The following is a 57,671-nucleotide window of genomic DNA, read 5'->3' as shown; positions in this document are numbered from 1 at the left end:
GCCGACGCGATGCTTTCGCTGACCACGAACAAGTATCTGATCATTCTTCTGATCAACATCCTTCTTCTGATTGTCGGCACCTTCATGGAGACGATTGCAGCCCTGATCATTCTGTTCCCGCCCCTGCTCGCTGTCGCCGTCAAAGTCGGTATCGACCCGATCCATTTTGCGACCTTCGCAGTGCTCAACCTGATGATCGGCCTGACGACGCCGCCGGTAGGCGTGTGTCTCTTCGTGGCAGCCAACATTGCCAAGATCTCTCTTGGAGCAATCTCTCGCGCAATCTGGCCCTTCCTTGTTTGCAACATCCTGATCCTGTTCCTGGTGTCTTACATCCCTGAAATCTCGCTTTGGCTACCTAGCCTGTTCTACAAGTGAGCCTCCGATGTCATCGACACGCACGCCACCCAGAACTGAACGTATCCAAGGCACAGCGGCCTCGCTTCCCTCGATGACGGTGCGCGCCATCCATGCGCAGATTCGCGATGACATCGTGACGCTCCGGCTCAAGCCGGGGGTGCGTCTGTCGGAGAACGAGCTTTCTCTCCGCTTCGGCACCAGTCGTGCTCCGGTGCGGGAAGCCCTCATCCGGCTCGTTGAGGAAGGGCTGATCGAGGTTCTTCCGCAGCGCGGCAGCTTCGTGAGTCGGATCTCACTGGCATCCATGCAGCGGGCGCGTTTCGTGCGCGAAGCCTTGGAGATTGCCATCGTCAGGCGCGCCGCCGAGCGCGGTCTTTCTACGCAGGCGCGAGAGCACGCGTTGGCATCTCTTGGTGAGCAGGAGGAAGCTCAGGGCGATCCCGAGCGCTTCACGCTTGCAGACGATGCTTTCCATCGTGCTTTGGCGGACGATATCGGTATCGCCCAGATCTGGTCCGTGCTGGAGCGGGAGAAGTCTCAGTTCGATCGGATACGCTTTCTGAGCCTGCCGGCAAGGACGCCTGTCACGACACTCATCGCGCAACATAAAGACATTCTCAACGCCATTACCCAGAGAGACCCTGAGGCTGCCGAGGCAGCGATGCGCATCCATCTCTCCGAAGTCCTGAAAATTACCGAGAAACTCGCGGCCGAGCATCCGGACCTGATCATCAACGATGTCTAACAAGCACGATCTCATGACAGCAGGCCTCCCTCTCCTTTCACGGACGACGCTTGCGGGCGCGAAGGCCGTAACGACGCTCCCGGGCTATGCTCGCGACCGGATGCGTACGGGAATCGTGCATCTGGGGCTTGGCGCGTTCGTACGGGCGCACCAGGCTCTCTACACGGAAGACCTGCTCGCGTCCGAACCCGGCGACTGGGGAATGGTCGGCGTCAGCCTCCAGCGCCCGGACCAGCGCAACCGCCTCATGCCGCAGGACGGTCTCTACACGGCACTGCAGAAGGATCGCTTGGGCGTGTCGGCGCGGATCGTCGGCTGCCTCGGTTCCGTCCTCGTTGCTCCGGAGGACCCGGTGGCGGTGGTCGAGGCCATGGCGGATCCCAGCGTCCGCATCGTCAGCCTGACCGTCACGGAAAAGGGCTACTGCATCGATCCGGCGACCGGGCGTCTGCAGCAGCATCATCCCGACATCCAGCACGACCTTGAGCATCCGGGTGAGCCACGCACTGCCGTCGGCTTCATCCTGGCTGCATTGGAGCGCCGGCGGGATGAAGGCATGGCTCCATTTACGGTCCTCTGCTGCGACAACCTTCCCTCGAATGGGCGCCTTCTCGCATCGCTCGTCAGCGATTTCGCAGCCCTGCGGGATTGCGGCCTCGCCACCTGGGTGGAAACCCATGCTGCTTTCCCGTCCACAATGGTGGATCGGATTGTGCCGGCAACGACGGACGAGGATATCGCCGAGGCTGCCCGCCTCACGGGCCTCGCGGATGCCGCCCCCGTCGTTCACGAGCCTTATCGCCAGTGGGTAATCGAGGACCAGTTCATCGATCGCGCACGTCCGCGTTGGGAGAATGTCGGAGCCGAACTGGTCAGCGATGTTGCTCCATACGAGCACATGAAGCTCCGGCTCCTTAACGGAGCGCACTCTGCCCTCGCCTATCTCGGCTATCTCGCAGGCCATGAAACGATTGCAGATACCGTAGCCGATCCGGTTCTGAAAGGCTTCGTCAGAGACCTCTGGCAGGAGATTATCCCGGTCGTGCCGGCGCCACCCGGAACCGATCTCTCCACATATGCGAACGTGCTTCTGGAGCGTTTCTCCAATCCGGCGATCCGGCACCGCACGTGGCAGATCGCCATGGATGGCTCACAAAAGCTACCGCAGCGGTTGTTGGCGACCGCGCGCGAGCGCCTCTCGCGCAATCTGCCATTGCCCCGGATTGCCCTCGCGATTGCCGCCTGGCTCCGCTACGTCGGCGGAATTGACGAACGCGGGCGTGAGATCGACGTTCGGGACCCCCTCGCCTCCCAACTGCGCACGGTTCTCGACCGCGCCGGCGACGCCCCGCAGGACCGGGTCCGCGCGATTCTGTCGATCGACGCCATCTTCGGCTCCGACCTGCCGCGTGATGCTCGTTTCGAGAGCGCGCTGATTGGCGCCTATACCCGCCTCCTCTCACGCGGCGCCCGCGGTGCCGCAGAGGAACTCCCTACTCCCGCCGGTTGCTAAGCCCGGCTCCTATGAGGTTATGATCATGGAACAGACGTGGCGTTGGTTTGGTCCACCGGATGCCGTTCAGCTTTCCCATATTCGCCAGACCGGCGCGACCGGTATCGTGACGGCTCTGCACCACATCCCCTATGGCGTGGTCTGGAGCGTCCAGGAGATTGAAAAGCGCAAGGCCGAAATCGCCGCGGATCCATCACTGGGCCTCCGCTGGAGCGTGGTCGAGAGTCTGCCGATCCACGAGAGCATCAAGATTGGTGAGGGCGATCTCACGGTTCTCTTCGACAACTACCGGCAGTCTTTGCGCAACTTGGCCCAATGCGGCATCACCACCGTCTGCTACAATTTCATGCCAGTGGTCGATTGGACACGCACCGAACTCGCCCATCCACTGCCCGGCGGCGGCACGGCTCTGCGCTTCAACTTGCACGAGTTTGCCGCCTTCGACTGCTTTATGCTCAAGCGGTCGGGAGCTGAGGCAGAGTATGCGCCCGAGGTGCTCGCCCGAGCCAGGACATGGTTCGACCGGTCCTCGGAGAGTGACCGCAGCAAGCTTCTCGCCAACATCATGGCCGGACTGCCCGGTGCCTATGACCGCTATGATATCCCGGGTCTGCGCGTGGTGCTCGACCGTTACCGGGAGATCGATGCCGCGGCCCTGCGTGAGAACCTCGCCCGCTTCCTGCGCGAGGTGATTCCGGCGGCCGAGGAGGTCGGCATCCGCATGTGCATCCATCCCGACGATCCGCCGCGGCCACTGATGGGTCTGCCCCGCATCGTCTCGAACGAAAACGATCTCGCGTTCATTCTGGGCGCCGTGGACGCGCCAGCGAACGGGCTGACGCTGTGCAGCGGCTCGCTCGGGGCAGGCCCAACGAACGATGTACCGGCGATTGCAAGGCGGTTCGCAAGCCGGATCTGGTTTGCCCACCTGCGCAATGTGGCGAAGGACCCGGACGGCTCCTTCATGGAAGCGGATCATCTGGGTGGCGACACCGACATGGTGGCCCTCGTGACGGTGCTCCTGGAAGAGCAGAAACGCCGGAAGGATGCGGGCGATCCGCGCTGGCGCATTCCGATGCGGCCGGACCACGGCCACGAGCTGCTCGATGATGTCGGTAAACCCACGCACCCGGGCTATCCGGCAATCGGACGCCTCAAAGGTCTTGCCGAGCTGCGCGGCGTCATGACGGCTGTCTCAGCCCTGAGAGATCTGCCGCTGTAAAAAACTGTAGGCATCCGCCGGCTGGTGAGTCCATACGTGACGTGCGCCATGTCCGGCGGAGGGGCTTTGTCCGGTGAGGGAACGATGACACGCATTGCATGTGTGGGCGAATGCATGATCGAGCTGTCTCAGACAGCGCCAGGAGCCTTTACTCAGGGCTATGGCGGAGACACGCTCAACACCGCAATCTATCTGGCTCGCCTTGGCATGCGGACAGACTACGTGACCGCACTTGGAGATGATTCCTGGAGCGAGGAGATGCTCGCCGTCTGGCGGACGGAGGGTGTCGGAACCAGTATGGTGCTCCGCCTCAAAGGTAAGCTCCCAGGTCTATACATCATCACGACAGACGAGGCCGGTGAACGCTCGTTTTCGTACTGGCGGGACAATGCGGCAGCGCGCCTTCTCTTCGACAATCCCGAGACGGATCGTACGATCGAGCGACTCGCCGCCTATGATGTGATCTATCTGTCGGGGATCACCTTGTCCCTTTACTCGGACAAGGGCCGCCTTCGACTCCAACAGGCTCTTACCCAAGCGAAAGAGCAAGGCTGCCGAATTGCCTTCGACACCAATTTCCGTCCCCGCGGATGGCCGGATCTCCCGGTCGCACGAAACGCATACCGGCAGATCATGCGGCAGTCCGATTTGATCTTCGCTTCAAGCGAAGACCTGCATCTCATCTTTGGAGATCAGGGAGTGGAGGAGCTTTTCGCATATAGAGCGTCGGCTGAGCTGATCCTTAAGACACCGGAACCGGCATGTCGCGTCCTCGCAGGCGAAACCGATGTCGTCGTCGCGGCGACTCCGGTTGCCGACGTGGTGGACACGACCGCTGCCGGCGACAGTTTTGCGGCCGGATATCTTGCCGCGCGTCTGTCGGGGGCCAGTCCCGAAAACGCGGCCAGAAACGGACATCGCATCGCCGGAGCGGTGGTGCGCCACCGGGGCGCCATCATCCCGAAAGCCGCCATGCCGGACCTCCAAATCAGATGAACACCTTCAGAAGGAACTCCGGCATGCGATTAGATGATGCAGATCCCACCAACCTCCCAAGTGGGCCCATACGGGATGCGTTCTCTAGTTCCCCAATCATCCCGGTCATTACGATTGAGCGTATCGAGGACGCGGTCCCGCTGGCACAAGCTCTCGTCGAGGGCGGCCTGAAGGTCCTCGAAATCACGCTTCGCACCCCAGTGGCCTTGCACGCAGCCGCCGCGATCATCAATGGCGTTCCAGAGGCCGTCGTCGGGCTTGGGACTGTGACAAGCGATTCCGATCTGGACCAAGCGAAGAGGATCGGTGCCCAGTTCGCGTTGAGCCCCGGAGCCACGCCTCGACTGCTCGACGCCGCAGCCGATAGCGGTCTTCCTTTCATCCCTGGAGTCGCCACGGCATCGGAGATCATGGCGGCGCGGGAGCGTGGTTTCACGCTCCTGAAGTTCTTCCCCGCTGCCTTCTCCGGCGGAATCAACGCTCTCCGGGCTTTCAGTGGTCCCTTTCCTGACATCCGCTTTTGCCCGACGGGAGGGATCAGCGAAGCCAATGCATCCGAGTGGCTCGCCCTGCAGAATGTGATCGCCGTGGGTGGATCCTGGCTCACTCCCGCCGAAGACATCAGGCGCGGTGCATGGGATGCGATCACCGAAAGAACGCAACGGACGCTGGCGGGGCTCTCCGGTATTCGGAAATAACCGAACGACATCCTGCTGACGGAGCTGGAGGAATACGATGAAGATCGGAGCACCGAGAGAAATCTTTGGGGGCGAGAACCGGGTGGCGATGACACCCGAGTCCGCCATCCAGTTGCAGAAGCTGGGGCATGCCTGCCTGATCGAGGCCGGCGCCGGCGAACGGGCGGGCTTCCCCGATGCGGCTTATCTGGCAGCCGGCGTCGAGATCCTGCCATCCGCCGAAGCGGTGTTCGCGGCCGCCGATGTGGTGGTGAAGGTACGCGGGCCTGAGACGGCAGAAGCCCAGATGCTCCGCCGAGGCCAGACCTTGATCTCGTTCTTCTGGCCGGCCCAGAATCCGGACCTCCTGGAACTGTGCAGGGAGAGAGGCGCGACCGTCGTGGCCATGGACATGGTGCCGCGCATCTCCCGCGCCCAGAAGATGGACGCGCTCTCCTCCATGGCCAACATCGCGGGCTACCGTGCCGTGATCGAGGCCGGCAACCATTTCGGCCGCTTCTTCACCGGACAGGTCACCGCCGCCGGCAAGATTCCGCCGGCCAAGGTGCTCGTGGTGGGCGCCGGTGTGGCCGGACTGGCCGCCATCGGCACCGCCACCTCACTCGGCGCGCTCACCTATGCCTTCGATGTCCGCCCCGAGGTGGCCGAGCAGATCGAGTCCATGGGTGCCCAGTTCGTCTTCCTCGAATTCGAAGAGACGCAGGACGTTGCCGCCACCGGCGGCTATGCCGCCCCGTCCAGCCCGGAATTCCGCGAGAAGCAGCTCGCCAAGTTCCGCGAGCTCGCGCCCGAGATGGACATCGTCATCACCACGGCCCTGATCCCCGGCCGGCCGGCGCCGAAGCTGTGGCTCGCGGACATGGTGCGGGCGATGAAGCCGGGCTCGGTGATCGTCGATCTCGCGGCCGAGCGCGGCGGCAACTGCGACCTGACCGTGCCGGACCAGAAGATCGTGACCGACAACGGCGTCACCATCATCGGCTATACCGATTTTCCCAGCCGCATGGCTGCACAAGCCTCGACCCTCTACGCTAACAACATCCGCCACTTCCTCGCCGATCTGACGCCGAAGAAGGATGGCGTCATCGTCCACAACATGGACGATGACGTGATCCGCGGCGCGACCGTGACGCACGCGGACGCGATCACCTATCCGCCGCCCCCACCCAAGGTGCAGGCGATCGCAGCGGCCAAACCGAAGGAAAAGCCCAAGGAACTCACCCCGGCGGAAAAGCGCGCGCAAGAGGCGACTGCCTTCAGGAACCAGACCAAGACCCAGGTGGGGCTACTCGTCTTGGGCGGCCTGCTGATCGCGCTGATCGGCGCCTATGCACCAGCGAGCTTCATGGCCCATTTCATTGTCTTTGCACTGGCCTGCTTCGTCGGATTCCAGGTGATCTGGAGTGTCAGCCACTCCTTGCACACGCCGCTGATGGCGGTGACCAACGCCATCTCCGGCATCGTGGTGCTCGGCGCCCTGCTGCAGGTCGGCTCCAGCCATGGGCTGGTGGTCATCCTGGCCGCCCTGTCGTTCCTGATCGCCACCATCAACATCGTCGGCGGCTTCCTGGTCACGCGCCGGATGCTGGCCATGTTCCAGAAGTCGTGAGGATCCCCCGATGAGCTTTGGCCTTGTCTCCGCCGCCTATGTGGCGGCCGCCGTTCTGTTCATCCTGTCGCTCGGCGGCCTCTCCGGCCAAGAAAGCGCCAAGCGCGCCGTGTGGTACGGCATTGCCGGCATGGCGCTGGCCGTAGGGGCGACCGTATTCGGGCCCGGTGTGGGCAACTACGCCGTGATTGCCGCCATGCTGGTGATCGGCTCAGGCATCGGCTGGTATGTGGCCAAGAAGGTCGAGATGACCGAGATGCCGCAGCTGGTGGCGGCGCTGCACTCCTTCGTCGGTTTGGCGGCAGTGTTCATCGGCTTCAACGCGGACCTCGAGCTCGGGCGAGTTCTGGCCCTGGACGGGGCCTCCCGGCAGGCTCTGACCGGCTTTGCCGGAGTGCTGGCGCACAAGAGCGGCGTCGAGACCGCGATCCTGAAGGTCGAGGTCTTCGTGGGCGTGTTCATTGGCGCGGTGACGTTTACGGGCTCGGTGATCGCCTTCGGCAAGCTCGCCGGCAAGGTCGACGGCAAGGCCAGGAAGCTGCCGGGCGGACATGGGCTCAATGCCGGTGCGGCCCTGCTCTCGCTCGGTCTGTGCGTGATGTACGTGAACGGCGCGGGCATCTGGGCCCTGGTGGGGATGACACTGCTGGCGTTCTTCATCGGCTATCACCTGATCATGGGGATCGGCGGGGCGGACATGCCCGTGGTGGTGTCGATGCTCAACTCCTACTCGGGCTGGGCGGCAGCGGCCATCGGCTTCACGCTGGGCAACGATCTGCTGATCGTGACGGGTGCGCTGGTGGGCTCCTCGGGCGCGATCCTCAGCTACATCATGTGCAAGGCGATGAACCGGAGCTTCATCAGCGTGATCCTGGGCGGCTTTGGGGCCACAGCAGGTCCGGTGATGGCGATTGACGGCGAGCAGATCGCCATTGACGCCGACGGTGTGGCCACAGCGCTGGAGGAAGCCGACAGCGTCATCATCGTGCCGGGCTACGGCATGGCGGTCGCGCAGGCGCAGCAGTCGGTGTCGGAACTCACCCGTCGCCTGCGCGCGAAAGGCAAGGACGTGCGGTTTGCCATCCACCCCGTGGCGGGCCGTCTCCCGGGCCACATGAACGTGCTGCTGGCCGAGGCCAAGGTGCCCTACGACATCGTGCTGGAGATGGACGAGATCAACGAGGACTTTGCGAGCACGGATGTGGTGATCGTGATCGGCTCGAACGACATCGTAAACCCGGCCGCGCAGGAAGACCCGAACAGCCCGATCGCCGGCATGCCGGTGCTGGAGGTGTGGAAGGCCAAGCAGGTCTTTGTCTCGAAGCGGGGTCAGGGCACCGGCTATTCCGGCATTGAAAACCCGCTGTTCTACAAGGACAACACCCGCATGTTCTACGGCGATGCGAAAGCCAGTATCGACCAGCTGGTGCAGGCAATCTAGGAACGATCTCAGCGCAAAAGCGGTCTAATCCGTTACACTGCGGCTGGTTAATCATCCTCGTCCAAAGAGTAGAACTGATCGTTGCCTGCTTATGTGAACTAATCCCTAAGAGAGGCTTACCCAAACCGGTTGTTTGGCTAATATTCTTGCCATGCCGAGATACAGATTTTTTGTCTCAAGCCAGCAAGATCGCGTCAGGTATCCGAGAAGTTTTGACTTGGCTGATGCCGACGCTGCGAAAGACATTGCGCTGCAAATAGCCAGAGTTTTCACTGAGGTCGTGCCGTATTGGGGTGATCTATCGGCTGATCAGCGGAATGGCTTCATGATTGAAATTGTGGACGAGGCCGACGAAGTGGTTCTCACCATCCCCCTCGAGGTACAAGATAGCAAGACGTGATTGGAACGTAGCAAGAGCTCGGCTCAGGGCCCATGCAGCAGTGATGGATAGAGGACTCGAATATTAGTACCTCCCTTTCAATGGTGGTCGCCGTCAGGCGGCTGATCAGCCAGTCTCTTGATTTCGAGCACCGCAGCCGAGACGAAGGCAGCGACGACGAGAAAGGTCACGATGATCGTGAGAGTCCCGTCCTGAACTCCCGGATTCATTCCGACCAGCGGGATCAGCAGCAAAGCCGGAATGCCAAGGCCGATCGCGGCAAGAATGTAGACTGGGTTTATTGGTTCCCGAGCCCCATGGCTCCGCGACCTGACTTCGTGAACCGTCGGGTGAGGCTGAATTGCCTCCTGTTTCTGGTCTGTTTGCAACTCCACAGCTTCATTGGGCTGGGATAAAGAGCTTGCGACGCCCTGATCAGGTTCCTTTGGAGCAAGACCATCAGTGACTGCGATCATCTGCACCTGCTGCTTCGCTTCGTCTCTGCTCTCGTGTCGTCGGCCTTGCTGATCCTCCCCGCTCAGAATGTCTCCCGCAGTCAAGTTGCGGGCATCTGCGAGAGCGGCGTCCTGTGGTGGCGGAATGCTGGAGGGAGTGTTTCCTTCCGCGCTTTCCAGTACACCACCGGACATCCCGGTGCTTAATTGGTCGGGAACCGTCTCCCTCTTGCGCTTCGACGCAGGGCGCGATTTCTGAGTGGCTGATCTTGAGCGTGGCGAACTATCCATATCATTCCGCCCGTTGAGGTTGTCAGATTGGCTTGGCTGCTTCGGAGGTTTCCTCATGTTTGTATCAAGAGCAGATACCTTGGCGTTTTCATGACGATACCGTTTTCCACTCTCGGCGCAGCCATAGGCCCATGGTAGAGTGGCGTCCCTAGTCTCGCCCGAAATAGAGCATTCCGAATCCGACCACGTATCCCATCAACATCACGGAACCGATAGCGGCATGCCGATCACAGACGCTTTTGCCTCTTATCTCTTCGACGGCCAAACCGTTCTGATCACGGGCGGCACGAGCGGAATCGGGCTTGCCTGTGCCAGAGCTTTCCGGGACCTGGGAGCCAATGTCACTGCGACGGGAGCGACCGAGACCGAGCGGACACGGGCGGCGGACGACGAGATCAATGCAGGGATCTCGTTTGCCGTGCTCGACGTGCGCGACGCCTGCGCGATCGACAGCCTGCTCGCACGTTTCGACCGCCTGGATATCCTGGTCAATGCCGCGGGCGTGATCCGTCGCGATATCGAACACAATCCAGAGATCTTTGCCGACGTGATCGCCGTCAATCTGACCGGAACCATGCGTGTCTGCTCGGCCGCGAAAGAAAAATTGCGCGAGGCCCTGGGTTCGGTCGTGAATATCGCGTCGATGCTCACCTTCTTCGGTGGACCACGCGTGCCGGCCTACAGCGCCTCGAAAGGAGGAATCGGCCAGTTGACGAAGAGCCTTGCCGCCGCATGGGCGGCCGACGGCATCCGCGTCAATGCCATTGCACCGGGTTGGATCGCGACCCCGCTCACGCAGGCCCTGCAGGATGATCCCGAGCGCAGCAGCCCGATCCTGTCTCGCACGCCGATGGGGCGCTGGGGGACGCCGGAGGAAGTGGCCGGCGGCGTCGTCTTCCTGGCCTCGCCCGCGGCCCGTTTCGTGACGGGCGCCATCCTCGCCATCGATGGCGGTTATCTCACAATGTAATTGCAACAAGAGCTCACAGGAGCAGATCGCATGTCCCGTTCAGACCCCACCTCTCCTATCGCTCCCGCGAACGATAAGTGGGTACCCTACAAGCATCCGCAGCCGAAGGACTCTCCGCCGGAGCTAGTGATCCCGAACGCCATCCCGACGGACGAACGGATATGGGTTCCCGTGGAGGAGAACGTGTGGTTTCGTCCGCTGCTGCTTGCAGCCTCGCGGGGATATTGGATGAACCTTCTCCGTGTGCGGAAGTCGGGCGTTCTCTCGCGCCATCGCCATCCTCAACCGGTGCATGCGTTCGTGCTGAAGGGAGAATGGCGGTACTTGGAGCATGATTGGATTGCGACCGAGGGCTCTTACGCCTATGAGGCTCCCGGCGAGACGCATACGCTGGTGGTCGATCCGCACGTCGAGGAGATGATCACCCTGTTCCAAGTGAACGGAGCCATGATTTATGTCGATCCGGACGGTAATGCGACCGGCTTCGACGACGTCTTCACGCGAATCGAGAAGTGCCGCGCGCACTATGCAAGGAACGGCCTCGGAGCCGACTACGTCGACCAGTTTATCCGGTGACGTGGGGATGGGTTCTCGCAGATCTGCTCCCGTGCGTTGTTTCAGCCTGCTCTCGGAATTGTCGCCTGCCTGGAGCGCAGCACCGCCATCAGCAACGGGACAAACCAGACGAGCAATGTGACTACACCAAGCGAGCCCGCAATCGGCCGCTCGAAGAACGCGAGGAAGCTTCCATCCGACTTGATCATGGAGGTCACGAAATTTTCCTCGAGCATCGGGCCAAGCACGATGCCGAGGATGCACGGGGCGACCGGGATGTCGTTCTCCTCCATCAAGAATCCGAGCACTCCAAAGATCAGCATCACGGCAACGCCGAAGGCGGAGTTATTGATCGCGAACGCGCCGACGATGCAGAACATGAGGATGCACGGCATCAGGATCTCGCGCGGAATGCGCAGGATGGTCTTGGCGCCCTTGATGGCTGCCCAGCCAAGGGGCAGCATCACCAGATTGGCCAGAATGAAGATGATGAACACCGCATAGATGTATTGCGGATTATTGATGAAGATCGTCGGACCCGGGTTCATGTTCTTCAGGTAGAGCACGCCAATTACGATGGCCGTGATGCTGTCGCCCGGAATACCGAAAACGAGCGCCGGGACCCAGGCGCCCGCGAGAGCCGCATTGTTCGATGACGTGCTTTCGATAATTCCTTCCACATGCCCCTTCCCGAACTTCTCGGGGGTGCGGGACATCTTCTTGCTCACCGCGTAACTCACCCAGGCCGCGATGTCGGCTCCGGCCCCCGGCAACGCGCCGATGATCGTGCCCAGCACGTTGCCGCGCAGCTGCTGCGGCCAATACTGCACCATCATCTGTCCCCAGCCCCGAAAGAGATTGCCCATCACGGCCTGCGGCACGGCTTGGATGCTATGGGAGATGGCAAACCGAAAAATCTCGGACACGGCGAACAGGCCAATCATGGCCGCAATGAAGTTTACGCCTCCGGTGAGTTCAGCATTTCCGAACGTGAAGCGGGGCACGCCGGCCGGATTGTTCAGCCCGATGGTCGAAACGAATAGACCGATGAACAGGCTGACGAAGCCTTTCACCGGCGATCCCGTTCCGATGAACACCGCACAGGTCAGCCCGAGCAATGCCAACCAGAAATACTCAAAGGAGCTAAACTTTAAGGCGACCTCGGCAAGGGCCGGAGCAGACAGGATGAGCACGATTGTCCCGAACAATCCACCGATGGCCGAGAAGAGCAGGTTGGCCCCCAGGGCGATCTCCCCCTCTCCATTGCGGGTCATCATGTACGCTTCGTCCGTATAGGCTGCGGAAGCAGGAGTTCCCGGGATGCGCAACAGCGTGCCCGGGATATCGCCTGCAAAAATGGCCATGGCGGAGCAGGTTACCATGGCTCCCACCGCCGGCACCGGATCCATGAAGAACGTCACCGGAACCAGAAGCGCGATTGCCATCGTCGCGGTCAGGCCGGGGATAGCGCCGACGACGAGCCCGAACAGGGCCGCGAGAAAGATCGTCACCAGCACCGCTGGCTGGAATACGAGGCCGAAAGCTGTCTCAATCGCATTCATGACATCATCGGGGTCAGGGCCCAAGGAGCCCTAGTGGGAGAGGGACGCGCAGCAATCCGACGAAGGTCTGCTGAATCAAAAACGTTGCAGCGACCGCTACTGCCGCGGCGATCCACCAACGAACGCCCATCATCACCAGAAACACCAGCAGGATGACGATTGAGATCGGCACGAAGCCGAGTGCCGGCGCAGCCAGGATGTAGGCCAGGATCAAGGCGAAGACGACGGCAAGCCTCACCCAGGCATGGTGGGTGCGAGCCCAATCGTTCCAAACCACGGCGCCCTGCCAGTGGCGACGGCCCGAGGCTATCAGCAGGATTCCACAGCCCGCGAGGCCAGTAGAGATGAGCATCGGGAAGACGGCTGCGCCGTATTCCTGACCCGGAATGGCGGGAAGCGTCCTCGCATAAGCGAACATTGCGATCGCAAAGGCGAGGAGCACTGCACCGATGATTGCATCGTTGACGCGCATCGAGGTCGGCCCGGCTACTTGGCCAACCCGACTTTTTTCATGACCGCTCCGAGATCCTCGTCGCTCTTCTTCCAGAACGCCAGAAACTCCTCGCCTGCCGCGAACTTCACGCCGAAGCCCCGCTGGCTCATGAAGTCATTGTACTCTTTGCTCTTGTAAATCTTGTCCAATGCCTCGGCGAGCCGCTTCGTGACGTCCGCTGACATGCCCTTCGGCCCGACGATGCCGCGCCACGCGCCGATAGCCCATTTGCTGCCTGTCTGCTCCGCAAGCGTGGGAACGTCCGGGAACGCCGGGTTGCGCTCGGGATTCATGATGGCAATGCTCTTCACGCGGCCTGCTTCGATGAGGGAGCGAGCCTCCGGAAGCGAGCAGGGAGCAATGTCGACGCCCCCCGCGACGAGATCCTGAAGCCCCGGCGCAGCGCCCTGGCTCGGCACCCAGCGGACAGTGCTCGGATCGATATTGAGACTGTCGAGCATGCCGGCAATTGCCAGGTGCCAAATGCCACCCTGCCCTGTCCCCGATGCCTTGAACTTGCCCGGGTTCTTCTTGATGTCGTCCAGCAGGTCGTTCACGGTTTTGTAAGGCGCGTCTGCGCGCACCTGAACGCCCGCGGGATCGAGGTTCATCAAGGCAATGGGCGTGTAATCCTTGTAGTCGCGCTGGGTGAGGCCTTGCCAATGCAGCATGCCGATCTCGACCGTCGCAAGCCCGAGGGTATAGCCATCCGGCGCCGCCGCGGCGATGGCGTCATGCCCTACGACGCCGCTGCCGCCCGTCCTGTTGACGACATTGACCGGCTGACCAAGCTCCTTCTCAAGCAGGGAGCCGATGATGCGAGCGGTCGCATCCGTGCCTCCGCCGGCAGCCCAGGGAACGATAATGGTGACCGGTCGCTCAGGATAGGCAGCCCAAGCATACTCGGCAGCAGAGACAAGCGAGATGGCAGCAACGGCTAGTGTCTTCAGGAAACCACGGCGCAGCATTCTTTCCTCCCGATGTGCCGGCGCCTCGTTCATCTGGAGCCGGTCTTTGAGTTGTGTTGCGTCACGATAAGATTATTGACCGGCTCTTCCTATTTTCCACTCCACGATAGACTAATGTCCTGTCACGCGCCCATCCGATAAGCTTATCGAATAAGAAGCGCGCTCGCGTACAGCCCGAAGCCAAAGACGACATGGCCAACAATGTTGAGGGCTCTGATCTGGGTGGCGTTGGGCCGCTTGGAAGCGGCGATGCCGGCCCCCATTCCGGGCTGAAGGAGAAACCAACCGGCCCCAACTGTGATGAGGCCCACCGCAAGCGCCGGCGCCAATGTCGGCGCTGAAGGCCAGTCCGGACGGGTAAAGGCCAGCAGGGCGGCCGCATAAACGATGCCGATCACATAATGTCCGATCCAACCGACGGCACGCTCCGACGCATAGGCGCGCGCGAGCGTGATGTCGTCGTGAAACACTTTGCCTTCTGTCAGATGGCAGAACCAACGCCCCACCAGCCCCCAGTTCGGTGCGGGAATCTTGAAGAACCGCTGCAGGATCAAGGCCCAGAGATCGAGCAGCGCCGTTGCGCCAATTCCAATAACGACAGTGCGATAAAGAAAATCAGTCATCCGTTTAGCCCCCTTCCTTCTTTTCCATCCCTGATGGTCACGGCATGTATTGCCCGCCATTCACCTCCATTACCTGGCCTGTGACGTAGCCGCTGAGCTGATTGGAAGCGAGATAGAGGAAGGCACCGACGCAATCTTCTGGAGAACCGAGGCGATCCATGGGGATGGTGGCTTGCATGGCGGCAAGCTGTTCCGGAGTCGAATAGCGCTCATGGAAGGGTGTCATGATGACGCCCGGCGAAACCGCGTTGACCCGGATGCCGTCCTTGACCAACTCCTTGGCCCAGCCCCGAGTGGCCACCGAGATGAAGCCCTTGGCTGCGGCATAGATGACCGATCCTGGCCCACCACCGTGACGCGCGGCGATCGACGATACATTGATGATCGAGCCACCTCCCTGTGGTCGCATGTGAGAAACTCCCTCGCGAACGAAGCGCACGACCTGCTCGACGTTCAGGGCGAGCACCGCATCCACATACTCGTCCGTGTAGTCCTTGATCGGCGTCCGCTTGACCAAGCCGCCGGCATTGTTGACGAGAACGTCAAGACGGCCGAAATGCCCGATGGTGTCGGCCACAACCCGCGCCGCCGCCTCGGGCTCGGTCACGTCAGCCTGGACCAGGAAAGCCTCGCCGCCAGCCGCCCTTACCTCCTCGGCGACTTGCTGCGCCGGACTCTCGCTGGCGTTGTAGTGGATTGCCACTCGCGCCTTATTGTGCCCGAACGCGACTGCTGCCGCGGCTCCGATCCCGGTGCTCGCGCCGGTGATGAGGATGACCTTTCCGGCAAGATCCGGAATGGTGGGATAGGCCTCGGGAGAGATCATCGCTTGAACTCCGAAATGAGCTTTGAAATGGAAGGAAGCTGCAGGCCGCGCCGATCATCATTCCTCAGAAAAGAGCCTGGAGATCGGCGTCGACGGCAATGGCCTGTCCCGAGATCGTGCGTCCCAGCGGCGAGCACAGGAAGACGATCTGATCGGCCAGCTGCTGCGCCGTCACGTATTCCTTCAGGGACGTGTTCGCGAGCGCCCGGCGCTGCATCTCCTCGAACGATACGCCAAGCTGCTGGGCTTTGGCCTCGAGCACCCGGCGCTGGCGGTCCCCGGCAACGACCCCGGGCAGAATCGCGTTCACGCGGATGCCGTCCTCACCCAGCTCCCGCGAGAGCGATTTCGTGAAGCCGATGACGGCCCATTTGGCGGCGGCGTATGGGGAGCGCAGGGGAAAACCGAACCGGCCTGCGGCGGAGGACAGATTCACGATCGAGGCGTTCTCGCTTTTTCTCAGGTGAGGCACCGCGAGACGCGTGCAGTTGAACTGTCCGGTAATGCAGACCTCGAGGCAACGATCCCAATCCTCCGGGTTGATCTCCTCCACCCGTGCGGTCGGCCCTGCGATGCCGGCATTGTTAACAAGGACATCGAGACCGCCGAGAACTCCGAGAGCTTCCTCGAAAACCCGGGCGACATTGCCTCGATCCGCCACATCGCCATAGGAGGAGGTCAGGTCCGGATCGGTTGAGGCCGCCGCGTTAAGGGCCGCACGGTCGACGTCGCAGATATGCACGCGCGCGCCTTCGCGATGGAAGGCGCGGGCAATCTCGAGTCCGATGCCTGCGGCACCAGCCGTCACCAGCACACGCAGCCCGGCGATATTGAGGTCCATCTTCGTCGTCTCCATCCGTGAACCGGGTCCCCTTTACACGCGGCGCCCGTTCATCTTGTGATTTCGAGAGCCTAGTCATCGGCCTAATCCAGCAGACGCCCGGTGCTCTCGATGAAATTTGCCGCGCCCTCGATGTCGTCGATGAGCGCCTTGCGTGCAGCGTCTCCGTCACCGGCGTTCACCGCTGCCACGAGACGACGGTGATGCTCGGTTGCACCGCCCGTGCGCAACCGTTCGGGAGAGGCCTTGAGATCGAAATTCAGGACTGGCCCGATCTTCAGCCAGAGACCCTCGATGATTCCCACCAGCGTCGGCAGGCCGGTCGCCCGGTAGACGGCGAAGTGGAGTTCCTTGTTGGCCCGGACGGCTCGATCCGCATGAGGATCGGGGCTTTGGGCTTCGGATAGGAACGCCTTTTCAAACCGCCGCATCTCCGAGAGGTCGGATTCCGCACGGTTCCTTGCCGACTGCTCCGCCGCGAAGCCCTCAACCGCGAGTCTCACCGTCGTCAGCTCCCTGAAGCGAGCGCGGGTCATCAGTGGGACGCGCACAGCACGGTTCGGTAGGACCTCCAGGGACTGATCGGCGACAAGTCGTGAGACCGCCTCCCGCACCGGCATCATCGATACGCCAAGGGTCTCGGCGACGCTGCGCAGAGACATCTTCTGCCCGGGAGCAAGCTCACCGCTCATCAGCAGGTCCCGCAGCTCGGTATGGACGCGTTCACCCAGGGTGACGCGCTCCAGCCGGCCGATCTGGGCGATGGCCGATGGCGTCTTGGTTGGGCGGGGGCTCGACAAGTTGCTCATTTTCCGACAGTCTAACTGTGATCACAGATCGCGGCAAGTAACTGCGACGCCATTATGGGAGGAAGGAAACGGCTATGGCACATTCTGATGACTTGACCCGTCGCACGCTCCTGAAGGGAGCGGCCAGCGCGACCGCGCTCGCAGGCCTTGGAATGCCTGCGATCGTCAAGGCGCAATCTGACGTGATTCGGATCGGGCACCTCACGCCCATTACCGGTTTCTTGGGGCCGCTTGGCGAGTTCGCCCAGATGGGCGTGAAGCTCGCAGCCGAGGAAATCAATGCCGCCGGGGGCGTTCTGGGCCGCAAGATCGAGCTCGTGATGGAGGATTCGGTAAATCCGCAGACTGCCTCCGCCAAGGCCGAGCGCCTGATCGAGCGGGACAAGGTCGCGATGATCATCGGCGAGATTTCTTCCGCCTCGGCCTTGGCCATCGGCCAGGTGGCGAACCGGACCAAGACGGTGTTCATCAACACCGGCGCCAATTCCGACGCGCTGCGCGGGGCCAGCTGCAATCCATTCATGTTCCACATCGAGGCTGCGAACTCGATGATGGTCACAGCTGTCGGCACGTACCTGAAGAACGAGAACATGATCAAGGGGAAGAAGTGGTATTCCCTCACGGCCGATTATGCCTTCGGCCATGATCTCTTCCGGGTTGCCAAGAAGTTCGTGACGGAGAACGGCGGCGAATTCATCGGCGAGGACCTCGTCCCCACCGATGCCACCGACTTCAGCCCCTATCTCCTCAAGATCCGGCAGGCCCAGCCTGATATCGTCGCCTCGAATCTCGCCGGAAACCAGATCACGAACTTCATCAAGCAATATGCCGAATACGGGCTCCAGTTCCCGATCACCGGCTTCGGCTTCGATACGGCAGTGGCCTGGGGCGCCGGGAAGGGCAACTTCTCCGGCATCTGGCCGCTGATCTGGCACCATATGGTCGATACGCCGTCGTCGAAGAAATTCGTCGACGCCTTCACCAAGAAATACGGCAAGCCGCCCGAAAATCAGAGCTGGGGCGACTATAACTCGCTCAGGATCGTCGCGCAGTCCTTCACCGAGATGAAGTCTGCGGACCCGCAGAAGCTCGCCGAGCACCTGCGCAAAGGCGCGAAATTCGACGTCCTGAAGAGCCGCGAAGGCTATTTCCGTGCCTACGACAACCAGATGGTGCAGGAGATGTATGCCGTACGCGCCAAGGATCCCGACAAGATGAAGGACCAGTGGGACATCTACGATCCGCTCGGCACCGTACCCGGTCCGAACGAGGATCTCGAGGTTCTAGCGCCGCCGAAGGACGGCACCTGCAAGATGCAGGCATGACACCATAAGCATCGGTCAGGCCGGACGGTTGACCGCCGCTCCGGCCGCCGAGAGCACGGCATTCCGTTTTCCCTCAGTTCCGGCTCCTCGCGTGAGGAGGCCTTCTACGACTGGAAAAGGAGTCTCGCTTGGCGTTCGTCTTTCTCCTTGAGCAAGTGGTGAATGGCCTTCTGGTCGGCGCTTACTATCTGCTGATCGCCCTCGGCCTCTCGCTGATTTTCTCGCTCGGCGGAATCGTCAACCTGTCCCATGGCGCGTTCTACGCGATCGGCGCGTATCTCGCCGTGACGCTGACGCCCATGATCGGATTTGCAGGCGCGTTCGTTGCATCTCCCGTGCTCGTCGCGCTCTTGGGCGTCGTGATCGAGCGCCTGTTCTTTCGAAGGTTCTACCGCTCGGATCCCATTCTCAGCCTGCTTCTGACATTTGGGCTTGCAATGATCATCGAGCAGAGCCTTCGGATGATTTTCGGGGCGGCTCCCCTGCCCTTCTCCATCCCATCGGCCCTCAGAGGTCAGGTCTTCCTCGGCAATTTCATCTATCCGCGCTACCGCCTGATCATCTTTGGCGTGGCGCTTGCAGCCGTCATCGCGACCTGGTTCCTGGTCTATCGCACCGCCTTCGGCCGTGTGGTCCGAGCCGGAGTGCAGAACCCGGACATGGTGGGAGCACTGGGCATTTCGCTTCAGCCATACATGACGGCCGTCGCCGCACTCGGCATTGGACTGGCAGGCCTTGCCGGCGTCCTCCTGGCCCCGATCTCGGGAGTTCATCCCGCGATGGGAGCCGAGATTCTGACAGCCGCCTTCGTGGTGGTCGTCATAGGCGGACTCGGATCCTTCTGGGGTGTAATCGCGGCTGCAGCGCTCGTAGGCGTGGTGCGCGGCCTCACGATCTATTTCTTCCCGCCAGCCGGCGAAGCCTCGATGTACCTGCTGATGGCCCTTGTGCTGCTTCTGCGGCCACGTGGGTTGCTCGGCGAACGCATCCAGAAATTCGAGTAGGTTGATGCGCACGAATTATTCGCCTCTTCTCATTACGGCGGCAGCGCTCATCCTGCTGCCCTTCGTTCTCGATCCCATCGGCCTGCCGCTCCGCTCGTCGATCGATGTCGTGGTGTTTGCCATCGCCTGTCTCGGCCTGAACGTCCTGGTCGGCTATACCGGCCTCGTCTCCTTCGGGCACGGCGTCTGGTTCGGGCTAGGAGCTTACGCGGCGGCATTGAGCCAGCTTTACTGGTTCCCGGAAGGCGTCGTTCTTCCGGCGCTATTCGCCATTGTCTTCATTGCCGCTACGTCGACCCTCCTCGGCGCGCTCATCCTACGGCGTCGAGGGGTCTATTTCTCACTGCTGACGCTGGCATTGGCAGCGATGCTCTTTGCTGTCGCTTACCGCTGGACGGCGTTGACGGGTGGAGAGAGTGGACTCGGAGGCGTCGTCCGCACGGGTGCGATCGGCCTCGATCTAAGCTCGGACTGGACCTATTACTGGTTCGTGGCGGCGGTGGCGTTCGCCGTCTGCCTTGCTTTGCTTCGCTTTCACAATTCGCCCGCCGGAAGCGTGCTGGTGGCAATTCGGGAAAACGAGCAGCGCGCCCGCTTTCTCGGCTATCCGACCAACCGCTACAAGCTCCTCGGCTTCGTGGTGTCCGCCATGGTCGTGGGACTTGCGGGCGTCCTTTCGGTCTTCAATCATCGCTTTGCCTCGGCCGAGCCCCTTTCCGTCGCCTTCTCGGGTGAGCTGATCGCCATGGTGGTGATCGGCGGAATGCGCAGTTTTCTCGGACCTGCCCTAGGGGCCCTCTTCTACATCCTGTTCCGCGAATTCCTGTCGATCTGGACCCCGCACTGGCTGCTCTATTTCGGCATCCTGTTCGTCGGCTTCATCGTCCTCTCGCCGACGGGACTGGTCGGAATTGCGCAACGGATCGCGGCGCCTTTCCGTCCCAGGATTACGGAAGAAGCGGCCATGGCTGGCCGCACCCTGACGGACGAGCCCCTGCCTTCGTTTCTCAAGCCGCCGGATCATGTCGACGGCATCATTCTGGAAGCGAAAGGCATCACCAAGAGTTTCGGCGCACTCAAGGCCGTTCAGTCCGTCAATATCGCCGTGCGTGACCGCACTCTCCATGCGCTAATCGGTCCCAACGGCGCCGGAAAGACGACGGCCTTCAACCTCATTTCCGGATACTACACGCCTGATGAAGGCGACGTCCTACTACGGGGGCGCTCCATCGCCGGGCTTTCCCCTGAAGCGATCACCCAGGCCGGGCTCGGACGCTCGTTCCAGATCACGAATCTCTTCCCGGCATTGACTGTCGAGGAGAATATCCGTCTCGCTATTCAGGCGCGTCACCCGCAGCGTTTTAACCCCTGGATGGCAGCGCGCTCGATCAAGCAGATTGAAACCGAGACATCGGCGGTGATCCGCTATCTCGGTGTCGCCGGCATCGAGAAGGCCGAAGCAGGTGCCCTCTCCTATGGCGGGCAGCGCCTCCTGGACATGGGCCTGGCGCTTGCCACGAAACCGAGGATGCTGTTGCTCGACGAGCCGCTCGCGGGCCTTGCGGCGGCCGAGCGCCAGCGCATCGGTGACATCATCAAGCGCATCTCCGCGGACGTTCCGATGCTGCTCGTCGAGCACGATATCGACCGTGTGTTTCAGATCGCCGATGCCGTCACGGTGATGAATGCAGGCCAGGTTCTGGTCGACGGATCGGTGGAAGATGCACGCTCAAGCCCGAAGGTGCAGGAAATCTATATCGGCTCTGGCGCGGCCACTGTTGCCGCGAAGCCCCGACAGAGCGCCGCCGAAGCGGCGACCGTGCTCACAGCTGAGAGGGTCAACACCTTCTACGGCAAGAGCCATGTCTTGGCGGACGTGTCCTTTGACGTGCGCCAACATGAGATCGTGGCCCTTCTTGGCCGCAACGGCGCCGGCAAGTCGACCCTGCTCAAGACACTGATCGGCATTGCACCGCCGGGCTCAGGCTCGATCAGGCTCGATGGCCAGGAGATCGCCGGCCGGCCCTCCGCTGAGATCGCGCGTCTGGGAATCGGCTACGTGCCGCAGGGGCGTGGTCTTTTCGCCGGAATGACTGTGGCCCAGAATCTCGAGCTCGGACGGCTCAAGCGCGAGACCGGCCACGGTGTCCGGTGGGATCTGGACAGGATCTTCGAATACTTCCCCCGCATTCGCGAGCGGCTCGATACTCCGGCGGACTTCCTGTCCGGAGGCGAACAGCAGATGGTGGCTGTCGCACGCGCCCTCTCGGGTGACGTGAAGGTGCTCCTCCTCGATGAGCCCTTCGAGGGTCTTGCTCCGGCCATCGTCGAGCAGCTCTTCGAGAGCTTCGACAAGCTCCGACACGAGGTCTCGATCATCATCGTCGACCACCACCTGGACCTTGCACTCGCTTTGTCCGACCGGACGGTCGCGCTCGAACGAGGGCGGGTGATCCATACCGGCCCATCGAAGGATCTGCGGGACGATCTTACGCTCCGCCGCAAGGTCCTGTGGCTGTGAGTTTTGAAGGAGACTACGGAATGCCGAGTGCTGCCATTATTGGAGCGGGATTGATCGGCCGATCCTGGGCGATCGTCTTCGCGCGGGCCGGCTGGGATGTGCGCATCACGGACCCGAATCCCGAGACCCTCGAGAAGGCGCCCAGCCTCATCCGAGAAGGGCTCGAAGAGCTGGCAAGGCATGGCCTCGTAGCAGACTCCGCAGCGGCATCCGCGCGTGTCGTCGTCGTGACCTCGCTGGCAGAGGCTGTGAGCGGAGCCGATCTCGTTCAGGAAAATGGCCCGGAAACTGTCGAGACAAAGCGAATGATTTTCGCGGAGCTCGACCGACTCGCACCGGCGGACTGCATTCTTGCTTCATCGACCTCCGCGATTGTCGCGTCCCAGTTCACTGAAGAGTTGCAAGGCCGTGCCCGCTGCCTCGTGGCGCATCCGGTCAATCCGCCTCATCTCGTGCCGCTGGTCGAACTCTGCGGGGCTCCGTGGACGGGGACCGAGACGATGGCTCGCGCGCGAACCATCTATGAAAGCGTCGGGCAGGTGCCCATCATGGTGAACCGCGAGGTCGAGGGCTTCGTTCTCAACCGGCTCCAGGGCGCGCTCCTGGCAGAGGCGTTCCGGCTTGTCGGCGAGGGCGTCGTGAGCCCACAGGATCTCGACAAGACCCTCAAGGATGGCCTCGGTCTGCGCTGGTCGTTTCTCGGTCCGTTCGAGACCATCGAGCTCAACGCGCCCGGTGGCATCGCCGATTACTGCAACCGCTACACCGGCTTCTACCGTCGTCTCTCCGAGCATCCCGCCAAACCCAATGTCTGGGATAAGGAGAATGTCAGCCGCATCCTGGAGGCCTGGGGTGAAGCGCCGGGACCCGATATGCTCGCCCGGCGCTCCGCCTGGCGGGACAGGCGCTTGGCTGCCCTGAAGGCCCACAAGCAGTCTCAACCGGATCAGTAATCCTCGGAGAAGGAACCAAGTCCATGGCCCGCAAAGTCATTATCACATGCGCCGTGACCGGCGCGATCCACACCCCATCCATGTCTCCTCATCTGCCGATCACGCCTGAGGAGATCGCGGAAGCCGCCATCGGCGCGGCGGAGGCAGGTGCTGCGATCGTTCATCTGCACGCGCGCGATCCGAAGAACGGCAAGCCTGATCAGTCCCCCGAGGCCTTTGCTCCCTTCCTGCAGGTAGTGAAGCAGCGCACCAACTGCGTCATCAACATCACAACAGGCGGCGCGCCAACGATGCTAGTGGAAGAGCGCGTGCGACCTGCGGCGCATTTCAAGCCGGAGGTTGCTTCCCTCAATATGGGGTCGATGAACTTCGGACTCTATCCGATGCTCAACCGCTTCAAGGAGTTCAAGTACGATTGGGAGCAGCCCTATCTCGAGGGTTCGCGCGACAGGATTTTCCGCAATACCTTCGCTGATATCGAGTACATTCTGACGACCTGCTCCGAGAACGGCACCCGTTTCGAAATCGAGTGCTACGATATCGGCCATCTCTATACCCTGGCCCATTTCGTCGACCGTGGCGTCATCAAGCCGCCTCTCTTCGTCCAGAGTGTATTCGGCCTCCTCGGCGGCATCGGTCCACACCCGGAGGACGTAGCCCACATGAAGCGTACAGCCGACAGGCTATTCGGAAATAACTACCAATGGTCCGTCCTAGGCGCCGGCAAGAACCAGCTCGCCATCGCGGCCCAGGCGGCGGCCATGGGAGGCAATGTCCGTGTCGGGCTTGAGGATTCGCTCTGGATCGGGCCGGGAAAGCTTGCGGAATCGAATGCGCAGCAGGTGACAATGGCGCGCCAAATCATCGAGGGATTGGGCCTGGAGATCGCTACTCCCGATGACGCGCGCAACATGCTGTCGTTGAAGGGAGGCGACCGCGTTAACTTCTAACGCGGATGCCTCTCTTTAGTACTCCCACTCGAAGCCAACACCGACAGAGGTTCCACCCTCGGCATCGACGGCTCCTTGCGCCTTGAGGCGTCGCGTCAGATCCACATCGACCGTGACGCCGCTTTCTTCAGGTCGTGCCCCTGCCTTGACACCCACGCGGACATTGTCGCTGATATAGCGCGACACGCCGACCGCAGGGCCACCGGAGGCATCAACGGTGATGTCGAGACTGTCGACGCCAAGCGAGCGGCGCAGGCTTTCGAACGCTTCCGTCCCGGTTCCTCCGGAGAGCTGCGCCACGGTCTGCGCGAGCTGAAGCGCCTGGCCCGCTGAAAGACCACCGGAGGGACGCTGGAACAGAATGCGCGAGAGCACTTCGTCCTGAGGCAGGTCGGGGCTGGAGCTGAAGGCGAATTCGGGTTGCGAAGCAGGCCCGGTTACTGCGATGCGTGCCGTCACTTCACCCGCCTGCGTCTCAGCCAGGAAGTCGAGCGAGGGCGTAAGATCGCCTGTGAAATCCAGCCGTCCCCGCACGAAGTCGATACGGCGGCCGATTAGATCGAGACGCCCCCGACGAAGCTCGAATGCACCGATGGCGACAGGATCCCGGGACGTGCCCTGAAGGCGCAGATCGCCGCCGAGCTCGGCATTGATCCCACGTCCGCGTACGAAAATGCGGTTTTGCGCGGTCAGGACGAGATCGAGTTCGGCGCTGAACGGACGTCCGCGCGAACCGGCGGCCTGCCGCTTGCGCGCCAAGGCGAGCCGTGCGGCAGCGGTTGGCGTCGGCTGGACGTGCTTGGTGCCCGGCAATGGCCTGAAGGTCGTTGGCAGGCGGTCTGGCACGGAAACATTCATCGTGATGATATTGACCCGGCCGGCAACGCGCGGCCTGATCGTGAGCGGTCCGGAAATCGCGAGATCCAGGTCGGCGCTCGCGTCTGCGATCTCGCTCGAAACGAGTTGGGCACGACTGCCTGTGATGCGGATATCGGCAGGCCATCCGGCGGCAGGATCAATGATCACCTGTCCGCTGCCCGCGAGTGATCCGCCGTTCGGGGTGCGGGCGCTCAGACGCTCGACAACGAAAGTCTGGCCACGTGCAGCGAACCGTCCGTTGATGTCGTTCAGCTGGATTCCTTGCAGGGAATCAACGAAGCTGCCGCCGGCGAGTGAGATGGTGCCTTGAGCCCTTGGTTCCGCGACTGGGCCGGCAACCGTCAGGTCCAGCACGGCGCTTCCGGTCACGCGCTGACCGCTGGCTGAAAGGAACGAGTTCGCGACCGCAAGATCGGTTCGCCCCGCGACCTTCAAAGCCAGCTCATCCGTCGGATCGAGAGGGACACTGCCTGAGAGCTTCAGCGTTCCAAAACGTCCCGCAGCCAAGTCCGCATCAATCGTCGCCTTCTGGTCGGCGATACGACCCTGTGCCGTCACGGTGAGCGGAGGCAGACCGGCTTGGCGCGTTTCCGACGTTGCGAGCCCCACGATCCTCAAGTCATAGGTTCCGCTCGGATTGCCAGCCTCCCCTCCGACCGAGGCGCTTCCATTCACAATGCCCGTCAGACCCAGATTGGGAACGGCGATTTCAGCGGTCTGCAGAGACAGGTTCCGGATATCGACCGACAGATCGAGCCGTTTCCCCACGGTGCCCGACACGCCGACACGTCCATGGTCGGCTGCTATCACGAGGCCGCTGATGGTAGCCGTGCCGTTCTGTAGGGAAATGATGGCGGGCTGCGCCAGGGCGAGTCGCCTGCCACCACGCCGCGCCGTGAAGCTCGCGAGTTCGATGCGCATTGCGTCGCCCGGCACCACACGCGCCTGCGCATTGAGATCGAAACCCTGCCCGACCGCAGAGGCCGTGATATTCGATGCAACTGGCGAGCCTTCTGCCGTGAGGCGCACGGTCCTGAAGGTTTGCCCGGCCGCACTCAGCGCATCGGCTTGAATGACACCGTCGATCACGGTGCGCGCGTAGAGATCGGAGACGGTCAGCCGCGCGTTAAAATCCTGCACCGTCACGGAAGCAACGGCCACGCGAGAGCCTCTTGCAACAATCGAGATATCTTGCCGCCCGTCCGGGGCGTTGAGCGTGATATCAGTCTCTACTGATCCGTCGAGCTTCATCAACAGCAGAGGACTGAGATCGTCGAGACTGCTTCCGGAAACAGAGATCCGTCCCTGCGCCAACCGATCAGAGCCGATGCGCAGATCCCCGTTCAGCGATACCGAGCCGACATTGACATTGAGCCGGTCCAGAAGCCAGCCACCTACAGCAAGCCGTGCAAGATGCGCAGTGCCGTTCGCAGCCCTTGCTCCCACCTGCCCTTCGAGATTGAGAGCCGCATCGAGGGCGCCCGTCACATCCTTCGCATCCAGCGTGACGACGAGACGCGGGATCGGCCGATTGAGCGCACGCACCTCGGCCAATGTCGCAGTCGCTTTCACATCCGGCTTTTCCAGAGAGCCCGACAGACGCGCCGCCACATCCGCTCGACCCGCAGCGATGCGCGGGTCCACATGCCTGAGCTCGTCGATGGTGATATCAAGCCCAAGATCGGCTGTGCGCTGCGTGGCGCGACCATCCGCGCGCGCATCGAGATGCGCTCCATCGACACGGAAGTTTTCGAAGGCGAATCCATCCGGAATCCTGCGCACGATTCCATTCGCTGTCACCGAACGGCCGAGAAGACCATCGAGCGACGGTGCCCCTGTCGAGAGCTCCCGCAGGTTGGCATCGACTATTGCCGCGATATCGGCCCGTCGCGGGTTGCCGGATAGTTTTGCCTGGAACGATGCAGAGCCGCGCAGCGTCCGGCCGGCAATGCCGGAGAAGGCAGCGAGAGCCGGGACCTTGGCATCGAGGTTGCCGTCCAGAACCGTCGAGCCGATCCGACCGGTAAAGCCAGCCTGGGCGGTGGATATTTCAAGACGGGCCGAGTCAACGCTGGCAATGCCATCGCGGTCGAATGTGCCGTTGGCGGTCAGCGACAAGGTGGAGCCCAGTGCCCGAGCCAAAGCCCGGTCGGCGGGCTCGATGCCATTCGCTCTTGCATCGACAGAGAAGGAGAAGCGATCGGGAATAGCCACATCCTTCACCGGAATCATGGCGATACGGGCGCTGAGAGCATCCAGCGATCCCTGCGGCAGCCGTACTCCTGTGGCGTCGAGAGAGCCGTTGATGCGAGGAGCCGTCATGGTTCCCTGCACGGTGCCATCAAAGTCGAGACGACGAATCTCCGCGTCGCCCGCACGGGTCATGAAACCATCGGTCGGCAAGGCGCGGGCCTGCACGGTCAGATCGAGTGCCTGGTTCGCAGTGATGCTGCCCGCCATGTCGAAACTGGCCACACTCGAGGTGATGCGAACAGGCTGGAACCGCAGGCTGCCGTCATCACCGATTGCCACATTCCCCAGGAGTTGGGTTGTCCCTGAGAAGACGGGCGCAACCGGCGCGGGCAGAAGCCCCTCAATCCGTGCGGCGAGATTGGCATCGACCATGTAGGCAGCACCAGCTCGCCTGACGGTTGTCGTGCCCGCAGCGCCGATGGTTGTGCCGGCGGAAAAATCGAGCCGCGCGATGAACCCACTCACTGGACCCTCGCCAGCAAGCTTGAGATCGACCGGTGGAAGGTCAGGCAGGTTGAGCAGACGGGCGGCAATGCCGCCCGCGGGCTCCTGATGTGTCAGGTCGAGCGCAAGGCGGTTCGTTTGCGGCACATAATTGAGATTGATCGAGAGACGCCCAGGGGCATCGAGGCGCTGCGCGGCGAAATCGAGTTTGAGTCCTTCGGACGGATCGCCGAGATCGGCCGAGCCTTGAGCCGAGACTCGCGCGGCAGTCCCCAGCACTGGCTCCCCGACAGCAAGTTCCTGCAGAGTAAATTTCTCCACGACTACCTTGACAGGCAGTTCGGGGAGGATCGGCTCGTCGGAAACGGAGGTCTTCTCCTCTTCCGTCGACACCGGCTTGCGCGGAATCTGGAGATGGTCGATCTGTAGCTCGTTGACCTCAAGACGACCGCGCAGCAGCGCCGTTCGCGTCCAGACCAGACGCGCACGATCGAGCGACAACCAGACGCCGTTACGATCCGAGATGCGAACATCCCTGATCACCGCATTCGAGGACAGCGCCCCTTCGATGCTGCCGATGCTGACCCGCGTGGTGGGGGTCGACAACAAACGCGAGATCATATTGGCCAGAACGCCCTGGTCGGTCTGGGCCTGGCTGGGCGAGCCAGCAGCGATCCAGAGAACGCCGAGAGCCAGAGCCACAGTGATGGCAAAGAATGCGAGATGGCGGCGCAGCTTGATCATCAGAACGCCTGTCCAATTCCAATATAAATGGCGACAGATCGGTCGTCTTCTCTCTCTCGGCGAACAGGCACCGCGACATCCAGGCGGATCGGCCCGATCCCGGTGTAATAGCGCAGGCCCAGGCCTGCCGAGACGCGGATGCTCTCGTCGAAGTCCGGGAAACTCGACTCGAAGGCGGTTCCCGCATCGACGAACGGCACGACGCCGATCGTATCGGTGATCTTGATGCGTGCCTCCAGAGAGGCCTCAAGCAGGCTGCGCCCGCCGATAGGCTCCCCTAAGAATGTCGGACTTAAGGAACGATAGCTGAAACCGCGCACTGAACCGCCGCCGCCGGCAAAGAAGCGCCGGTTGGCCGGAATCTCCTCGAGGTCTGCTCCGACGATCGAACCGACACCAAGGCGGCCCGCAAGCACATAGCGTGACTCATCATCGATGGACCAATAGGCCGAGGCCGTCCCCTTCGCGATCGTCATGGGAACCGAGGAGCCGAGGAAATCCGGGTAGGGTGTTACGGACGCCAGAAGCTTCATGCCGCGCGTGGGATCGAGCGTGTTGTCCGTAGAATCGTAGGTGACGGAAAGCGGCAATCCGACGAGGGTATAGTCAATCTGCCCAAGAATGTCGGAGGCCTGACCCTTCTCGTACTCGATGCCGCCCTGGATGGAGAACCTTTCGCTGAAGCGATGGCGAATACCCACCGTTCCGTTGACGAGCCGGCTTGTGTAGCCCTCCGTTCGGTCGCGTTCAACCAAAGCTTCGGCCAGGAAGTCGTTGCGTGTTCCCCACAACGCGGGCTTCAGGAAGCTCGCGCGGAAGCGGCCCCCGAGATCGTCCCAGTCGAACTCATCATCGTCATCCGGACGGCCGCCGTTTTCCGTAAGATAGAAAAGACTGCCTTCCAATCTCAGCCGCTCGGCGCCTCCAAACAGATTCCGGTGCGCCCAATAGGCTCGGACCGCTGGCCCATCGGTTGTGGAGTACTGCACGGAGGCACCGATGACGCGAGGCTGGCGCTCCGTAATATCGACGAAGAGAGGCAGGTTGCCATAGGAATCGAGCGTCTCTCCCTCGCGTATGCGAACGGACGACAGCGCCTCGATATTCAGGATCGACTTGCGCATCGAGGCGAGCGCTGCGGGCGAATACGGATCACCCGGGTCGGTGTAGATGAATGAGCGCACCACCGCCGGGTCCACATTTTCCGCGCCTCGGACGGTGATCTGCCCAATACCCGCCTGCGGTCCCGGATCGACCGTCAGACTGATGTCCATGACATGGGCTGGATGAACGACCACAGGGCTCTGCGCAGTCACCTTGGCAAAGGGCCGTGACTGAGCGCGGAAGTAATCGACGATCCGTGCCTGGGCCGCCACGATGTCAGCTGCGCGTGCGGCATCGCCGGGCTCGATCTTGACAATGCGGGGCGGCAGCTCGCTCTGCAGAAACGGACGGTCGGTCCTTGCATCCAGAACGGTAACCTTCCGGAGGACGAACTGCGGCCCGGGATCGACTGCGACCTGAATAGGCACGAGCGCCCGCGATCGATAGACCGTTGCGGCACGGATAGCCGCTTCAGGACGCAGGGCCTGGAGCGTCAGAGGAACCCCTGCGACTGTGATCGCGATGCGAGCATTGTAGAATCCCGCTCCCCAGAGTGCATCGTTGAGGCGAGGCAGATCAGCTTCCGCACGACGCACCAGAGCATCCGCATCCGGAGGTGGATCGCTCTTCAGGCTTTGAAGCGTAGATACATCCTTGAGGATCTGGACAATCTTCTTGTCGTCGCCTGGGACCGCGAAATCGAGAGAGTAAGGTAGCGTGTCCGCATTCGGAGGAGGCGGCGTCTCATTGCTCTTCCCGAAGAGGCCGAAGAAATCGAATGCAACGGCATGCGGGATAGAGACCCCACTGGACAAAAGTCCTGCAAGGATGACCAGAGAGGCGTATTTTCTGGTTCCCGACCATACCGATTGAGCCACGAGCACCCTAACTACAAACTATCAAATGAACGTTCGCTGCGTCTCATGACTTCGCGTTCAAATAGGGCGGAATCTAGGACGGTCGACCGGCAATTCGCCACAATCCACTTCGAACGAAGCGAAACCGATTTCCAACAAGGGCATGCAAAAGACATGCCTGGAATCCTCTATTGAGCCAAAGGCGCCGTGGCGTTCCGTGATAACGTCAAATATGGAGTTCACGCCCCAGTGCCTTCAGCGCCGCCTCCTGGAATGCTTCGCCTTGTGTCGGATGCGCATGAATCGTACCCGCAATATCTTCGAGGCGCGCACCCATCTCGATGGCCAGGCTGAAGGTGGCGGCCAGTTCGGACACGCCCTGCCCCACAGCCTGAATTCCGAGCACCAAATGGTTGTCCGCCCGGGCGACCACGCGTACGAATCCGTCTTCTCCCAGCCTCGTCATCGCGCGGCCATTGGCCGAGAAGGGGAAATGCCCCACTCGAATCTCGGTATCCGCTTTGCCCGCTTCGTCCGACGTCAGGCCAATGGTGACGATCTCGGGATCGGTGAAGCAGATGGCAGATATGCCCCGCTTATCCCAAACCCGTTTGTGACCGGCGATAATCTCGGCCACCATTTCTCCCTGCGCCATGGCGCGATGAGCCAGCATCGGCTCGCCCGTGACGTCACCGATGGCATAGATCCCCCGCATCGAGGTCTCGCATCGCTCCCCGATTCGAATGAATGGGCCATCCATATCAAGGACAAGCTCCTCCATTCCCCAACCCTGCGTGACCGGCCTCCGTCCAATCGTGACGAGAATCCTGTCCGCGGGGAGCGACGTCTCGGCCCCAGTTCCGTTTTCCACCAAGAGTGCGCTGTCTCCTTTCGCTAGGCCTCTTGCCTTCGCGCCTGTCACGATCTTTACGCCGAGAGCCTGCAGCCTCTTCGCAACGGGTCGGGTCAGTTCGGCATCGTATTGCGGAAGGATGCGAGCCTGCGCTTCGACAACGGTCACTTGTGCTCCGAACTTGGCGAAGGCAGTCCCAAGCTCCAGGCCGATATATCCTCCCCCAATGACAACGAGCCTCTCCGGAACCTCGGTCAGTGCCAACGCTTCGGTCGAAGAAATCACTCGCCCTCCAAAGGGCAGATTCGGTAGCTCGACCGGGGCCGATCCCGTCGCGATCACAACATTCTCTGCGCGGATGATCTGCCGTCCCGTTTCCGTCTCCACCTCGACCGTTTTGCCATCGCGGAAGCGTGCCCAGCCCTCGACCATCTTCACCCGCGACCGCTTGAGCAGGCCCGATACGCCGCTGTTGAGGCGGCTGACGATGCCATCCTTCCACGCAACAGTCTGGCCAAGATCAATCCCCGGCTTCGTCGCTGTAATTCCAAGAGGATTCCGCCCAGACGCCAAGTGAACGATCCTGTCGTACTCCTCGGCCGCATGGATGAGTGCCTTGGAGGGGATGCAGCCGACATTGAGGCATGTTCCACCAGGCTTTCTGGTGTCGACGATCACCGTATCCATGCCGAGCTGTCCGGCGCGGATGGCGCAAACATAGCCCCCTGGTCCCGCGCCAATGACGAGGAGCTTGCACGACATGTCTTTCATCGGTTCAAGCCTCCACGAAAATCATCGCTGGCGTTTCCAGAAGCGTCTTGATGCGCTGCACGAAGACGGCCGCGTCCCAACCGTCGATGACCCGGTGATCGAAGCTGGATGACAGATTCATCATTTTGCGAGGGATGAAGGCCGATCCATTCCACACGGGCCGCACCATGATCTTGTTGACGCCGATGATGGCGACCTCGGGATGATTGATCACTGGCGTTGTGACGACGCCTCCCATTGCGCCCAGCGACGTGACGGTGATGGTTGATCCACTCAAATCCTCACGCGTCGCAGTGCCGGATTTAGCGGCCTCTGCAAGCCGGTTCAGTTCGGTGGCACAGCCCCAAAGATCGAGCGCTTCCGCATGCCGGACGACAGGCACGACGAGACCGGAAGCAGTCTGCGTCGCGATGCCGATATGCACGCCCGCATGCTGGTGGATAATACCGGCCTCGTCATCGTAGAGCGCATTCAGATGCGGGTGCTCGGCGATCGCCTTCACCATGGCCCGCATGAGAAACGGAAGCAGGGTGAGCTTTGGCCTGTCGGAACGCTTATTCGCATTAAACGCCGAGCGCAGATCCTCGAGCGCCGTCACGTCGACTTCTTCCACGTAGGTGATGTGAGGAATTCGCGACTTCGAGATTGCCATCCTCTCTGCGATTTTGCGGCGCAGTCCGACGACCCTGATCTGTTCGACCGACGTTTTCGGGGCAAGACCCGGCTCACGAGCTACCTGCGGCCCGTGTGCGAAGAAGGCGTCGAGATCCTCATGCGTGATGCGCCCCGCAGGGCCCGTGCCGGGCACTTGCCGCAGGTCGATGCCTGCCTCGCGTGCCCTCAGGCGCACGGCTGGCGACGCGATCGGCTTTTCGCCCTCCGCCCGCGCAATGGCTGGACGGGGCATCCTCGGCGCATGGTTCCGGACTGCCTCGCCAGGTGTGCGGGGCGTCATGAGCCTGACAGGAGCACCGGGCTCCGCAGGAGGCTCGACCGCGATTGGCCGGCTCGCAGCAACCTGCGCCGGCACCTCGCCCTTCTGTTCCTCAACCGAAGTCGGCGATGCAACCGAGCCGTCGCCCTCGACCTTCAGACGGATCAGGGGAGAGCCAATGGCGACCACGTCTCCGATCTCCGCGCCCAGCCAGAGAACCTCGCCTTCGACTGGAGAGGGAATCTCCACCGTCGCCTTGTCGGTCATGACAGCGGCCAGCAGGGTGTCCTCGCGGACAAGATCACCCACCTTGACGTGCCACTCGACAAGTTCGGCCTCGGCGATCCCCTCACCCACATCGGGCATCTTGATGATGTGCTCACCCATGTCAGGCCTCCATCGTCTCGACGAGAGCGCGTCCGACGCGAGCAGGTCCTGGGAAATAGTCCCATTCCTGCGCATGGGGATAAGGCGTGTCCCATCCGGTCACCCGCGTAATCGGCGCCTCCAGCTGGAAGAAGCACGCCTCCTGGACAAGGGCAGCCAGCTCCGCACCAAAGCCTGATGTGAGCGTCGCCTCGTGAACGATCACGCAGCGGCCCGTCTTCCTGACGGATGCCGCGATGGTCTCCGTATCAAGAGGAACCAGGGTTCTCAGGTCGATGATTTCCGCATCGATGCCCGTTTCCGTCGTGGCCGCCTGAGCTACATAGACCATCGTGCCATAAGCCAGCACGGTCATCGCTGCTCCCTCCCGCACGACCGATGCTTTGCCCAGAGGATGGGTGAAGTAGCCTGCCGGGACCTCCCCAAGATCATGCTTTGACCATGGCGTGACCGGGCGGTCATGATGGCCATCGAAAGGACCGTTGTAGAGCCGCTTCGGCTCCAGGAAGATGACCGGATCCGGATCCTCAATAGCCGCGATCAGGAGGCCCTTGGCGTCATAAGGGTTCGACGGCACCACGGTCTTCAAGCCTGCCACATGGGTGAACAACGCTTCGGGACTTTGACTGTGGGTCTGCCCGCCGAAGATGCCGCCGCCAGTCGGCATTCTGATCACCAGCGGACAGGTGAACTCACCATTCGAGCGATAGCGCAGGCGAGCGGCCTCGGACACGATCTGGTCGTAGGCCGGATACATGTAATCGGCGAACTGGATCTCAATGCAGGGACGAAGACCATAGGTCGCCATACCGATGGCGGTGCCGACGATACCTGACTCGCTGATCGGTGTGTCGAAGCATCGAGTCTTGCCGTATTTCTGCTGAAGGCCTGCCGTGCAGCGGAAGACGCCGCCGAAATATCCGACGTCCTCGCCGAAGACGACGACGCGCTCGTCTCGGGCCATCATCACGTCCATCGCATCACGAATGGCCTCGATCATGGTCATGCGCGCCATGGCTCAAACTCCCGCCTGCTGACGCTGCCTGCGCAGATGCGGCGGCATCTCGGCATAGACCCCCTCGAACATGTCCCGCGCGGAAGGCTTCCCACCGGCGTGGAGGGTGCCGTAGCTTTCCGCCTCCTTCTGAGCCGCGATCACGGTATCGAGGATTTCAGCCTCGGCCTGCTTGTGCCGCTCCTCGGACCAGACCCCACGTATGATCAGATGGTTCTTCAGACGGATGATGGGATCTCCGAGAGGCCAGGCATCGGATTCGGTCTTGGGACGATAGGCGGAAGGATCGTCGGAGGTCGAATGCGCTCCGGCCCGATAGGTCACGTATTCGATCAGTGTCGGTCCGAGATTGCGGCGGGCCCGTTCTGCCGCCCATCTCGCGACCGCATAAACCGCGAGATAGTCATTGCCGTCGACCCGAAGCGACGGGATGCCGAAGCCCAGTCCACGAGCCGCGAAGGTTCCTGCACCACCCCGCGCGATGCCCTGAAACGTCGAGATCGCCCATTGATTATTGACGATATTGAGGACCACAGGCGCTTTATAAGTAGAGGCGAAGACAAGGGCAGCGTGAAAGTCCGATTCCGCCGTCGAACCATCGCCGATCCAGGCTGCCGCGATCTTGGTGTCGTTCCGGATCGCCGATGCCATCGCCCAGCCGACCGCCTGGACATATTGGGTCGCGAGGTTGCCCGAAATCGTGAAAAACCCGTGCTCCTTCGAGGAATACATGACCGGGAGCTGGCGGCCTTTCAGCGGATCGCGCGAGTTCGAGTACACTTGGCACATCATGTCGACCATGGGATAACCGCTGGCGATCAGGAGCCCAGCCTGCCGATATGTCGGAAAGTTCATGTCCCCAGGCGAGAGTGCTTTACGGAAGGCGCAGCTGATCGCTTCCTCACCCAGATGCTGCATATAGAAGGACGTCTTCCCCTGCCTTTGGGCGATCAGCATCCTCGCGTCGAAGGTGCGCAGCATCATCATATTCCGCATTCCTTCGACGAGTTCCTCGTCGTTGAGGAGTCCCGCCCATGGTCCGACGGCTTCTCCAGCCCGGTTAAGGACGCGGATGATAGAGAAGGCGAGGTCGCGGATGTCTTCCGGATTCGCACCCACCTCGGGCCGAGGTACGGCCCCGGCCTTGGGAATCCTCACATTGGAAAAATCAGGAGTTCCTCCCGGACGAACAGCCGGCTCCGGAACATGGAGGGTCAAGGGTCGGAAGTCATTCATGGCATTTCGTTCTCCCGCAGACAAAACTAGGAACGAAACACCCCTCGGCTATAGGCGTGGCTGTTTCCAGCGAACGCGCCTTCGATTCCCCGCGTCTCAGGTAACTCAATGCCGGCCTTGCGGCCTGCTCTATGATAGCGGATCCTTCGGGCAAGCGAGCCAGCAGCCTGCCTCATCCCTGAGGTTCGACCACAGCCAGCACCTCGCCGGCCGTGATTTCCGGCTCCCCCTGAACCAGATCCGCCAGACTTGCGCGGATCCATGACAAGGCCTTCTCATTGGCCGCAAGAGCGTTGTCCCGGCTGTCGAACAGGGTTACCGATCCGCCCACCCCATTGCCGCCGTCGAAGACATAATAGCCCTGGAAGCCCGGGGATTGCCTCAGGATCTGGCCGATCCCGCTTTCGGCCCGCCGAGCCGCCTCCTGCACGTTGTGCATATGAGCGAACTTGCGAATGACGACATACATCAATGCCTCCATTGGTCGTTGACGAGTGTGGCGTCCCTCTTATCTCCGCGAGACCATCATGTCCTTCGGCGCCAGATAGAGATGGCGCAACTCTAGTGCTGTGAAAGCCATGATGCACAGGCCAACGATGACATGTGTCCAGCGTGCCCGGGCGACATCATCGAACCACAAAAGCCATGGCGAGGCTGTGATCCAGAGGCCGGCTATGACGTTGAGCCACTCCTCCCAATCATAGGTCCGAACCAATGCCAGAAGCGCCAGGAAAACAACCACTCCACCGCTGAACCAAGCATTGCGCGAAGCCCGAGTCTCATCCGTGAAGCCGAGCAGCCATGGTGCTGCAATCAAGATAGCGCCGAGCGCAACATTTGTGACGCTGAAGGTCGTATCGATGCGATCGTTGACGGTACCCATCCTATCCTCCTCTGCAAACGACCACTTCCGTGAAATCATCAGAGGCATTCGATCAATGTATTACATTCCTAATGTGCCATCAGAACCGGCACCCTTGCATGGGCAAGGATGTGGCTCGTCGCCCCGCCGAAGATGAATTGTCTCAAACGGCTCTGAGTGTAGGCCCCCTTGATAAGCAGATCCGCATGGAACGCCGTTGCCTGCTCCAGGATTCCCTCGCCCGGAGAATGCGCGCGCATACTGCGTGTCACGGCTTCAGCCTTGATGCCGTTGCTCTGGAGGCGGCTGGTCAATTCCTCACCGGAGGGCCCATCTGCCCCCCACCCTTCCAAGGTCAGGACAATGACTTGGCTGGCCGTCGCGAGAAGAGGCATCGCAAGCGCTACAGTGCGGGCCGTTTCCGTGCTGCCGTTCCATGCGATCATGATCCTCTCGCCGATCGATGCCGGGGCTGCGGGCGGCACCAGCAGAATGGGCCGGCCGCTTTCGAACAGCGCCGCTTCAACCGTAGCCAGTCGCGGTGGCTCGTCACGGGGTCCAGGCTGGCCGAGCACAATGAGGTCGAACACCCTGCCAAAGCTGCCGATATAGCTATCTCCAAACAGCTGCCGCCCAAGCCAGCTGTAAGACGCCTCGTCAGCTACCTCGGACTGCTGGACACCGCAGGAGAGCATGAAAGCCTCAAACAGCTGTCGGGACTGTTCCACGAGATCACGCTGTTCCTTCTCGCTGAGAATGGCCCAGCTGGTTGGAACATCGAAGGCAATGCTGGCGGGGATATCAGGGCCGAGCGCCAGCCCCTCGATACGACTCCCGAACCGGCCTGCTATTAACAATGCCGCATCAAGAACGGTGCGGATCGAGGCATGCGGCTCGATCGGCACAAGGATGGCTTTCATGAGACATCACCTTAGTAGTCTCTGACCCATGGATTGATAATACTACGAAATCCCGTATTCCGCATGTCTGCTCTTTAAGCCGACCTGCACAACTACCTCGATCCCTACTCGGCTACGTATCCTGATTCATGAAACGCTGCAGGAGCATCGATCAGACGTCGGATCCGCTGAATGTAGAGATCGTAATAGTCATCGAGCCCGAAGTTCTTCCCCAGTTCCCTACAGAGGAGGATCATCTCGAGAGCCTGCTGCCAGTCATGACGGCGGCACGCGGCGAGCATGGCGCCGTTTCTTTCGTTCAACGTCCCAAAGTCTGAACCGATGGCCGCATCGGCCCGTCCCACGATTGTGAAGATCCGCTCCAGCTCTCGCTTGCCCTTCACCTGCATATGGTCGATTTCGAGAACGGAGAACCGTGTTTGAACGGCCCGGGCCGTTTTCTCCCCAATGATGATGGGAACTCCGTACTGCTTTGTCAGGCCTTCAAGCCGGGATGCCAAATTCACCGGATCGCCCAATGCAGAATAGTTGAAGTGCAGATTAGAGCCAAAATTGCCAACGACGCACAAACCGGTATTCAGGCCAATTCCGATTCTGAGTGGCGGGACCGATTGATCGGCACCGGCCTCACGCTGGCGCTGCTCATTGAGTTCCCGGAGGCTGTCCAGCATCGCGAAGGCAGCTTCGCATGCGTTCACCTCGTGGGAAGGATCGGTGAGCGGCGCGTTCCAGAAGGCCATGATCGCGTCGCCCATATATTTGTCGACCGTCCCGTGGCGATCCATGATATCCCGGGTGAGCGGAGTGAACAGCCGATTGATGAGGGCCGTCAATCCTTGCGGGTCATCCTTGTACAATTCGGCAATCGACGTGAAGCCACGAACGTCCGAGAAGAGAACGGTCAATTCCCGTTGCTCTCCGCCGAGGGTCAGCTTCTCCGGTGATTTTGCCAGCTGTTCCACCAGATCGGGGGACAGATATTGGCTGAAAGCCGATCTGATCCGGTAGCGATCCGCGGAAACGGTCACATAATTCGTGCAGACCAGAACCGCATAGACCAGAAAACTTGCGATCAACGGAAAGGTGTAGTCGATCAGGAGATCGAGAACGGTGAAGCAATACCATGACAGTCCCAGGGTCACAGCGGCAATGATGCCGCCGAGCACGAAGAGAGTTCCGGCATTCACTCTTGGTGCCAATGCAATGAGGATCAGGCTCAGAAGCATTGCGAGCGAGAGTTCGACAAACGCCGTGTAGCTCGGTCGACTCAGGGTTGATCCCGTGAGAGCACTCTCCAGGAGCTGGGCATGCAGCTCGACGCCTGGAAGCGCAGGGTGAATTGGGGTGACCTTGAGATCGAGAAGACCGGCGGCGGAGGTCCCGACGAGTACCATTTTACCCGCAAGGCTGTCGGCGGACACCCGGCCCTGGAGAAGGTCGATGGCGGAAATGTATCTGCCAGGGTCGTGGCGCGAGAAATGAATCCAGACACGACCTTTGCCATCTGTGGGGATCTCGAGATCCTGAATGTCTACGCTCCGGACGCCGCTCGCGTCCGTCTTTATCAGCGTGACACCTGCCTCTGCGGTGACACGCAGCATCTCCAGGGCAAGTGACGGAACAACAACTCCATCTGCGACCGCCACGAGAGGTACACGGCGGATAGTACCATCCAGTTCGGGGATGATCGAGAAGATGCCGTGTCCTTGAGCCGCGTTGTCAAGGACAGGGAGATTCCGCAGCAAGCGCGGAAAATCAACTAGGAACGAGCGTGGATCTGGACCAAGTGTTGCAATCCCGGACTGAGACGCTGACCTTGCCATCGGCGCGGCTCCCGAAACGCGATAACCTGACTGCCCGAGCACGACTTTGGACGCCCGAATGGCCTCAGCGAAGACGGCGTCATTGCCGGGCAGGCGCTGAAGTTTCTCCCGCATGTCGGGATCCAGCCCCCTAAAAGTCTCGGCCGCAACCTCCGGCGAACTACGATCGGGTTCAGGAAAGAGAACATCAAAGCCGATGACGGTGCCACCCCGTTCGACGATCTTCAGGACCATGTCGGCCATGACCGTGCGCGGCCACGGCCATTGCCCGAGAGCGCGAAGACTCTGCTCGTCGATATCCACGATTGAGACGAGAACCTGGCTGGCAACGCGGGGAAATATCAGCTGATAGACGTCGAAGGACTTGTGGCGAAGGGCTTCAATGGGACCAGGATCCCAAACCCGCAACGCAATCAGCTCGACAAGAAGCAGGAGAGCCACGATTCGTCCCACTCCAAAGCGCCGCATTCTTCTCAGAAGACCGGCCATGGCTAACGCTCCGCCAACCCTCGGGGCCATGCCGCGACATCATGGTCCCCGTTCGCGCCACGATGCGATGGCTCCTGATATCCGGTCGGGCCGTCGTTCAGGATGTCGGATACGATCGACGACCCAGGCATTACCGCCTCACATGACGAGATCGGTAGACTGGGGAAGAGCACCTGCAATGGTCAGCCCGGTCCTCAACACCTCTCCGCTGGCGAATGTGACAACAGCCTCTATCGTGTTTCGAGCGCCTGCAAGTCGTTCGAGATCTCCAACCGTGGCATCCAGCGCAAGGCCTTGGGGCGTCGCGATCAAATCCTCCGGGCCGAACGCAGCGATCTCCCTGCCGTTTACGAACACGTCGAGATCGGCGATTATCGCACTCGGAACCGGCAATCCGAGAACGGAGGTTTCGATCTGCTCCGACGATGTCAGCCGCGAAGCCCCACCTGTATTGTCGATAACATTCAGCCGAGAGAGATTAGCGTCCTCTCCGACGCCGATTGCGGCGATCTTCGCTCCAAACTCATCGTTCAATCTCGCAAGATCGGCCTCCACCGCGCCCTGTCCGGCCCCGTCGGAGAGGAAATACACGATATTCCTCTCGTTGCCTTGATCTAAGCTCTGCAATCTCTCGTTAGCCGCTCGCAGGGCATCGGCGAAATTTGTTTGTCCGCCTGCATCAAGGCCTCTCAGGTAACTGGCGATCATCGTCTCGCCTGCGCCGCCGAGGTTGAAAGTGGCGGCAGCCGCGGATTGGCTGTCGCCAGAACCAGTCGTCGGGTCGGCGCTGCCGTTGAAGGGAATCACCGTCACCGCGACGTCGGCGGGAGAAAAGCCGAGTTCGCTTATCCGCCCGGTCAGCGTGATCAAGCTCGCGATTTCCGCATCCAGAACGGTGTTGGACCGACCGTCGGCATTCAGGTCACCGACCGGTTGCCCATCGAACCGTTCGGAGGTGCTGCCCGAAACATCGATGAGGTACAGGACATTCATTTGTGACTGCACAACCGGACCAAGACGAATGGTGAGATCCAGATCCGCAGTTGGCGTCGTTGTCGCAGACGGCACCGTGATCGTGAGATCGACCGGCTGATTGTTGAACTCGATAATATCGCTTGCCGAAGCAGACTTCTCGGGAGATGAAAATGCCCCTGCCCCGGCGACATTCAGAGTGACATTTGCGGTATCAGTCCCTCCCTTGGCGTCAGAGACCGTGTAGGTGAAAGAGATAGTGGCGGTTTGACCTGCGCTGAGCGCTTGAAAATCATCGCCAGGATCGAAGACCAGATTCCCGGATGCGTCGAGATGAAGGGAGCCTTCGAGCGGGTTTGTCCAGCGAACGATGTGAAGAGGATCTCCGTCCACATCGTGGTCATTGTCGCTCAAGGCAAGGATCGTCTGCCCAACCTCACCGACAGCGCGGACTGAGTCATTCGCTGCGACGGGAGCATCGTTCCGACCGGTGACCGTCCAAGAGACCGAAGTTGGAATCCGAGCACCATCAATCACCAGACTGTAATTGACGGTAACTGTTGTGGTCTCCCCCTCTCCCAGATGCTGATAGGCAGGATGCGAAGGATCTAGAAGGAAACTTCGCGAACTTTCGATGTATCTGACACCCGGTGGCAACGATGCCGGCACGCTCACTCGTGGAGGCGTCGCACCATCCGCTGAAGTGGCGGCTTCTACGAAGGCACTAAGCCGCGCGAGGGGGCCATCTTCGACTGCCGAGCCAAGGATCTTCGCCGGCAGGAATGTGGCCGCTGGAATGAGTTGATTGTGGATCGCCGCACGCTCCGGCGCCAAAAGCCTGACGTCAAACGGCATGAGGTCGGGCAGGTCTATCGACATTGGCAGGTTGACCGGAATGATCGGTGTATCTTCGAAGTCGCTGCTGCCCCTCTTCTGAGGTTGGGGTGAAAAAACCTGAAAGAGATCCCTTACGAAATCACTTTCGCCACGGAGGTCGTTGGCCGTTTTGGTGATTTGCGTGATTTGCGGGTCGGAGGCACCGACGGGCGTGAGAAGTGTCGCGACTCGAGGATCCGATACTGACGTCAGCACCCGTAACGGGTTATTCTTGTCGAGGAGTAGAACCGAGCCTACGGAGCCATCCGGTTCGGTTAGAAGCGAAATTTTCGTAACTCCACTGAATGCAGAGATCTCAGTCTGAACGGCAGTTCCCCTGATCGCCATGGTCGCGACGGGCGTATCGACCTTCAGGTCGCCGGTCTTGGCGATTTTTCCTGCGACGAACCCGATGACACCTTGAACGAGGGTGAACAGCGCCGAGTTCGAAGTCGAGTCCGCAGCGTACACCATATCATTGAGCACGATGCGGGCATTGGAAGACAGGCCGAACACTGTTCCGTCGCTGAATCGTATCGCCAGCGTCGAATCCGATCCGGTCTGTACCACATCTCCTTTGGAGACTACGTCGCCGAGATGCAGCTCAACAGGAACTCCATTTCGAAGGACAGTCGCGGATCCGGAAACTTTCTCTACGCGACCAATCGGCACTTGCGTGGCCGCCACGTTGGCCGCTTGTGCGTATTGTTCCGGCACTTGGGCCCCGGCCAGCGCCTCGACGGTAGCGCCTGTCAAGCTGGCCCCGTCGACCGTCGTGAGGCTCGGAGGCCGTTCATGCGCGAAGTAGCCGAGGATGACCGCTGTCCTGTCGTGCCCTATGAGCACGAGATCGGCCCCTGATCTTCTGAAATCGGCAGTGAAAAGGAGGTTTCGGTCAGGGAAAAGGATCGACGGCTCGGCATCAAAACGTCGGCTCGATGCTTCCGCGGCATCGATTTGGATATCGAAGACACTGGTATCAACCGCGGATTGCAACACGGCCGAGCCCTCGGTTTAGGTGATGATAATCCTTTCACCAGTACATTCCTATCGGAATGAATCTCATTCGCAGGATCGAAACAGCTTAACGATCGAGCAACGAGATAACAGCAGCTTCACCCGGCATGCGAGTTGCAAAATCGCCTCAGGAAATTTTCGAGGGGCAAATCATTTTGCTTGGACTGAGCAAAGGCAAAGCAGGAGGTTGAGGCGAAGATCATGGCTGCGACCCAGAAGATCTGCCGGTCATTCTTTTCACACTTGTGAGCCTGGGATTGTTAAACTCGATGATCATCAAGCCGGGCCATCGCATGCGATGGTTCGGCTCCGGGTCCACTGCGGTCTTTAAGCGGAGTCGTAAAGGTCTGCTCACCGTGTCGATGCGGATATTCGACTGACTTCCGCCTCGCGACGAAGGCGACGCTGCATGTCTGGTCTGCAGGTGACGTCCTCCCTCCCTTCGGGGCTGTTCGCTAGAGAGTGCTGATGGCCAGGGACTTCGCTCAGGCGAACGGGCGCCCCTGCCAGTCTCCTGTGAGGGACTTCATGACAGCACAATTCGGACGATTCCTGGGGCTCGATCAGGCCGCCTTGGCTCATGGCCTTCGCCTGGCATTCGCGGCTTGGCTCGCCTATGCCATCGCCTCGCTCCTACATGTGGGAAACGCCTACTGGGCAGCAATGCCGATCTGGGTTGTTGCACAAGCGGCGAAAGGCTTACTGCTCGAACGCGGGTTCTTCCGCTTTGTTGGGACACTCCTGGGGGCCGGCGCCGGGTTCGGCATTCTCCAGCTTGGGCTCAGCCCGTACCTGTTACTCCTGTTGCTCGGCGTCTGGATCGCGTGCGCCACCATGCTCGTGCACATGTTGCGAGGTGTACATGGCTACGGCGCCCTGATGGCCGGGATGACCGCAGCCGTCGTCGTACTGCCGTCCGTTCTGCGGCCTGAACATGCCATGGAACTGGCGGTCGCCCGCGTAGAGTGCACTCTGATCGGCGTCATCGTCGTCACTCTCGTAACAGGGATTTGGACCCCTGCCTCGCTTCGCCACGACTTCTACAAGCGCGTCCGGTGCCTCGCCAGGGATGCCATCGTTTCCGCCCTGACCGCCTCCGCCGAAGATGCGGAGGCGCGCGAAAGGCAGATCCTGCGCGAGATGAGCGAGGTGCAGGCGAATGCGAGCCTCGTGACAGCCGGATCGGTGGAAGGCTACCGCCGCCTCCACCATGTGGATGCGCTGATCGTTGCTGCATTCGCAGTCATGGCGGCAGGACACCGCCTTGCCGAGAGGCCGCGCCGGGAAGGGACCCGAGGGCTCGGCATCAGAGACGAGGAAGCAGGGCGTCTCGCGGACGAACTTCTTGCCAGTCCACCGAAGACACGGGATGAGGCCCAAGTCCTCCTCTCACGGATCGAGTGGATGGACACCCGTTTGGCAGACGCCCTCCACCGTCTTGCTGAGGCGGACAAGGCATTCGAGATGGAGCCGTCCGGCGCCGACGCGCGCTCCTTCCGCCGCAAGGCGACCTATCTGGCTCCTCACCGGGACGGGCGGCTTGCCATCGAGACGGGCCTCCTCACGGGAACGGCTACCTTCATGGCCGCCATCCTTGGCTATGTGTCGGGCTGGCCGACAGGCGAACTGGCCGCGCTCGGCGTTTGCATCTTCTCCATGGTGCTGGGCTCGCTGCCCGCGCCCCAAACGGTAGCGCCGATGATGCTGAAGGGTGTCAGTGCCGGCGTTGCGGCCGCCCTGCTTTACCGCCTCGGGATCCAGCCGCACATCACGACAACGACACAGCTCGTCCTGTCCGTCGCCCCCTTCATCCTGGTGGGCGGCCTGACCCGCGCAAGCCGAAAGACTGCCGGCCCGGCGCTCGATGCCAACATGTGCTTCTTGCTGGCCAGCCAAGCCGTCCTGCCGGCGATCACCGATCGGGTCGTCATTCTGAACGAGGCAACTGCGCTGATGCTGGGTGCTGGCCTCGCTACCTCGAGCTTCATGCTGCTGCCGCCCCTGCGAGACCGGCGGGCGGCACGGGCCGCGCGGGCGGTTGGGTCCGATCTCCTGCGGATGGCTAAGGACGCAGCCGGTATCGGTGCCCCGCTCCAGATAAGTCGCATCCGACGGCAGATCCTGCGGCTTAGTCTTCATCTGGGAAAGGCGAACCGTCTTGGAACTCCATCGGGATGGAGTCTCCTAGACGCGCTGAGCCTCGCAGAGGCCATAGGCCGCCTCCAGACCGCCCTCGCGCAGCCGGAGGCGGATCCCGCATCCTCAAGCGCCATCCGTGAGGCGCTCATAAGTTTGCGCAACATGCTCGAAGACCCTACCGGGATTGCCGAGGACTTGGAGAGACAGGCCCGCTCCCTTCCAGATCAGGAGGCCGCCAACCTTCTGCTGGACGCGGCAGGCGCTCTGCGGGCAAGTCGGTCGCTCTTACTGCATGGCAGCGGGCAAGTCGCTAGCAGATAGCCGGCGGGACATGTACGCATTCGGTAACAGGGCGACGCCTTCTCCGATGTGCAAGCCCGCAGCAGGTCAGTCTCTGAAATCCCCTGCCCTTCATGAATATCTGCTTAGATGTGACGAGGGGACCATAGCGTCACTTCCGAGAAGTGCAGGCCCAGGTCTTGGAATTTCCAATCAGTGAACAGGAGCGTTTCGCCGGGCTGCTCCAGGAACGCGGCGGTCCCGAAGCCGTTGTCCCGCAGGTTCCATCAGCAGCCGGGGTCATCCATGGTCAGGCTCAAGCTCCTCCCCCTTGCACTCGCGGCAGGCCTGCTCACCTGTGGTCTCGCCGGCAGCGTTTCCGCCCAGCCCCGGATGGATCCGGACCGCGACTGGGAGCGCCGCGACTGGCGCGACCGGGACGGGGACCGCGACTGGGGGCGCGGCCCGCGCTGGCGCGAGCCGGACTGCTAATATGAACGGCGGCGGGAGAGAAACCGCTTCGGCGAGATCGTGATCAGACGCTACCGCGTCTGCGAGGACTGAGGGATCGGCGGGGATCATTCCCGCCGATCGGCCACCGTTATTGCGGCGCCGGCGGCATCGGTGAGCCGGTGCCCGCGCGAGGCTGCAACTGCACCCGGTCATAGAGCCGTAGCGCTGCATCGACCAGCAACGAAATCACCCTGGATTTTCATATCACTCGCCCGTATGCCGACTACTTGGCCCTTGCGGACCATTGCCATGGCCTCAGGGCAATCGGAGCAACCTATAAAAGGTACGGTCAAAATGCCCGTGGCGAAGTCCAGCATTCATATTACGATAGATCCTCCCCTCACTTCGTCAAAAAAGTATCAGTGTCGGATGCGAATCGTGCTGGCACTCATCCGCCGCGATGACTACCGTGGTGCTCTAATGAGTGCCGGAAAAATTCGGCCGACTGGGAGCAAGGGTCGTTGTGGACGCCCGCATCCGACCCGGAGGAAACGGACATGGAGCCGGATCTCGAAGTCGTTCAGATTAGACCCGGGGAATCATTCGCCGCCTGGTCGCACGGATATCCCTATCGAACAGTGCGCTGGCACTTTCATCCCGAATACGAATTGCACCTTGTTGTCGCCACCACCGGCCGCTACTTCGTCGGCGATTTCATCGGCGAGTTCAAGCCCGGCAACCTCGTTCTGACCGGACCGAACCTTCCGCACAACTGGGTCAGCGATATCCCGAAGGATACAAGTGTTCCGCTGCGCTGCCGCATCATCCAGTTCAGTGAGGAGTTCATCAGCGGGGCCATGACGACTTTTCCGGAACTCACCGCCCTAGGGCCCGTGCTGGAATCCTCGCGGCGCGGAGTGCTGTTCAGCGAGGAGACCAGCCGTCAGCTAGCCCCGCTCATGGAAGAGATGATGCAGGCCCAGGGTGTGCGCCGCATCGAGCTGTTCATGCTGATAGTCGGCTTGCTGAGCCGGGCACAGGGACCGCGGATGCTCGCCAGCGCCAGCTATCTGCCCGACCCCTCCGGCTACATGTCGGCAGGCATCAACAAGGCGCTCGCCTATATCCGCCAGAACCTGACGCGGCCTTTCAGCGAGGCGGATCTCGCCGCCATAGCAGGCCAATCGACGAGCGCCTTCTCGCGCGCTTTCCGCCAGCACACCGGCATGTCTCTGGTGCAGTATGTCAAGCGCCTGCGCATCAACCTCGCCTGCCAGATCCTCATGAGCGACGAACAGGCATCGATCACGAGCATCTGTTACGAAGTCGGTTACAACAATCTATCCAATTTCAACCGGCAGTTCCTGGCCGAGAAGGGAATGACGCCTTCCCGGTTCCGGCGGCTCCTGCTCGACAACATCAACACGGCCAAGGCCATAAACGGAGGATCCAGGAAAGAACATCCCAATCATCGCCAGACACTCCGGGAGCGCGCATCTGCCCCCGCAAGAGAAAGCGTTCTGCTCTGAAATCGGCCACACATCGGGGCCATGATACCGATGGCCATTAGGCCTGACATCCCGACCGGCAGCCTTTTCTGGAGCTAACGCCATTCAACGCCATATACAAAATCGTATCAGAGGGAGAGAAACGAATGACGAAGTCTTCATGGAAATTCACCGGCCTGGCGGCACTGACCCTGTCCCTGCTCGCCGGCACGGGTGGCGTCATGGCCCAGAATGCGAAGGTTTCCAATGCCACTGTCGCATTCCTCATGCCGGATCAGGCGTCCACCCGCTACGAGGAACACGACTACCCCGGCTTCAAGGCCGAAATGGAAAAACTCTGCCCAACCTGCAAGGTGATCTATCAGAACGCCGACGCCAACGTATCGCGCCAGCAGCAGCAGTTCAACTCGGCGATCTCACAAGGCGCAAAAGTGATCGTGCTCGACCCTGTCGATTCCACCGCGGCCGCCTCGCTGGTGAAACAGGCGCAGGGCCAAGGCATCAAGGTGATTGCGTATGACAGGCCCGTGCCGGATGCCAAGGCTGACTTCTACGTTTCCTTCGACAATCAGGCCATCGGCAAGTCCATTGCGGATTCGTTGGTGCAGCACCTGAAGAAATCCAACGTGAGTGCCGCCAGCGGCACCGGCGTCCTGCAGATCAACGGCTCTCCGACAGACGCAGCTGCGGGTCTCATCAAGAAGGGTATCCACGAGGGTCTCGACAACAGCGGCTATCCCATCCTGGCCGAATACGACACGCCGGACTGGGCTCCGCCGAAGGCACAGCAATGGGCCAGCGGTCAGATCACCCGCTTCGGCAAGAACATCCTCGGCGTCGTGGCGGCCAATGACGGCACCGCTGGCGGCGCAATCGCTGCCTTCAAGGCCGCAGGCGTCAATCCGGTCCCGCCAGTCACCGGCAACGACGCGACGATCGCGGCGCTACAGCTGATTATTGCGGGCGACCAGTACAACACCATCTCCAAGCCGAGCGAGATCGTGGCGGCCGCCGCGGCCAATGTGGCCGTCCAACTCCTGGGAGGCGAAACGCCGAAAGCCGAGACGACGCTCTTCAACACACCGTCGAAGCTGTTCGTCCCGGCGGTGATTACGGCCGAGAACCTGAAGGCCGAGATCATCGACAAGAAGATCAATACGGCCGATCAGCTCTGCTCCGGCCGCTACGCCGAAGGCTGCAAAAAGTTGGGAATTACCAACTGATCAGCAAGATCCGTCCGGCCGCCAGACGGCGGCCGGACATTCGCATGCCAACGGGAGATGCCATTGAGGCACGCCACATGACGAACACCAATGAAGTGCGAGGCGACGGGCGCGAACGGGTGCTCAGCCTGCGCGGGATATCGAAGCATTTCGGCGCTGTATCCGCCTTGACCGATATCGATCTGGACGTGCACGCCGGCGAGGTTGTGGCGCTGGTCGGCGACAACGGCGCCGGCAAATCCACGCTGGTCAAGATCCTGGCCGGAGTGCACCAGCCAAGTTCGGGCGCAATCACCTTCCGCGGCAAGCCGGTGACGCTTGACGATCCGAGCACGGCGCTTGGGCTCGGCATCGCAACGGTGTTCCAGGATCTGGCGTTGTGCGAGAACCTCGACGTGGTTGCGAATATCTTTCTCGGCAGAGAGCTCAATCCCCTCCGGCTCGACGAAGTGTCCATGGAAGTCAAAGCATGGACCCTGCTCAATGAGCTGTCCGCACGCATTCCGAGCGTCCGCGAACCGGTTGCCTCGCTCTCCGGCGGGCAGCGCCAGACCGTCGCCATCGCACGCTCGCTGCTGCTCGAACCGAAGCTCATTCTCCTCGACGAACCCACCGCTGCCCTCGGTGTCGCCCAGACGGCCGAAGTGCTGGACCTGATCGAGCGCGTGCGCGACCGCGGTCTCGGCGTAATCATGATCAGTCACAACATGGAAGACGTGCGTGCAGTCGCCGACCGCATCGTCGTTCTCAGGCTGGGCCGGAACAACGGCGTCTTCGCTCCAGACGCCTCCAATCAGGAGCTGGTCAGCGCCATCACCGGCGCGGTCGACAATTCGGTTTCACGCCGTGCCGGCCGGCGCCCTGCCCAGAGCGGGCAGATCCATGATCAGCACACCCAAGCACCGGAGACGCGTCGATGACCAAGAGCGTGGATCAGGACACGCAGGCTGCCACGATGCTCGATCGCAGAGACGAGCGCGTTAAGCACGCCGAAGGGATTGGCGACACGATCCGGGCCTTCCTGGACCGAGTCCGTTCGGGCGATCTCGGCTCGCTTCCCGTCGTGGTTGGCCTGGCGATCATTTGGACGGTGTTCCAGAGCCTCAACCCGGTTTTCCTGGCGCCGAACAACCTCGTCAATCTTCTGTTCGACTGCTCGACCGTCGGCGTCATCGCGCTCGGCATCGTCTGCATTCTGATCGTGGGCGAGATCGACCTTTCGGTCGGATCAGTGAGCGGTTTCGCATCCGCGTTGGTAGGCGTGCTGTGGGTGAACCAGGGCTGGCCGGTCGCGGTCGCAATCATGGCCGCTCTCGCCTTCGGAGCGCTGATCGGCTCAATCTATGCATTTTTGTTCAACCGCTTCGGTATGCCGAGCTTCGTATCGACGCTGGCCGGCCTGCTCTCCGTACTCGGCCTGCAGCTCTACCTCCTCGGCTCGACCGGTTCGATCAACCTCCCCTACGAGTCGCCTCTGGTCAATTTCGGCCAGCTGCTCGTCATGCCCGATGCGATCTCATACATCCTTGCATTGCTCCCCGGCATCGTACTCCTCGTGCTCGAATACCGCACCGCGGCTCGCCGGCGCGCAGCAGGACTGTCCTCGCATCCGCTGGGCAGGCTCATCGTGCGCGCTGTGATTCTCACGGTCATTCTGGAATTCATTGTTTATTACCTCAATCTCGACCGCGGCATCCCCTGGATGTTCGGTCTCTTCGTTGGCCTCGTGGCGGCGATGAACTACGCGCTGACGCGGACCAAGTGGGGCCGCTCGATGGTCGCGGTCGGCGGTAATCGTGAGGCTGCACGCCGGGCCGGCATCAATGTCCGATTCATCTATACGACGGCCTTCATGCTGTGCTCTGCACTGGCGGCCACTGGCGGCATTCTGTCCGCCGCGCGCCTAGCCTCCGCCAGTCAGCAGGCAGGCACCGGCGACGTCAATCTCAACGCCATCGCAGCCGCCGTCATCGGCGGAACAAGCCTGTTCGGCGGGCGCGGCAGCGCCTATTCCGCCCTGCTCGGCATCATCGTCATCCAATCAATCGCCAGCGGTCTGACGCTGCTCGATCTCTCGTCATCGCTTCGGTACATGATTACCGGCGCCGTGCTTGCCATCGCCGTCATTGTCGACTCGCTGGCACGCCGCTCGCGCGTTTCCCATGGCCGGGCCTGAGCCAATCGAACTAAGAGGAAAAGCCATGGGCGAAAAGCTATCTGGAAGAGTCGCCGCGATCACCGGGGCGGCCTCTGGCATTGGTCTCGAATGCGCCAAGATTCTGCTTTCCGAGGGCGCGCGCGTCGTGCTTGTCGACCGCGATGAGGAGGCATTGAAAACCGTCTGCGCGGATCTCGGCTCGCAGGCGATTCCCTTGCGGGTGGATGTGACCGATCCGGAGAGCATCGCCCGGATGATGCCGCAGATCCTGGATCGCGCCGGGCAGCTCGATATTTTCCACGCGAATGCAGGCTCCTATATCGGCGGCGATATTCTGGAAGGCGATCCCGATGCCTGGGACCGCATGCTGAACCTCAACATCAACGCCGTCTTCCGGTCTGTTCACGCCGTGCTGCCGCACATGGTGGAGCGCAAGACCGGCGACATCATCGTCACCAGTTCGATTGCCGGTCTCGTCCCCGTCGTCTGGGAGCCGATCTACACGGCCTCCAAGCACGCCGTGCAGGCCTTTGTGCATACCGTGCGGCGGCAGGTCTCGAAATACGGGCTGCGCGTCGGCGCCGTTGCTCCAGGCCCCGTAGTCACAGCCCTGATCAAAGACTGGCCCAAGGAGAAGCTCGATGAAGAACTGGCGGCGGGAGGCCTGATGCAACCCACGGAGGTCGCCGAAGCCGTCCTGTTCATGCTGACGAGACCGCGAAACGTCACCATTCGCGACCTCGTCATCCTGCCGCAGAGCAACGATTTGTAAGACGTGTCGGATGCGCCGCTGGCGCCGCCAACTCCTCTGGACACATTTGGATATTTGACAGTCATGGCAAACCACTTTCTCGGCATCGACGTCGGCACCGGCAGCGCGCGCGCCGGTGTCTTCGACGAGCATGGAGCTCTGCTGGCCTCGGCCAAGGCCGATATCGGGCTGTGGCACGAGGCCGGCGGCATTGTGGAGCAGTCGAGCAATGATATCTGGCGTGCGGTCTGCGCGTGCGTGCGCGAGGCCGTGCTCCATGCCGGCATTCCTCCGAAGTCCATTGCTGGCATCGGCTTCGACGCGACCTGCTCTCTGGTCGTATTGGGACAAAGCGGCCAGTCCCTGCCTGTCGGCCCATCCGGCGATCCCGAACGCAACATCATCGTCTGGATGGACCATCGTGCGACGGAGCAGGCACGCCGGATCAACAGCACAGGAGAAACAGTCCTCAACTACGTTGGCGGCGCCATCTCGCCCGAAATGGAGACACCCAAGCTATTGTGGCTGGCCGAGAACATGCCCGAGACCTTTGCGGCGGCATGGCAGTTCATGGATCTGGCCGATTTCCTCACCTGGAAAGCCACGGGAAATCTCGCGCGCTCCGTCTGCACGGTGACATGCAAATGGACTTATCTTGCGCATGAGAAGCGTTGGGACGCGGGCTATTTCAGAAAGGTGGGGCTTGGCGTTCTGGCCGATGAAGCCTTCCGCCGCATCGGTACCGAGATCGTTCCGGGCGGCACCCCGCTCGGCGGCCTGACCCCGCAGGCGGCGGTCGATCTGGGTCTGGGGCCTGGAACCCCCGTTGCGGCCGGACTGATCGATGCCCATGCCGGCGGCGTGGGAACGGTCGGCGCGCGCGGCGATGTCGGCAGCGTCCTCACCCGCATGGCTTATGTGTTCGGCACCTCCGCCTGCACGATGTCGACGACGGCGGAGCCTGCCTTCGTCCAGGGTGTATGGGGGCCCTATCATTCCGCCATGGTGCCCGGCCTGTGGCTCAACGAAGGCGGCCAATCGGCGGCGGGCGCTGCCATCGATCATCTGGTGCGGATGCATCCCGTCTCCGAACAGGCAGCGAAAGTGGCCCGCGACAATGGCGTCAGCCTCAGCCAATGGCTGTCGATGGAAGCCGAGAAGCGTGGCGGCGCTTCCGCAGCGCCTGATCTCATCGGCGACCTGCATGTCGTTCCCGAATTCCTCGGCAATCGTGCCCCGTTCGCCGATCCCGATGCGCGCGGGGTAATTGCCGGGCTTGGCATGGAAACGGGCCTCGACAACCTCGTGGCGCTCTACCTGGCCGGTCTCTGCGGACTGGGCTACGGAGCACGGCAGATCGTGCAGGCGCAGCATGAGAAAAACGTGCAGATCGACACGATCGTGGTCAGCGGCGGCGCGGGCCAAAGCGCGCTTGTGCGGCAGCTTCTCGCCGACACGACGGGAAAAGTCGTTGCCGCCCCGACCTCGCAGGAGCCCGTGCTCCTGGGATCCGCCATGCTCGGAGCCGTTGCATCGGGTCGCTATCCCAATATCGCAGAAGCCATGTCGTCCATGTCGGAGCTGGGTGAGACCTATCAGCCCAATCCGGCATCGGCCGGTTGGCACGAGAAACGGTTCAAAGCGTTTGAGATGCTTCAGCAGGTGGCGAGGTCGATCAGGTCCCTCAGCTGAGAAGAGTCCACCCGCCTCACGGATCTGTCCGGCGGCGCGCCTGAAAATCCTGGGTCAGGACCCAGCCTGACTCGGTCTCACGACAATTGCTCCAGACGAAGCTCGTATCGGTCACGTCCGAGAAGGTCCACTGCATACGCTGACCGTCCTCCAAAGTCGTCTCCAGTACGACCTTCCTGCCGGTCTTGCGCGCGACAAACACATGAACCGCCCGCTGGCAGGGTCCGATCCATGTCGAGCGCCAGGCACCTAGTGCAGGGTCGAAGAACCGCAGGCTGGTGCCGTATTCGTAAAGGTCGGGATGGCTCTGGCGCTCGGCGCGCGGCGGCACGATCCAGACATCCTGAACGGCGCGCCCTTCCAGCACCCAGGCAAAGTGCCATTCGCCGTTTTCCTGTCGCCGGATGCTGCCGTCCTCCGCATACCAGGTGACAACGAGATCCCAGCTTCCGATGAAAGACCCAAAGATCCGATGCTCGTCCGGCAAATCCGGATGCGGCCCGGTGCAGACGAGGGCCGAGGCGAAGACATTCTGACTGATCGACATCATCCTCTCCCCTGTCATTGCCGGCCTCACCGGAGGGGCCTCGCCGATACAAAAGATCGTCGCGGTGTTTTCGCCTCGATACTGGAGCGATTCCCGACGACCGCCAAGCGACCCAGGATGAAACCGGCTTCATTCATGGGGCGAACCCCAGGCTTGGCCCTCTTGCCATTGGGGTGTGGACCTCTAGGATGGCGTCAAGCGCCGCTGACAGGCGCGGGAAATGCCCAAGCCCGATGCCAATATCACCGACTGCACCAGCCGTTTCGCTCCGCAACATTGCCATCACTTTCGGTCCGAAGGTGAGCGGCTACACAGCCGTGCGAGACATCGACCTCGCAGCAGCACCGGGTGAATTCATTGCGATTGTCGGGCCGACCGGCTGTGGCAAATCCACCCTGCTCAACGCGGCTGCGGGGCTGCTCAAGCCGTCCAGCGGTCACGTCGAGATCTTCGGTGCGCCGTTATCGGGCCTCAACGCCCGGGCAGGCTATCTCTTCCAGCAGGACGCGCTGATGCCGTGGAAGACGGCGCTTCAGAATGTTGCTGTTGCCTTGGAGCCCAAGGGTATTTCCCGAATTGGGGCCGAGGCGAAGGCGCGCGAGTGGCTGCGTCGGGTTGGCCTGGCCGCCTTCCTCGATCGCTACCCTCATATGCTTTCGGGCGGGCAGAGAAAGCGGGTCGCACTGGCGCAGATGCTGATCCGCGACCCCGAAATCCTTCTGATGGACGAGCCTTTTGGGCCGCTCGATGCACAGACCCGGCAGATCATGGGCAACCTGCTCCTGGATCTCTGGGCGGCCAATCGCAAGGCAGTGCTCTTCGTCACGCACGACCTGGAAGAGGCGATAGCCCTCGCGGATCGGGTGGTGGTGATGTCGGCCGGCCCGGCCGCACGCATCATCGGCGACTTCCCCGTCACATTGCCGCGCCCACGAGACATCGCCGAGATCCGGCTCGAATCGGACTTTCATCGCATTCACAAGGAAATTTGGGCAAGCCTTCGCGCCGAGGTGCAGAAGGCCTATGCGCAGGGGGAGGGAGCCTCCGCATGAACCGGGTGAAATTGATCCTGCTCCAAGTCGCGGTCGGCCTTGGTTTTTTGCTCCTCTGGCATGTCCTGACCGCCTATCCTATCCTCGCGCCGACCAAGCAGACGCAGTTCTTCTTCTCGACGCCGGCCGATGTGCTGGCACGGGTCTGGAAAGAATTCACCTCCACGGAGATCTGGGGACACCTCTGGATCACGCTGCTGGAGACGATTCTCGCGTTCGCCTTTGGAGCCGGAGGCGGCATCCTGTTCGGATTCCTGTTCGCCCGGCGCGAACTGCTGGCCGCTGTGTTTGATCCCTACATCAAAGCCGCAAATGCTCTGCCGCGCGTGGTGCTCGCGCCCATTTTCGCCCTTTGGTTCGGCTTGGGCATCTGGTCCAAGGTGGCCCTCGGCTTCACCCTGGTCTTCTTCATCGTGTTCTTCAACGTGTACCAGGGCGTGCGCGAGGTGAGCCCGGTGGTGCTGGCCAATGCGCGCATGCTCGGCATGAACGAGCGCCAGCTGCTGCGGCACGTCTATTGGCCGGCGGCGCTGACTTGGATGTTCTCGTCTTTGCACACCTCCGTGGGGTTTGCTCTCGTCGGCGCGGTGGTGGGCGAATATCTCGGCTCCTCGGCAGGCCTCGGCTACAAGATCCACGAGGCAGAGAGCGTTTTTGACGTGACCGGTGTCTTCGCAGGAATGGTGATCCTTTCGATCTTCGTCATTTTCATTGACGCCTTTGTGACCCTGATTGAAAAGCGACTCCTGGTCTGGCGTCCTGCCCCATCGACAAACGCGCAGGGTTAGGGAATCCTTCGCTTCCACAAACTGCATCCAAGCAGGGAGATCAGGATGGAACGCCGTACATTTCTCATCGGAGCGGGCGCGGCTGCGCTGACTGCAGGCCTCAGCCCGAGTGCCTTCGCGCAGGAGAAGCCCGAGAAGAGCAAGGTCACCCTGGGTGTGGGTGGCAAGCCCCTGCTCTATTACCTGCCGCTGACGATCGCGGAACGGAAGGGCTTCTTCAAGGAAGAGGGGCTTGATGTCGAGATCAACGATTTCGGCGGCGGCGCCAAGTCGCTCCAGGCCCTCATCGGCGGCTCCGTCGATGTGGTGACCGGTGCTTATGAGCACACGATCCGCATGCAGGCGAAGGGCCAGGATGTCCGTGCCATCACCGAGCTCGGCCGTTTCCCGGCCATTGTGATCGCGGTCAAGAAAGACAAAGCAGGACAGATCAAGTCCGCAGCCGATTTCAAAGGCCTCAAGATCGGCGTGACGGCACCGGGCTCCTCCACGGCTCTGACCGCGCAATACGCGATGGTCAAGGCTGGTTTGAAGCCGACGGATGCCGCCTTCATCGGCATTGGATCAGGTGCAAGTGCCGTTGCCGCCATGCAGAAGGGCGAAATCGATGTGATCTCGCATCTCGATCCTGTGATCGCCAAGTTGGAATCGGACGGGGATATCACTATTCTGATCGATACCCGCACGAAGGCGGGCACACGGGCGCTCTTCGGCGGCTCGAACCCGGCCGCGACGCTCTATACCAAGAAGGACTTCATCGACACCAACCCGGTGACAACACAGCGCCTCGTCAATGCTTTCATGAAGTCGCTCAAATGGCTCCAAACAGCCAAGCCGGAGGATGTCGCCGATACGGTGCCGCCCGAATATCACCTCGGCGACAAGCCTCTTTACATCAAGGCGGTTCAGAACTCGCTGGAAAGCTATTCTCGTACCGGCATCGTACCGCCTGATGGTATGGCAAGTGTCATGGACATGCTGAAGACGCTCGATCCTGAATTGAAGGATGCCAAAGTCGATCTTACAGCAACCTTCGATGAGCGATTTGTCAAGAAGGCAGCGAGTTAGGGCTGGACGAAAGACGCGCTCCAACCTGATCAGTAGGAACACCTCCTGAAGGCGGAGCCGCACAGGACGAATGCGCTGGCATTGCCGGCATCTTCACGATGCCGGCAATCAGTAATGAAACGCCCCCGTCTCGTGAGATGCATGTCTCGATCGAGCATGCTTGATGACCATCGTAAGCAGGTCGCCGTCCCGCAGAGGGATTGGTGCAGATGGCTCCATCACAGCTAACTGCTACACACACAAGATCCCTTCCGGATCAGGCTCGGCGACATTGTTGTCAGCATAAAAGGACAGTCGGTTTCGTCGGTCTTGTGAGACTTCGTGTTCCCGTGGATTGGCATCCAAAAAGATCGCTATAGTGATAAGCAAATCATTGGGAGAGCGTATCAATTCGGTTAAGAAACTGGTGGATCACCTTGATAAGGAGCCGCTCCCGCTCCCGATGCGGCACGTGTCCGGTATTCGGAAGGATATGAGCCGTCCCACGTCCTGCAGCAATGCGTTTGGGGTGCTCGTTTGTTCCGTACTCATCCACCTCGCCATGAATAGCCAGTACGGGACAGCGGATCGCCGCAAGAGCAACATCCAGATTCCAGTGCGAAAATTCAGGCGCGAGCCACGTGTCAATCCAGGCGCTGACAGCCCATTCGGCCTTGCCGCCATGATAATTCGCTAACTTCGCGAGATTGGCGGGATCCTCGAAACTGCGTTGTGCAATGCGGATTCCTTCGAGGGTTCTGTCTTCGACAAAGGCCTGGGCTGCGATTGTCATGAGCGCTCGACACCGATGTGGTAAATGAGCTGCCGTCTCGACGGCCATGCCTCCGCCAACACTATGTCCGCAGGCGACGAAGTCTGTAATCCCAAGCTGCTCGCACAATTGCGGAACAACGTGCTGCGCTTCCCACGCGATGAAATCGGATCCCAACCTTCCCGGATAGGGATCGGAGCGGCCAAAGCCGAGGCGGTCATAGGCAATGACGCGACGCCTCGTCGTTGCGGCGAGATGTTTGGGAAAACTGCGCCATAGCTCGACGCAGCCGAGAGAATCGTGGAACAGCAGGATCGGTGCGAGTTGACCCGCTTCAGGAGCGTCCGCCATCCAGATCTTGGCGAAGAGACGGCCCTCTTCGATCAAAATCCGGTGTTCCAGCTCATCGATCGCAACGGGCGGAGCTTCGGGCATGGAGATGTTCAGCATTGTGCGGTCCAGGGATGGCTCATCGCTCAATAACATTCTGAGATGCCGTCTAAAGCAATCGTAATGATAACTGTGGAAAGGACCGCGAGCCGCGCAACCATCATAGTGATTGCGAGTGCGTTGAGTTCAACTGGATAGAGAGCCTTTTCCACTCAGCACGATCCCGGCTCTCACGCGACCTTCCTGCCATTCCACGGCGATCATAGGTACCTACAATCCTTATCCTCCTATCTGAGGCGGGAATTCGGCGGCATATACGTCATCATG

At 61.3% G+C, this 57,671-nt stretch carries 47 protein-coding genes and 1 pseudogene (1 of these 48 running past the window's edge); 27 read left to right on the top strand and 21 right to left on the bottom strand.

The window, feature by feature from the left end; genetic code table 11:
• The 9 genes from ACUXUR_RS22410 to ACUXUR_RS22370 form a co-directional block, all read left to right on the top strand.
• Positions 1 to 378: the 3' end of a TRAP transporter large permease gene (locus ACUXUR_RS22410; RefSeq protein WP_445504568.1), read on the top strand. It extends 900 nt beyond the left edge of the window; the window shows 378 of its 1,278 coding nt (coding positions 901-1,278); the start codon falls outside the window, past its left edge; the stop codon is at positions 376 to 378.
• A 7-nt stretch (positions 379 to 385) separates the two neighbouring features.
• Positions 386 to 1,105: a GntR family transcriptional regulator gene (locus ACUXUR_RS22405; RefSeq protein ID WP_445504567.1), complete on the top strand. Its 720-nt coding sequence runs from the start codon at positions 386 to 388 to the stop codon at positions 1,103 to 1,105.
• Between the two features lie 13 nt (positions 1,106 to 1,118).
• On the top strand, positions 1,119 to 2,618 hold the full coding sequence (locus ACUXUR_RS22400; RefSeq protein ID WP_445504566.1) for a mannitol dehydrogenase family protein: 1,500 nt from the start codon (positions 1,119 to 1,121) through the stop codon (positions 2,616 to 2,618).
• A 25-nt stretch (positions 2,619 to 2,643) separates the two neighbouring features.
• Positions 2,644 to 3,840 carry a mannonate dehydratase gene (gene uxuA, locus ACUXUR_RS22395; protein WP_445504565.1) on the top strand — a complete coding sequence of 399 codons (1,197 nt, stop codon included), beginning with the start codon at positions 2,644 to 2,646 and terminating at the stop codon, positions 3,838 to 3,840.
• An 84-nt stretch (positions 3,841 to 3,924) separates the two neighbouring features.
• On the top strand, positions 3,925 to 4,836 hold the full coding sequence (locus tag ACUXUR_RS22390; protein ID WP_445504564.1) for a sugar kinase: 912 nt from the start codon (positions 3,925 to 3,927) through the stop codon (positions 4,834 to 4,836).
• 23 nt (positions 4,837 to 4,859) lie between these two features.
• Entirely contained in the window at positions 4,860 to 5,534 is a 675-nt protein-coding gene (locus ACUXUR_RS22385; RefSeq protein WP_445504563.1) for a bifunctional 4-hydroxy-2-oxoglutarate aldolase/2-dehydro-3-deoxy-phosphogluconate aldolase, read from the top strand.
• Positions 5,535 to 5,571: 37 nt separating this feature from the next.
• Positions 5,572 to 7,143, top strand: coding sequence for a Re/Si-specific NAD(P)(+) transhydrogenase subunit alpha (locus tag ACUXUR_RS22380; protein WP_445504562.1), 1,572 nt, complete (start codon positions 5,572 to 5,574; stop codon positions 7,141 to 7,143).
• Positions 7,144 to 7,153: 10 nt separating this feature from the next.
• On the top strand, positions 7,154 to 8,584 hold the full coding sequence (locus ACUXUR_RS22375; RefSeq protein WP_445504561.1) for an NAD(P)(+) transhydrogenase (Re/Si-specific) subunit beta: 1,431 nt from the start codon (positions 7,154 to 7,156) through the stop codon (positions 8,582 to 8,584).
• Between the two features lie 151 nt (positions 8,585 to 8,735).
• Positions 8,736 to 8,984 (top strand): DUF6894 family protein, encoded by a 249-nt coding sequence (locus tag ACUXUR_RS22370; protein ID WP_445504596.1) that lies wholly within the window; start codon positions 8,736 to 8,738, stop codon positions 8,982 to 8,984.
• 77 nt (positions 8,985 to 9,061) lie between these two features.
• Here the strand turns inward: ACUXUR_RS22370 and ACUXUR_RS22365 are convergent, their stop codons facing one another.
• Positions 9,062 to 9,439: a hypothetical protein gene (locus ACUXUR_RS22365; protein WP_445504560.1), complete on the bottom strand. Its 378-nt coding sequence runs from the start codon at positions 9,437 to 9,439 to the stop codon at positions 9,062 to 9,064.
• Between the two features lie 490 nt (positions 9,440 to 9,929).
• On the opposite strand from ACUXUR_RS22365, the gene ACUXUR_RS22360 reads away from it, so the two are divergent.
• Both ACUXUR_RS22360 and ACUXUR_RS22355 read left to right on the top strand, forming a co-directional pair.
• Positions 9,930 to 10,679 carry an SDR family NAD(P)-dependent oxidoreductase gene (locus ACUXUR_RS22360; protein ID WP_445504559.1) on the top strand — a complete coding sequence of 250 codons (750 nt, stop codon included), beginning with the start codon at positions 9,930 to 9,932 and terminating at the stop codon, positions 10,677 to 10,679.
• Between the two features lie 30 nt (positions 10,680 to 10,709).
• Positions 10,710 to 11,255 (top strand): 2,4'-dihydroxyacetophenone dioxygenase family protein, encoded by a 546-nt coding sequence (locus ACUXUR_RS22355; protein WP_445504558.1) that lies wholly within the window; start codon positions 10,710 to 10,712, stop codon positions 11,253 to 11,255.
• 41 nt (positions 11,256 to 11,296) lie between these two features.
• On the opposite strand, the gene ACUXUR_RS22350 is transcribed toward ACUXUR_RS22355, so the two are convergent.
• The 7 genes from ACUXUR_RS22350 to ACUXUR_RS22320 all read right to left on the bottom strand — a co-directional run bounded on the left by ACUXUR_RS22350 (position 11,297) and on the right by ACUXUR_RS22320 (position 17,347).
• The gene (locus ACUXUR_RS22350; protein ID WP_445504557.1) at positions 11,297 to 12,796 is read right to left on the bottom strand and encodes a tripartite tricarboxylate transporter permease; all 1,500 of its coding nucleotides are present in this window, start codon (positions 12,794 to 12,796) and stop codon (positions 11,297 to 11,299) included.
• 13 nt (positions 12,797 to 12,809) lie between these two features.
• Positions 12,810 to 13,268: a tripartite tricarboxylate transporter TctB family protein gene (locus ACUXUR_RS22345; protein WP_445504556.1), complete on the bottom strand. Its 459-nt coding sequence runs from the start codon at positions 13,266 to 13,268 to the stop codon at positions 12,810 to 12,812.
• A 14-nt stretch (positions 13,269 to 13,282) separates the two neighbouring features.
• A complete protein-coding gene (locus tag ACUXUR_RS22340; protein ID WP_445504555.1) occupies positions 13,283 to 14,257 on the bottom strand; it encodes a Bug family tripartite tricarboxylate transporter substrate binding protein in 975 nt (324 codons plus the stop codon).
• Between the two features lie 143 nt (positions 14,258 to 14,400).
• A complete protein-coding gene (locus ACUXUR_RS22335) occupies positions 14,401 to 14,880 on the bottom strand; it encodes a DUF2938 domain-containing protein (RefSeq protein WP_445504595.1) in 480 nt (159 codons plus the stop codon).
• A 37-nt stretch (positions 14,881 to 14,917) separates the two neighbouring features.
• Positions 14,918 to 15,706 (bottom strand): SDR family NAD(P)-dependent oxidoreductase, encoded by a 789-nt coding sequence (locus ACUXUR_RS22330; RefSeq protein WP_445504554.1) that lies wholly within the window; start codon positions 15,704 to 15,706, stop codon positions 14,918 to 14,920.
• Between the two features lie 64 nt (positions 15,707 to 15,770).
• Positions 15,771 to 16,547, bottom strand: coding sequence for an SDR family oxidoreductase (locus ACUXUR_RS22325; RefSeq protein WP_445504553.1), 777 nt, complete (start codon positions 16,545 to 16,547; stop codon positions 15,771 to 15,773).
• An 83-nt stretch (positions 16,548 to 16,630) separates the two neighbouring features.
• The gene (locus ACUXUR_RS22320; RefSeq protein WP_445504552.1) at positions 16,631 to 17,347 is read right to left on the bottom strand and encodes a GntR family transcriptional regulator; all 717 of its coding nucleotides are present in this window, start codon (positions 17,345 to 17,347) and stop codon (positions 16,631 to 16,633) included.
• Between the two features lie 83 nt (positions 17,348 to 17,430).
• Here ACUXUR_RS22320 and ACUXUR_RS22315 point away from each other — a divergent pair, with 83 nt between their 5' ends.
• The 5 genes from ACUXUR_RS22315 to kce all read left to right on the top strand — a co-directional run bounded on the left by ACUXUR_RS22315 (position 17,431) and on the right by kce (position 24,109).
• Entirely contained in the window at positions 17,431 to 18,681 is a 1,251-nt protein-coding gene (locus ACUXUR_RS22315; protein ID WP_445504551.1) for a substrate-binding domain-containing protein, read from the top strand.
• Between the two features lie 128 nt (positions 18,682 to 18,809).
• Positions 18,810 to 19,685, top strand: a complete 876-nt coding sequence (locus tag ACUXUR_RS22310; protein WP_445504550.1) for a branched-chain amino acid ABC transporter permease — start codon at positions 18,810 to 18,812, stop codon at positions 19,683 to 19,685.
• A 4-nt stretch (positions 19,686 to 19,689) separates the two neighbouring features.
• Positions 19,690 to 22,206 carry a branched-chain amino acid ABC transporter ATP-binding protein/permease gene (locus ACUXUR_RS22305; protein WP_445504549.1) on the top strand — a complete coding sequence of 839 codons (2,517 nt, stop codon included), beginning with the start codon at positions 19,690 to 19,692 and terminating at the stop codon, positions 22,204 to 22,206.
• A 20-nt stretch (positions 22,207 to 22,226) separates the two neighbouring features.
• A complete protein-coding gene (locus ACUXUR_RS22300; RefSeq protein ID WP_445504548.1) occupies positions 22,227 to 23,159 on the top strand; it encodes a 3-hydroxyacyl-CoA dehydrogenase in 933 nt (310 codons plus the stop codon).
• Positions 23,160 to 23,182: 23 nt separating this feature from the next.
• Positions 23,183 to 24,109 carry a 3,5-dioxohexanoate:acetyl-CoA acetone transferase gene (gene kce / locus ACUXUR_RS22295; protein WP_445504547.1) on the top strand — a complete coding sequence of 309 codons (927 nt, stop codon included), beginning with the start codon at positions 23,183 to 23,185 and terminating at the stop codon, positions 24,107 to 24,109.
• 15 nt (positions 24,110 to 24,124) lie between these two features.
• Here the strand turns inward: kce and ACUXUR_RS22290 are convergent, their stop codons facing one another.
• The 11 genes from ACUXUR_RS22290 to ACUXUR_RS22240 all read right to left on the bottom strand — a co-directional run bounded on the left by ACUXUR_RS22290 (position 24,125) and on the right by ACUXUR_RS22240 (position 42,527).
• The gene (locus ACUXUR_RS22290; RefSeq protein ID WP_445504546.1) at positions 24,125 to 28,429 is read right to left on the bottom strand and encodes a translocation/assembly module TamB domain-containing protein; all 4,305 of its coding nucleotides are present in this window, start codon (positions 28,427 to 28,429) and stop codon (positions 24,125 to 24,127) included.
• Positions 28,429 to 30,411 (bottom strand): autotransporter assembly complex protein TamA, encoded by a 1,983-nt coding sequence (locus tag ACUXUR_RS22285; protein WP_445504545.1) that lies wholly within the window; start codon positions 30,409 to 30,411, stop codon positions 28,429 to 28,431. The genes ACUXUR_RS22290 and ACUXUR_RS22285 overlap by 1 nt, the downstream gene beginning before the upstream one ends.
• Positions 30,412 to 30,616: 205 nt before the next feature.
• Positions 30,617 to 32,014: a dihydrolipoyl dehydrogenase gene (lpdA, locus tag ACUXUR_RS22280; protein ID WP_445504544.1), complete on the bottom strand. Its 1,398-nt coding sequence runs from the start codon at positions 32,012 to 32,014 to the stop codon at positions 30,617 to 30,619.
• Between the two features lie 4 nt (positions 32,015 to 32,018).
• On the bottom strand, positions 32,019 to 33,335 hold the full coding sequence (locus ACUXUR_RS22275) for a dihydrolipoamide acetyltransferase family protein (RefSeq protein WP_445504543.1): 1,317 nt from the start codon (positions 33,333 to 33,335) through the stop codon (positions 32,019 to 32,021).
• A 1-nt stretch (position 33,336) separates the two neighbouring features.
• Positions 33,337 to 34,350 (bottom strand): alpha-ketoacid dehydrogenase subunit beta, encoded by a 1,014-nt coding sequence (locus tag ACUXUR_RS22270; RefSeq protein WP_445504542.1) that lies wholly within the window; start codon positions 34,348 to 34,350, stop codon positions 33,337 to 33,339.
• A gap of 3 nt (positions 34,351 to 34,353) precedes the next feature.
• Positions 34,354 to 35,586, bottom strand: coding sequence for a 3-methyl-2-oxobutanoate dehydrogenase (2-methylpropanoyl-transferring) subunit alpha (locus ACUXUR_RS22265; RefSeq protein ID WP_445504541.1), 1,233 nt, complete (start codon positions 35,584 to 35,586; stop codon positions 34,354 to 34,356).
• A gap of 172 nt (positions 35,587 to 35,758) precedes the next feature.
• Positions 35,759 to 36,055 (bottom strand): hypothetical protein, encoded by a 297-nt coding sequence (locus ACUXUR_RS22260; RefSeq protein WP_445504540.1) that lies wholly within the window; start codon positions 36,053 to 36,055, stop codon positions 35,759 to 35,761.
• 39 nt (positions 36,056 to 36,094) lie between these two features.
• The gene (locus tag ACUXUR_RS22255) at positions 36,095 to 36,469 is read right to left on the bottom strand and encodes an SPW repeat protein (RefSeq protein WP_445504539.1); all 375 of its coding nucleotides are present in this window, start codon (positions 36,467 to 36,469) and stop codon (positions 36,095 to 36,097) included.
• Positions 36,470 to 36,537: 68 nt separating this feature from the next.
• The gene (locus ACUXUR_RS22250) at positions 36,538 to 37,368 is read right to left on the bottom strand and encodes a universal stress protein (protein WP_445504538.1); all 831 of its coding nucleotides are present in this window, start codon (positions 37,366 to 37,368) and stop codon (positions 36,538 to 36,540) included.
• Positions 37,369 to 37,472: 104 nt separating this feature from the next.
• Complete coding sequence (locus tag ACUXUR_RS22245) at positions 37,473 to 39,680, bottom strand: CHASE2 domain-containing protein (protein WP_445504537.1); 2,208 nt, start codon at positions 39,678 to 39,680, stop codon at positions 37,473 to 37,475.
• Positions 39,681 to 39,818: 138 nt separating this feature from the next.
• Complete coding sequence (locus ACUXUR_RS22240) at positions 39,819 to 42,527, bottom strand: Ig-like domain-containing protein (RefSeq protein ID WP_445504536.1); 2,709 nt, start codon at positions 42,525 to 42,527, stop codon at positions 39,819 to 39,821.
• Positions 42,528 to 43,073: 546 nt separating this feature from the next.
• Here ACUXUR_RS22240 and ACUXUR_RS22235 point away from each other — a divergent pair.
• The 8 genes and pseudogenes from ACUXUR_RS22235 (at position 43,074) to ACUXUR_RS22200 (ending at position 52,748) form a co-directional block, all read left to right on the top strand.
• Positions 43,074 to 45,005: an FUSC family protein gene (locus ACUXUR_RS22235; RefSeq protein ID WP_445504535.1), complete on the top strand. Its 1,932-nt coding sequence runs from the start codon at positions 43,074 to 43,076 to the stop codon at positions 45,003 to 45,005.
• Positions 45,006 to 45,179: 174 nt separating this feature from the next.
• Positions 45,180 to 45,455 carry a hypothetical protein gene (locus ACUXUR_RS22230; RefSeq protein WP_445504534.1) on the top strand — a complete coding sequence of 92 codons (276 nt, stop codon included), beginning with the start codon at positions 45,180 to 45,182 and terminating at the stop codon, positions 45,453 to 45,455.
• Between the two features lie 518 nt (positions 45,456 to 45,973).
• Positions 45,974 to 46,852, top strand: a pseudogene (locus ACUXUR_RS22225) (AraC family transcriptional regulator); the annotation flags it as partial.
• 218 nt (positions 46,853 to 47,070) lie between these two features.
• Positions 47,071 to 48,147, top strand: a complete 1,077-nt coding sequence (locus tag ACUXUR_RS22220) for an ABC transporter substrate-binding protein (RefSeq protein ID WP_445504533.1) — start codon at positions 47,071 to 47,073, stop codon at positions 48,145 to 48,147.
• 77 nt (positions 48,148 to 48,224) lie between these two features.
• The gene (locus ACUXUR_RS22215) at positions 48,225 to 49,067 is read left to right on the top strand and encodes an ATP-binding cassette domain-containing protein (RefSeq protein ID WP_445504594.1); all 843 of its coding nucleotides are present in this window, start codon (positions 48,225 to 48,227) and stop codon (positions 49,065 to 49,067) included.
• Positions 49,064 to 50,323, top strand: coding sequence for a sugar ABC transporter permease (locus tag ACUXUR_RS22210; RefSeq protein WP_445504532.1), 1,260 nt, complete (start codon positions 49,064 to 49,066; stop codon positions 50,321 to 50,323). Before ACUXUR_RS22215 ends, ACUXUR_RS22210 begins: the two co-directional genes overlap by 4 nt.
• A gap of 25 nt (positions 50,324 to 50,348) precedes the next feature.
• Positions 50,349 to 51,077 (top strand): SDR family oxidoreductase, encoded by a 729-nt coding sequence (locus ACUXUR_RS22205; protein WP_445504531.1) that lies wholly within the window; start codon positions 50,349 to 50,351, stop codon positions 51,075 to 51,077.
• A 63-nt stretch (positions 51,078 to 51,140) separates the two neighbouring features.
• Positions 51,141 to 52,748 (top strand): FGGY-family carbohydrate kinase, encoded by a 1,608-nt coding sequence (locus ACUXUR_RS22200; RefSeq protein WP_445504530.1) that lies wholly within the window; start codon positions 51,141 to 51,143, stop codon positions 52,746 to 52,748.
• Positions 52,749 to 52,764: 16 nt separating this feature from the next.
• Here the strand turns inward: ACUXUR_RS22200 and ACUXUR_RS22195 are convergent, their stop codons facing one another.
• Complete coding sequence (locus ACUXUR_RS22195) at positions 52,765 to 53,298, bottom strand: hypothetical protein (protein WP_445504529.1); 534 nt, start codon at positions 53,296 to 53,298, stop codon at positions 52,765 to 52,767.
• A 230-nt stretch (positions 53,299 to 53,528) separates the two neighbouring features.
• Here ACUXUR_RS22195 and ACUXUR_RS22190 point away from each other — a divergent pair, with 230 nt between their 5' ends.
• Genes ACUXUR_RS22190 through ACUXUR_RS22180 form a run of 3 tightly spaced genes read left to right on the top strand, consistent with a single transcriptional unit; the run spans position 53,529 to position 56,203 of the window.
• Entirely contained in the window at positions 53,529 to 54,347 is an 819-nt protein-coding gene (locus ACUXUR_RS22190) for an ABC transporter ATP-binding protein (RefSeq protein ID WP_445504528.1), read from the top strand.
• On the top strand, positions 54,344 to 55,135 hold the full coding sequence (locus ACUXUR_RS22185) for an ABC transporter permease (RefSeq protein ID WP_445504527.1): 792 nt from the start codon (positions 54,344 to 54,346) through the stop codon (positions 55,133 to 55,135). The genes ACUXUR_RS22190 and ACUXUR_RS22185 overlap by 4 nt, the downstream gene beginning before the upstream one ends.
• Positions 55,136 to 55,180: 45 nt before the next feature.
• Positions 55,181 to 56,203: an ABC transporter substrate-binding protein gene (locus ACUXUR_RS22180; RefSeq protein ID WP_445504526.1), complete on the top strand. Its 1,023-nt coding sequence runs from the start codon at positions 55,181 to 55,183 to the stop codon at positions 56,201 to 56,203.
• 370 nt (positions 56,204 to 56,573) lie between these two features.
• On the opposite strand, the gene ACUXUR_RS22175 is transcribed toward ACUXUR_RS22180, so the two are convergent.
• On the bottom strand, positions 56,574 to 57,404 hold the full coding sequence (locus ACUXUR_RS22175) for an alpha/beta fold hydrolase (RefSeq protein ID WP_445504525.1): 831 nt from the start codon (positions 57,402 to 57,404) through the stop codon (positions 56,574 to 56,576).
• Between the last annotated feature and the right edge of the window lie 267 nt (positions 57,405 to 57,671).

Source organism: Microvirga medicaginis (assembly GCF_052658925.1).
The sequence above is the reverse complement of the archived record's forward strand: the minus strand, read 5'-3'. Positions and strand labels throughout refer to the sequence as shown.

Coding starts and splice junctions, on each gene's coding strand:
- ACUXUR_RS22210 (WP_445504532.1), top strand. CDS start 49,064: ATGACCAAGAGCGTGGATCAGGACACGCAGGCTGCCACGATGCTCGAT.
- ACUXUR_RS22385 (WP_445504563.1), top strand. CDS start 4,860: ATGCGATTAGATGATGCAGATCCCACCAACCTCCCAAGTGGGCCCATA.
- ACUXUR_RS22360 (WP_445504559.1), top strand. CDS start 9,930: ATGCCGATCACAGACGCTTTTGCCTCTTATCTCTTCGACGGCCAAACC.
- ACUXUR_RS22355 (WP_445504558.1), top strand. CDS start 10,710: ATGTCCCGTTCAGACCCCACCTCTCCTATCGCTCCCGCGAACGATAAG.
- ACUXUR_RS22250 (WP_445504538.1), bottom strand. CDS start 37,368: ATGAAAGCCATCCTTGTGCCGATCGAGCCGCATGCCTCGATCCGCACC.
- ACUXUR_RS22215 (WP_445504594.1), top strand. CDS start 48,225: ATGACGAACACCAATGAAGTGCGAGGCGACGGGCGCGAACGGGTGCTC.
- ACUXUR_RS22255 (WP_445504539.1), bottom strand. CDS start 36,469: ATGGGTACCGTCAACGATCGCATCGATACGACCTTCAGCGTCACAAAT.
- ACUXUR_RS22315 (WP_445504551.1), top strand. CDS start 17,431: ATGGCACATTCTGATGACTTGACCCGTCGCACGCTCCTGAAGGGAGCG.
- ACUXUR_RS22260 (WP_445504540.1), bottom strand. CDS start 36,055: ATGTATGTCGTCATTCGCAAGTTCGCTCATATGCACAACGTGCAGGAG.
- ACUXUR_RS22365 (WP_445504560.1), bottom strand. CDS start 9,439: ATGATCGCAGTCACTGATGGTCTTGCTCCAAAGGAACCTGATCAGGGC.
- ACUXUR_RS22270 (WP_445504542.1), bottom strand. CDS start 34,350: ATGGCGCGCATGACCATGATCGAGGCCATTCGTGATGCGATGGACGTG.
- ACUXUR_RS22350 (WP_445504557.1), bottom strand. CDS start 12,796: ATGAATGCGATTGAGACAGCTTTCGGCCTCGTATTCCAGCCAGCGGTG.
- ACUXUR_RS22220 (WP_445504533.1), top strand. CDS start 47,071: ATGACGAAGTCTTCATGGAAATTCACCGGCCTGGCGGCACTGACCCTG.
- ACUXUR_RS22400 (WP_445504566.1), top strand. CDS start 1,119: ATGACAGCAGGCCTCCCTCTCCTTTCACGGACGACGCTTGCGGGCGCG.
- ACUXUR_RS22205 (WP_445504531.1), top strand. CDS start 50,349: ATGGGCGAAAAGCTATCTGGAAGAGTCGCCGCGATCACCGGGGCGGCC.
- ACUXUR_RS22305 (WP_445504549.1), top strand. CDS start 19,690: ATGCGCACGAATTATTCGCCTCTTCTCATTACGGCGGCAGCGCTCATC.
- ACUXUR_RS22335 (WP_445504595.1), bottom strand. CDS start 14,880: ATGACTGATTTTCTTTATCGCACTGTCGTTATTGGAATTGGCGCAACG.
- lpdA (WP_445504544.1), bottom strand. CDS start 32,014: ATGAAAGACATGTCGTGCAAGCTCCTCGTCATTGGCGCGGGACCAGGG.
- ACUXUR_RS22235 (WP_445504535.1), top strand. CDS start 43,074: ATGACAGCACAATTCGGACGATTCCTGGGGCTCGATCAGGCCGCCTTG.
- ACUXUR_RS22290 (WP_445504546.1), bottom strand. CDS start 28,429: ATGATCAAGCTGCGCCGCCATCTCGCATTCTTTGCCATCACTGTGGCT.
- ACUXUR_RS22200 (WP_445504530.1), top strand. CDS start 51,141: ATGGCAAACCACTTTCTCGGCATCGACGTCGGCACCGGCAGCGCGCGC.
- ACUXUR_RS22375 (WP_445504561.1), top strand. CDS start 7,154: ATGAGCTTTGGCCTTGTCTCCGCCGCCTATGTGGCGGCCGCCGTTCTG.
- ACUXUR_RS22245 (WP_445504537.1), bottom strand. CDS start 39,680: ATGGCCGGTCTTCTGAGAAGAATGCGGCGCTTTGGAGTGGGACGAATC.
- ACUXUR_RS22300 (WP_445504548.1), top strand. CDS start 22,227: ATGCCGAGTGCTGCCATTATTGGAGCGGGATTGATCGGCCGATCCTGG.
- ACUXUR_RS22265 (WP_445504541.1), bottom strand. CDS start 35,586: ATGAATGACTTCCGACCCTTGACCCTCCATGTTCCGGAGCCGGCTGTT.
- ACUXUR_RS22390 (WP_445504564.1), top strand. CDS start 3,925: ATGACACGCATTGCATGTGTGGGCGAATGCATGATCGAGCTGTCTCAG.
- ACUXUR_RS22190 (WP_445504528.1), top strand. CDS start 53,529: ATGCCAATATCACCGACTGCACCAGCCGTTTCGCTCCGCAACATTGCC.
- ACUXUR_RS22325 (WP_445504553.1), bottom strand. CDS start 16,547: ATGGACCTCAATATCGCCGGGCTGCGTGTGCTGGTGACGGCTGGTGCC.
- ACUXUR_RS22340 (WP_445504555.1), bottom strand. CDS start 14,257: ATGCTGCGCCGTGGTTTCCTGAAGACACTAGCCGTTGCTGCCATCTCG.
- kce (WP_445504547.1), top strand. CDS start 23,183: ATGGCCCGCAAAGTCATTATCACATGCGCCGTGACCGGCGCGATCCAC.
- ACUXUR_RS22195 (WP_445504529.1), bottom strand. CDS start 53,298: ATGATGTCGATCAGTCAGAATGTCTTCGCCTCGGCCCTCGTCTGCACC.
- uxuA (WP_445504565.1), top strand. CDS start 2,644: ATGGAACAGACGTGGCGTTGGTTTGGTCCACCGGATGCCGTTCAGCTT.
- ACUXUR_RS22330 (WP_445504554.1), bottom strand. CDS start 15,706: ATGATCTCTCCCGAGGCCTATCCCACCATTCCGGATCTTGCCGGAAAG.
- ACUXUR_RS22275 (WP_445504543.1), bottom strand. CDS start 33,335: ATGGGTGAGCACATCATCAAGATGCCCGATGTGGGTGAGGGGATCGCC.
- ACUXUR_RS22370 (WP_445504596.1), top strand. CDS start 8,736: ATGCCGAGATACAGATTTTTTGTCTCAAGCCAGCAAGATCGCGTCAGG.
- ACUXUR_RS22175 (WP_445504525.1), bottom strand. CDS start 57,404: ATGCTGAACATCTCCATGCCCGAAGCTCCGCCCGTTGCGATCGATGAG.
- ACUXUR_RS22345 (WP_445504556.1), bottom strand. CDS start 13,268: ATGCGCGTCAACGATGCAATCATCGGTGCAGTGCTCCTCGCCTTTGCG.
- ACUXUR_RS22180 (WP_445504526.1), top strand. CDS start 55,181: ATGGAACGCCGTACATTTCTCATCGGAGCGGGCGCGGCTGCGCTGACT.
- ACUXUR_RS22380 (WP_445504562.1), top strand. CDS start 5,572: ATGAAGATCGGAGCACCGAGAGAAATCTTTGGGGGCGAGAACCGGGTG.
- ACUXUR_RS22185 (WP_445504527.1), top strand. CDS start 54,344: ATGAACCGGGTGAAATTGATCCTGCTCCAAGTCGCGGTCGGCCTTGGT.
- ACUXUR_RS22405 (WP_445504567.1), top strand. CDS start 386: ATGTCATCGACACGCACGCCACCCAGAACTGAACGTATCCAAGGCACA.